The sequence below is a fragment of the Caballeronia arvi genome (assembly GCF_001544695.2).
Taxonomy (GTDB): domain Bacteria; phylum Pseudomonadota; class Gammaproteobacteria; order Burkholderiales; family Burkholderiaceae; genus Caballeronia; species Caballeronia arvi.
The window spans coordinates 1-57,157 of the sequence record NZ_FCOM02000049.1; the positions used below are offsets into that span (position 1 = coordinate 1).

52 protein-coding genes and 1 pseudogene (1 of these 53 cut by a window edge) are annotated in these 57,157 nt (G+C 63.2%); 24 read left to right on the forward strand and 29 right to left on the reverse strand.

The features are described 5' to 3' along the window. Both AWB74_RS33630 and AWB74_RS33635 read right to left on the reverse strand, forming a co-directional pair. Positions 1-1,039, reverse strand: a 1,039-nt coding sequence (locus AWB74_RS33630; protein ID WP_143749365.1) for an ABC transporter permease, incomplete at its 3' end; no start/stop codon positions are given. Next, positions 1,036-1,725 carry an ABC transporter ATP-binding protein gene (locus tag AWB74_RS33635; RefSeq protein WP_061150991.1) on the reverse strand — a complete coding sequence of 230 codons (690 nt, stop codon included), beginning with the start codon at positions 1,723-1,725 and terminating at the stop codon, positions 1,036-1,038. The genes AWB74_RS33630 and AWB74_RS33635, both read right to left, overlap by 4 nt. A gap of 168 nt (positions 1,726-1,893) precedes the next feature. Between AWB74_RS33635 and AWB74_RS33640 the strand changes: the two genes are divergently transcribed. The 4 genes from AWB74_RS33640 to AWB74_RS33655 all read left to right on the forward strand — a co-directional run bounded on the left by AWB74_RS33640 (position 1,894) and on the right by AWB74_RS33655 (position 5,881). After that, positions 1,894-2,613 carry a GntR family transcriptional regulator gene (locus AWB74_RS33640; protein WP_061150940.1) on the forward strand — a complete coding sequence of 240 codons (720 nt, stop codon included), beginning with the start codon at positions 1,894-1,896 and terminating at the stop codon, positions 2,611-2,613. Positions 2,614-2,724: 111 nt separating this feature from the next. Further along, a complete protein-coding gene (locus tag AWB74_RS33645; protein WP_061150941.1) occupies positions 2,725-3,516 on the forward strand; it encodes an SDR family oxidoreductase in 792 nt (263 codons plus the stop codon). A 14-nt stretch (positions 3,517-3,530) separates the two neighbouring features. Then, on the forward strand, positions 3,531-4,463 hold the full coding sequence (locus AWB74_RS33650) for a BKACE family enzyme (RefSeq protein ID WP_061150942.1): 933 nt from the start codon (positions 3,531-3,533) through the stop codon (positions 4,461-4,463). A gap of 143 nt (positions 4,464-4,606) precedes the next feature. Continuing rightward, a complete protein-coding gene (locus AWB74_RS33655; protein ID WP_235024777.1) occupies positions 4,607-5,881 on the forward strand; it encodes an MFS transporter in 1,275 nt (424 codons plus the stop codon). Positions 5,882-5,896: 15 nt separating this feature from the next. On the opposite strand, the gene AWB74_RS33660 is transcribed toward AWB74_RS33655, so the two are convergent. Beyond that, positions 5,897-6,463 (reverse strand): DUF1993 domain-containing protein, encoded by a 567-nt coding sequence (locus AWB74_RS33660; RefSeq protein ID WP_061150992.1) that lies wholly within the window; start codon positions 6,461-6,463, stop codon positions 5,897-5,899. Between the two features lie 71 nt (positions 6,464-6,534). Beyond that, positions 6,535-8,295 carry a hypothetical protein gene (locus AWB74_RS33665; protein WP_061150944.1) on the reverse strand — a complete coding sequence of 587 codons (1,761 nt, stop codon included), beginning with the start codon at positions 8,293-8,295 and terminating at the stop codon, positions 6,535-6,537. A gap of 306 nt (positions 8,296-8,601) precedes the next feature. Here AWB74_RS33665 and AWB74_RS46555 point away from each other — a divergent pair, with 306 nt between their 5' ends. From AWB74_RS46555 to AWB74_RS33675, 3 genes are all read left to right on the forward strand, one after another. Further along, positions 8,602-8,772: a hypothetical protein gene (locus tag AWB74_RS46555; protein ID WP_160110343.1), complete on the forward strand. Its 171-nt coding sequence runs from the start codon at positions 8,602-8,604 to the stop codon at positions 8,770-8,772. Positions 8,773-8,951: 179 nt separating this feature from the next. Continuing rightward, positions 8,952-9,203: a hypothetical protein gene (locus tag AWB74_RS33670; RefSeq protein WP_061150945.1), complete on the forward strand. Its 252-nt coding sequence runs from the start codon at positions 8,952-8,954 to the stop codon at positions 9,201-9,203. Between the two features lie 74 nt (positions 9,204-9,277). Next, positions 9,278-9,535: a hypothetical protein gene (locus AWB74_RS33675; protein ID WP_061150946.1), complete on the forward strand. Its 258-nt coding sequence runs from the start codon at positions 9,278-9,280 to the stop codon at positions 9,533-9,535. 13 nt (positions 9,536-9,548) lie between these two features. On the opposite strand, the gene AWB74_RS33680 is transcribed toward AWB74_RS33675, so the two are convergent. After that, on the reverse strand, positions 9,549-9,854 hold the full coding sequence (locus tag AWB74_RS33680; RefSeq protein WP_061150947.1) for a DUF1488 family protein: 306 nt from the start codon (positions 9,852-9,854) through the stop codon (positions 9,549-9,551). 187 nt (positions 9,855-10,041) lie between these two features. Between AWB74_RS33680 and AWB74_RS33685 the strand changes: the two genes are divergently transcribed. Next, positions 10,042-10,236, forward strand: coding sequence for a hypothetical protein (locus AWB74_RS33685; protein WP_061150948.1), 195 nt, complete (start codon positions 10,042-10,044; stop codon positions 10,234-10,236). Positions 10,237-10,248: 12 nt separating this feature from the next. On the opposite strand, the gene AWB74_RS33690 is transcribed toward AWB74_RS33685, so the two are convergent. Continuing rightward, complete coding sequence (locus tag AWB74_RS33690) at positions 10,249-11,595, reverse strand: MFS transporter (protein WP_061150949.1); 1,347 nt, start codon at positions 11,593-11,595, stop codon at positions 10,249-10,251. Between the two features lie 297 nt (positions 11,596-11,892). Here AWB74_RS33690 and AWB74_RS33695 point away from each other — a divergent pair, with 297 nt between their 5' ends. After that, complete coding sequence (locus AWB74_RS33695) at positions 11,893-12,972, forward strand: enolase C-terminal domain-like protein (RefSeq protein ID WP_061150950.1); 1,080 nt, start codon at positions 11,893-11,895, stop codon at positions 12,970-12,972. A 15-nt stretch (positions 12,973-12,987) separates the two neighbouring features. Here AWB74_RS33695 and AWB74_RS33700 read toward each other — a convergent pair whose 3' ends face one another. The 6 genes from AWB74_RS33700 to catA form a co-directional block, all read right to left on the reverse strand. Continuing rightward, positions 12,988-13,386: a RidA family protein gene (locus tag AWB74_RS33700; RefSeq protein WP_061150951.1), complete on the reverse strand. Its 399-nt coding sequence runs from the start codon at positions 13,384-13,386 to the stop codon at positions 12,988-12,990. An 18-nt stretch (positions 13,387-13,404) separates the two neighbouring features. Beyond that, complete coding sequence (gene benD, locus AWB74_RS33705; protein WP_061150952.1) at positions 13,405-14,181, reverse strand: benzoate diol dehydrogenase BenD; 777 nt, start codon at positions 14,179-14,181, stop codon at positions 13,405-13,407. After that, positions 14,178-15,206 (reverse strand): benzoate 1,2-dioxygenase electron transfer component BenC, encoded by a 1,029-nt coding sequence (gene benC / locus AWB74_RS33710; RefSeq protein WP_061150953.1) that lies wholly within the window; start codon positions 15,204-15,206, stop codon positions 14,178-14,180. Before benC ends, benD begins: the two co-directional genes overlap by 4 nt. A gap of 51 nt (positions 15,207-15,257) precedes the next feature. Continuing rightward, positions 15,258-15,746, reverse strand: coding sequence for a benzoate 1,2-dioxygenase small subunit (benB, locus tag AWB74_RS33715; RefSeq protein ID WP_061150954.1), 489 nt, complete (start codon positions 15,744-15,746; stop codon positions 15,258-15,260). Next, positions 15,743-17,101 (reverse strand): Rieske 2Fe-2S domain-containing protein, encoded by a 1,359-nt coding sequence (locus AWB74_RS33720; protein WP_061150955.1) that lies wholly within the window; start codon positions 17,099-17,101, stop codon positions 15,743-15,745. Before AWB74_RS33720 ends, benB begins: the two co-directional genes overlap by 4 nt. A 118-nt stretch (positions 17,102-17,219) precedes the next feature. Then, positions 17,220-18,155 (reverse strand): catechol 1,2-dioxygenase, encoded by a 936-nt coding sequence (gene catA, locus AWB74_RS33725; RefSeq protein ID WP_061150956.1) that lies wholly within the window; start codon positions 18,153-18,155, stop codon positions 17,220-17,222. Between the two features lie 176 nt (positions 18,156-18,331). Between catA and AWB74_RS33730 the strand changes: the two genes are divergently transcribed. The 4 genes from AWB74_RS33730 (at position 18,332) to AWB74_RS33745 (ending at position 21,966) form a co-directional block, all read left to right on the forward strand. Continuing rightward, positions 18,332-19,255: a LysR family transcriptional regulator gene (locus tag AWB74_RS33730; RefSeq protein ID WP_061150957.1), complete on the forward strand. Its 924-nt coding sequence runs from the start codon at positions 18,332-18,334 to the stop codon at positions 19,253-19,255. Between the two features lie 105 nt (positions 19,256-19,360). Then, positions 19,361-20,488 carry a muconate/chloromuconate family cycloisomerase gene (locus AWB74_RS33735; protein ID WP_061150958.1) on the forward strand — a complete coding sequence of 376 codons (1,128 nt, stop codon included), beginning with the start codon at positions 19,361-19,363 and terminating at the stop codon, positions 20,486-20,488. A gap of 17 nt (positions 20,489-20,505) precedes the next feature. After that, the gene (gene catC, locus AWB74_RS33740; RefSeq protein WP_061150959.1) at positions 20,506-20,784 is read left to right on the forward strand and encodes a muconolactone Delta-isomerase; all 279 of its coding nucleotides are present in this window, start codon (positions 20,506-20,508) and stop codon (positions 20,782-20,784) included. After that, complete coding sequence (locus AWB74_RS33745; protein WP_061150960.1) at positions 20,785-21,966, forward strand: benzoate/H(+) symporter BenE family transporter; 1,182 nt, start codon at positions 20,785-20,787, stop codon at positions 21,964-21,966. It abuts the gene before it with no gap. Position 21,967: 1 nt separating this feature from the next. Here AWB74_RS33745 and AWB74_RS33750 read toward each other — a convergent pair whose 3' ends face one another. The 3 genes from AWB74_RS33750 to AWB74_RS33760 all read right to left on the reverse strand — a co-directional run bounded on the left by AWB74_RS33750 (position 21,968) and on the right by AWB74_RS33760 (position 26,137). Then, a complete protein-coding gene (locus tag AWB74_RS33750; RefSeq protein ID WP_087039348.1) occupies positions 21,968-23,476 on the reverse strand; it encodes a class I adenylate-forming enzyme family protein in 1,509 nt (502 codons plus the stop codon). A 67-nt stretch (positions 23,477-23,543) separates the two neighbouring features. Beyond that, on the reverse strand, positions 23,544-24,749 hold the full coding sequence (locus AWB74_RS33755) for an amino acid aminotransferase (RefSeq protein ID WP_061150962.1): 1,206 nt from the start codon (positions 24,747-24,749) through the stop codon (positions 23,544-23,546). Positions 24,750-24,760: 11 nt separating this feature from the next. Then, positions 24,761-26,137, reverse strand: a complete 1,377-nt coding sequence (locus AWB74_RS33760) for an amino acid permease (RefSeq protein WP_061150963.1) — start codon at positions 26,135-26,137, stop codon at positions 24,761-24,763. Between the two features lie 178 nt (positions 26,138-26,315). On the opposite strand from AWB74_RS33760, the gene AWB74_RS33765 reads away from it, so the two are divergent. Beyond that, a complete protein-coding gene (locus AWB74_RS33765; RefSeq protein WP_061150964.1) occupies positions 26,316-26,789 on the forward strand; it encodes an Lrp/AsnC family transcriptional regulator in 474 nt (157 codons plus the stop codon). Between the two features lie 6 nt (positions 26,790-26,795). On the opposite strand, the pseudogene AWB74_RS33770 reads toward AWB74_RS33765, so the two are convergent. The 4 genes and pseudogenes from AWB74_RS33770 to AWB74_RS33785 all read right to left on the reverse strand — a co-directional run. Next, a pseudogene (locus AWB74_RS33770) lies at positions 26,796-27,617 on the reverse strand (ATP-binding cassette domain-containing protein); the annotation flags it as partial. Further along, positions 27,581-28,363 (reverse strand): aliphatic sulfonate ABC transporter permease SsuC, encoded by a 783-nt coding sequence (gene ssuC / locus AWB74_RS33775; RefSeq protein WP_061150966.1) that lies wholly within the window; start codon positions 28,361-28,363, stop codon positions 27,581-27,583. The gene ssuC and the pseudogene AWB74_RS33770, both read right to left, overlap by 37 nt. Continuing rightward, entirely contained in the window at positions 28,360-29,508 is a 1,149-nt protein-coding gene (gene ssuD / locus AWB74_RS33780) for an FMNH2-dependent alkanesulfonate monooxygenase (RefSeq protein WP_061150967.1), read from the reverse strand. Before ssuD ends, ssuC begins: the two co-directional genes overlap by 4 nt. A gap of 37 nt (positions 29,509-29,545) precedes the next feature. Beyond that, a complete protein-coding gene (locus AWB74_RS33785; RefSeq protein WP_061150968.1) occupies positions 29,546-30,532 on the reverse strand; it encodes a sulfonate ABC transporter substrate-binding protein in 987 nt (328 codons plus the stop codon). Between the two features lie 230 nt (positions 30,533-30,762). Here AWB74_RS33785 and AWB74_RS33790 point away from each other — a divergent pair, with 230 nt between their 5' ends. After that, a complete protein-coding gene (locus AWB74_RS33790) occupies positions 30,763-32,460 on the forward strand; it encodes an alpha-amylase family glycosyl hydrolase (RefSeq protein WP_087039349.1) in 1,698 nt (565 codons plus the stop codon). Between the two features lie 12 nt (positions 32,461-32,472). Here the strand turns inward: AWB74_RS33790 and hmpA are convergent, their stop codons facing one another. Then, positions 32,473-33,687 (reverse strand): NO-inducible flavohemoprotein, encoded by a 1,215-nt coding sequence (gene hmpA, locus AWB74_RS33795; RefSeq protein WP_061150970.1) that lies wholly within the window; start codon positions 33,685-33,687, stop codon positions 32,473-32,475. Positions 33,688-33,720: 33 nt separating this feature from the next. Then, entirely contained in the window at positions 33,721-34,068 is a 348-nt protein-coding gene (locus tag AWB74_RS45865) for a hypothetical protein (RefSeq protein ID WP_143749366.1), read from the reverse strand. Here AWB74_RS45865 and AWB74_RS33800 point away from each other — a divergent pair. Further along, a complete protein-coding gene (locus AWB74_RS33800) occupies positions 34,067-37,216 on the forward strand; it encodes an acetoacetate--CoA ligase (protein ID WP_061150971.1) in 3,150 nt (1,049 codons plus the stop codon). The two genes, AWB74_RS45865 and AWB74_RS33800, sit on opposite strands and share 2 nt — an antisense overlap. A 78-nt stretch (positions 37,217-37,294) precedes the next feature. On the opposite strand, the gene murJ is transcribed toward AWB74_RS33800, so the two are convergent. Next, on the reverse strand, positions 37,295-38,668 hold the full coding sequence (gene murJ / locus AWB74_RS33805) for a murein biosynthesis integral membrane protein MurJ (protein WP_061150972.1): 1,374 nt from the start codon (positions 38,666-38,668) through the stop codon (positions 37,295-37,297). Positions 38,669-38,933: 265 nt separating this feature from the next. On the opposite strand from murJ, the gene AWB74_RS33810 reads away from it, so the two are divergent. Further along, on the forward strand, positions 38,934-39,977 hold the full coding sequence (locus tag AWB74_RS33810) for a glycosyl hydrolase family 28-related protein (protein ID WP_061150973.1): 1,044 nt from the start codon (positions 38,934-38,936) through the stop codon (positions 39,975-39,977). A gap of 142 nt (positions 39,978-40,119) precedes the next feature. Beyond that, positions 40,120-41,151, forward strand: coding sequence for an SGNH/GDSL hydrolase family protein (locus AWB74_RS33815; protein ID WP_061150974.1), 1,032 nt, complete (start codon positions 40,120-40,122; stop codon positions 41,149-41,151). Between the two features lie 13 nt (positions 41,152-41,164). Here the strand turns inward: AWB74_RS33815 and AWB74_RS33820 are convergent, their stop codons facing one another. The 3 genes from AWB74_RS33820 to AWB74_RS33830 are packed head-to-tail and all read right to left on the reverse strand — an operon-like array spanning position 41,165 to position 46,101. After that, positions 41,165-41,461 carry an ArsR/SmtB family transcription factor gene (locus AWB74_RS33820; protein ID WP_061150975.1) on the reverse strand — a complete coding sequence of 99 codons (297 nt, stop codon included), beginning with the start codon at positions 41,459-41,461 and terminating at the stop codon, positions 41,165-41,167. A 3-nt stretch (positions 41,462-41,464) separates the two neighbouring features. Next, positions 41,465-43,273 carry a biosynthetic-type acetolactate synthase large subunit gene (ilvB, locus tag AWB74_RS33825; protein ID WP_061150976.1) on the reverse strand — a complete coding sequence of 603 codons (1,809 nt, stop codon included), beginning with the start codon at positions 43,271-43,273 and terminating at the stop codon, positions 41,465-41,467. Continuing rightward, positions 43,270-46,101, reverse strand: a complete 2,832-nt coding sequence (locus tag AWB74_RS33830) for a 2-oxoglutarate dehydrogenase E1 component (RefSeq protein ID WP_061150993.1) — start codon at positions 46,099-46,101, stop codon at positions 43,270-43,272. The genes ilvB and AWB74_RS33830 overlap by 4 nt, the downstream gene beginning before the upstream one ends. Positions 46,102-46,388: 287 nt before the next feature. Here AWB74_RS33830 and AWB74_RS33835 point away from each other — a divergent pair, with 287 nt between their 5' ends. Both AWB74_RS33835 and mug read left to right on the forward strand, forming a co-directional pair. After that, the gene (locus AWB74_RS33835; protein WP_061150977.1) at positions 46,389-47,432 is read left to right on the forward strand and encodes a GlxA family transcriptional regulator; all 1,044 of its coding nucleotides are present in this window, start codon (positions 46,389-46,391) and stop codon (positions 47,430-47,432) included. After that, positions 47,429-47,959 (forward strand): G/U mismatch-specific DNA glycosylase, encoded by a 531-nt coding sequence (gene mug / locus AWB74_RS33840; protein ID WP_061150978.1) that lies wholly within the window; start codon positions 47,429-47,431, stop codon positions 47,957-47,959. The genes AWB74_RS33835 and mug overlap by 4 nt, the downstream gene beginning before the upstream one ends. Here the strand turns inward: mug and AWB74_RS33845 are convergent. Then, entirely contained in the window at positions 47,917-48,885 is a 969-nt protein-coding gene (locus AWB74_RS33845; protein ID WP_061150979.1) for a LysR family transcriptional regulator, read from the reverse strand. The genes mug and AWB74_RS33845 overlap by 43 nt on opposite strands. Before the next feature lie 255 nt (positions 48,886-49,140). On the opposite strand from AWB74_RS33845, the gene AWB74_RS33850 reads away from it, so the two are divergent. From AWB74_RS33850 to AWB74_RS33865, 4 genes are read left to right on the forward strand one after another with little or no spacing between them, the layout of a single operon-like run. Further along, positions 49,141-49,815 carry an antibiotic biosynthesis monooxygenase family protein gene (locus AWB74_RS33850; RefSeq protein WP_061150980.1) on the forward strand — a complete coding sequence of 225 codons (675 nt, stop codon included), beginning with the start codon at positions 49,141-49,143 and terminating at the stop codon, positions 49,813-49,815. Between the two features lie 2 nt (positions 49,816-49,817). After that, on the forward strand, positions 49,818-51,389 hold the full coding sequence (locus AWB74_RS33855; protein ID WP_061150981.1) for an MFS transporter: 1,572 nt from the start codon (positions 49,818-49,820) through the stop codon (positions 51,387-51,389). A gap of 20 nt (positions 51,390-51,409) precedes the next feature. After that, positions 51,410-52,486, forward strand: a complete 1,077-nt coding sequence (locus tag AWB74_RS33860; RefSeq protein ID WP_061150982.1) for an HlyD family secretion protein — start codon at positions 51,410-51,412, stop codon at positions 52,484-52,486. Continuing rightward, positions 52,483-54,021 (forward strand): efflux transporter outer membrane subunit, encoded by a 1,539-nt coding sequence (locus tag AWB74_RS33865; RefSeq protein ID WP_061150983.1) that lies wholly within the window; start codon positions 52,483-52,485, stop codon positions 54,019-54,021. Before AWB74_RS33860 ends, AWB74_RS33865 begins: the two co-directional genes overlap by 4 nt. 71 nt (positions 54,022-54,092) lie before the next feature. On the opposite strand, the gene AWB74_RS33870 is transcribed toward AWB74_RS33865, so the two are convergent. The 3 genes from AWB74_RS33870 to AWB74_RS33880 form a co-directional block, all read right to left on the reverse strand. Next, entirely contained in the window at positions 54,093-54,293 is a 201-nt protein-coding gene (locus AWB74_RS33870) for a hypothetical protein (RefSeq protein ID WP_061150984.1), read from the reverse strand. 121 nt (positions 54,294-54,414) lie between these two features. Further along, a complete protein-coding gene (locus AWB74_RS33875) occupies positions 54,415-55,968 on the reverse strand; it encodes a DHA2 family efflux MFS transporter permease subunit (RefSeq protein ID WP_061150985.1) in 1,554 nt (517 codons plus the stop codon). A gap of 60 nt (positions 55,969-56,028) precedes the next feature. Next, positions 56,029-57,157, reverse strand: the 3' portion of a protein-coding gene (locus AWB74_RS33880) for an HlyD family secretion protein (RefSeq protein ID WP_061150986.1). The gene runs 65 nt beyond the window's last position; only the last 1,129 of its 1,194 coding nucleotides appear in the window; its start codon lies beyond the right edge, outside the window; its stop codon occupies positions 56,029-56,031.

The window sequence follows — 57,157 nt, forward strand, 5'->3', positions numbered from 1 at the left end:
GAAAATAGCCGCCGCCGAGATCGCTGCCGAAAAAGCGCAACGCCAACGCCGCGACGGCGAAGCCGAGCGCGATGCCGAGCACGCCGCCCGCCACGCCGAGCAGCGCGCCTTCGAGCATGATCTGCCGCACGAGCGCTGCGCGCGTCATGCCGAGCACGCGCAGCATCGCGAACTGCGCGCGGCGGCGCACGACCCCCGCCGCCTGCGTCGAAAACACGAGAAACGCGCCGGTGAAAAGCGCGACGAGCGCGAGCACGTTCATGTTGATGCGATACGCGCGCGACAGGCGATCGGTGCGGCTCTCGACGTCGCTGGTTTCCGTCACGACGAGCCGGCCGCCGAGTTCGCGTTGCAGCGTCCGACGAAACGCATCGCGATCGACGCCGCGCGCAAGTTGCAGATCGACACGCGACAGCTTGCCCGTCATCGAGAAATGCGTCTGCACGGCGGCGATGTCCATCACCGCGATGCGCTGCCCGGGCCGCGTGCGCGCAATGCCGCCCGCAACGCGCAGCTTCACCTTCGACGTGCCGCTTTGCAGTTCGACCGACGCGCCATCGCGCGCGCCGAGCCACGCAAGCGCTGCGGGCGAAAGAAAGATGGCGTCGTGATCGAGCACATCGAGCGGCGCATCCGGCGACGGCACGCCGGTCAGATCCGGCGCGATGCGTTTCGCGCGAAACACGTCGATGCCGAGCACCTTGAGCGGCGTGGTCTTGCCGGGCACGGCGGCATCGACTTCGAGCACCGGACTCGCGATTACAACGCCCGCGTGCGTCGCGAGTTGCGGATACACGTTTTCATCGATGAAAGGCTGCGCGCCGCGCACCTGCAAATCCGCCTGTCCCGACAGACTGCGCGCGGCGGCCGAAAACTCGTTGAAGGCCGCGCCGTTGATGAGCTGCACCGCATAGCCCAGGCCGACGCCGAGCGCGATCGTCAGCATCGCGACGAGCGCGCGGCCCCGATGGCTGCGCCATTGCGCGCCGAGCAGCCAGCGGGTCAACGTATCGAATGGATGGGCCGCGACTGTGCTCATCGAGTGAGCGCTGCGGCATGCAGCGCGCCATCGGCGAGGATCAGCACGCGGTCGGCGAAAGCGGCGGCCGCTTCGGAATGCGTGACCATCACGGTCGCGGCGCGCGTCGCCTTGGTTTCGGCGCGCAGCAGTCCGAGCACTTCATGCGCGGTCTGCGGATCGAGATTGCCAGTGGGTTCATCGGCGAGCAAGAGACGCGGACGATGCACCAGCGCACGCGCGATCGCCACGCGCTGCAATTCGCCGCCAGAGAGCTGACGCGGCATGTCGTCGCCGCGTCCGTCGAGGCCGACCGCCGCGAGCATCGCGCGCGCGGGCGCGGGCGGCATGCCGTTCAGCAGCAGCGGCACGGCGACGTTCTGGAAGAGCGTCAGATGCGGCAGGACGTGAAACGCCTGGAATACGAAGCCGAGCTTCTGGCGACGCAGACGCGTGGCGGCATCGTCGGAGAGCGTCGAGATCGACGCGCCGTCGATCAGCACGTCGCCGCTGTCGGCGGTGTCGAGGCCTGCGATCAGATTGAGCAGCGTCGATTTGCCGACGCCCGAATCGCCCATGATCGCGACGAATTCGCCCGCGCCGAGCGCGAAATCGAGCGCATCGAGCACGATGCGCCCGCCGCTGTAGGTCTTCGAGAGGCGGCGGCATTCGAGGGCGGGAGAAACGTCGGGGTCGGCGGGTCGCATGTTCATCGGCGGGCAGGCTGATCGATTCGCAAGCATTGTGCCCATGAAAAGCCTGCGGCGCTTCGAACGTCCGCCGCGAGGGTTATCCCTGAGACGTACCGGATTGACTTAAACCGCCAAGGAAATCAAACTGTGATCACAGATCAAACAGCACACAGGAACGCAGTCTTGGCACCCCGATCCGCATCGCAACCCATCCCGCAACTCGAAATCATCGCCACGGAAACGATGGCGACGAAGGTCTATCAGCAACTGCGCGAAGCGATCATGAGCGGCAGTTTCGCCGCGGGCCAGCCGCTGAGTCTGCGCGGCGTGGCCGAAGCGGTGGGCCTCTCGACGATGCCGGTGCGCGCCGCCCTCACGCGTCTGCGCGCGGAAGGCGCATTGGTCGACGGCCCGTCGCGCGGCCTCATGGTCCCGCCGATGACGCCCGAACTGCTCGAAGAGCTGCGCGACGTGCGTATCGCGCTGGAAGGCTGCGTCGCGGAACGCGCGGCCGCGCGCATGACCAACGGCGACGTCGCGGCCGTGCAGCGCATCTTCGATGAAATGAGCGCCCACGTCGAAGCCGACGATGCGCGCGCCTATCTGCGCTGCAACTTCGCGTTCCACACGAGCATCTATCGCCACGGCGCGAGCGAGATGACGCTCGCGACGATCCAGAACATGTGGATGCGCATCGGCCCGTTCCTGAACATGGTCGCGCCCGATGTCGCGCACATGCGTGTGTCGATGCAGGCGCACCGGCAGATCATCGATGCGCTGTGGAAGCACGATGGCGCGGCGGCGCGCGAAGGGATCGCGAAGGACATCCGCGACGCCGCCCGCGATCTCGAATCGCGTCTGTGCTCGCAGCAGGAACAGCCGCGGCGTCACGCGCAAAGCTGAGCACGGGAAGGCGCACGTCTCGCGTCTTCATCAAACATCATCAGCATGACTAATCGTTCAAACGAGGACGGCGCACGTCCTTTGCAAACATAACCAGAAAGGAATCAGACGATGGACTTCATGAAACTTCTCACGCCGCGCCCCGGTTTGCGCGTGCTGATCACGGGCGGCGCATCGGGCATCGGCCTCGTCATCGCGAAGGCGTTCGTGTCGACGGGCGCGCGCGTGCACGTTTGCGATGTCGATGCTAAAGCCATCGACGCGGCAGCGACCGCATCGCCTGCGATCTCCGGCACGCGCGCCGACGTCGCGAACAAGGACGACGTGAAGCGCGTGTTCGAAGACGTGCGGCGCGAACTTGGCGGCCTCGATGTGCTGATCAACAACGCGGGCATCGCGGGACCGACGGGCGGCATCGACGCGATCGATTCCGACGACTGGGAAAAGACCATCGACGTGAATCTGAACAGCCAGTACTACTTCTCGCGCGAAGCCGTGCCGATGCTGCGCGAAGCGGCCGATGGCGGCGTGATCGTGTTCATGTCGTCGGTGGCGGGACGTCTCGGCTACGGTTTCCGCACGCCCTACTCCGCGACCAAGTGGGCCGTGGTCGGGCTCGCGAAGAGTCTCGCGATCGAGCTCGGCCCCGACAACATTCGCGTGAATGCGGTGCAGCCGGGCATCGTCAAGGGTCCGCGCATGGAAGGCGTGATCGCCGCGCGCGCGAAGCAGCTCGGCCTCGATTACGAAGAGATGGAGAAGCAGTATCTCGCGAAGGTTTCGCTGCGCCGCATGGTCACGCAAGAGGAAGTCGCGGCGAGCGTGCTGTATCTCAGCTCGCCCGCCGGCAGCGCGGTCTCGGGGCAAGCGCTCTCCGTCTGCGGCAACGTCGAAACGCTTTGAGGAAAGAGGAACACATGGCAACGAAACGCAAGGTCATCATCACGTGCGCTCCGACGGGCGCGATCCATACGCCGTCGATGTCGCCGTATCTGCCGGTCACGCCCGATCAGATCGCCGAGGCCGCGCTCGCGGCGGCGAAGGAAGGCGCTGCAATTCTGCATCTGCATGCGCGCGATCCCGAAGACGGACGCCCGACGCAGGACCCCGCCGTGTTCGAGCGCTTCCTGCCGCGCCTCAAGTCGCAAACGGATGCGGTCATCAATCTGACGACCGGCGGCAGCCCGCACATGACCGTCGCGGAACGACTCAAGCCCGCGCATCACTTCCAGCCGGAAGTGGCGTCGCTGAACATGGGCTCGATGAACTTCGGTCTCTATCCGATGCTCGATCGCTTCAAGGATCTGAAGCACGACTGGGAACGCCAGCATCTGGAAAAGAGCCGCGATCTCGTCTTCAAGAACACGTTCGCGGATATCGAATACATCCTGACTTCGTGCTCGGCCAACGGCACGCGCTTCGAATTCGAGTGCTACGACATCTCGCATCTGTATAACCTCGCGCACTTCGTCGATCGTGGGCTCGTAAAAGGACCGTTCTTCGTGCAGAGCGTGTTCGGCCTGCTGGGCGGCATCGGCGCGCATCCGGAAGATCTCGCGCACATGAAGCGCACCGCGGATCGTCTTTTCGGCAACGACTATGTCTGGTCGATTCTGGGCGCGGGCCGCAATCAGATTCCGCTCGGCTCCATCGGCGTCGCGCAAGGCTCGAACGTGCGCGTGGGTCTCGAAGATTCGCTGTGGATCGGACCGGGCGAGCTCGCCGAATCCAGCGCCGCGCAGGTGCGCAAGATCCGGCAGGTGATCGAGGGCCTGTCGCTCGAAGTCGCGACGCCCGCCGAAGCACGCCAGATGTTGTCGCTGAAAGGCGGCGACAACGTGAACTTCTGATCGTCGCTTGCGCGCGCCGTGCAGGCGGCGCGCGCTCACGCCATCACGCTATCGAGCCATTAGAAATACAACGCCTACGGAGACGTACCTTGTCCAAGCCCAACACGACGAGCGCCGCGCAGCACGCGTCGCTCAACAGCCTGATGCTGCGCAAGCTGATGCCCTTGCTCGTGATCGTCTATGTGATCAGCTTTCTCGATCGCACGAACATCGCGCTCGCGAAGCATTCGATGAGCATCGATCTCGGCATCTCCGCCGCCGCGTACGGACTCGGCGCAGGTCTGTTCTTCCTGACCTACGCGGCCTTCGAGATTCCGAGCAACCTGATCATGCACAAGGTCGGCGCGCGCTTCTGGATCACGCGCATCATGGTGACGTGGGGCGCGCTGTCCGTCGCGATGGCCTTCGTCACCGGCGAGACCTCGTTCTATGTGATGCGCCTTCTGCTCGGCGCCGCCGAAGCGGGCCTCTTTCCCGGCGTGATGCTGTATCTCACGTACTGGTTCGGGCGTGAAGAACGCGCCCGCGCGACCGGTTATTTCCTGCTCGGCGTGTGCGTGGCGAATATCGTCGGCGGTCCGCTCGGCGGCGCGCTGCTCGAACTCGACGGCGCGCTCGGCTTCCATGGCTGGCAATGGCTCTTCGTGATCGAAGGTGTGCCCGCGATCCTGCTGGCGTTCGTCGTCTGGAAACTGCTGCCCGATCGTCCGACGAGCGCGAAGTGGCTGTCACGCGATGAAGCCGTTGCGCTGGAGCGCCGCCTCGCCGCCGAGCACGACTCGCAGGGCAGCGGCCACGGCGCCGGCGCATTCCGCAGCGTCCTCGGCGATCGCCAGGTCTGGCTCGCGATTCTCGTGTACTTCTGCCATCAATTGACGATCTACACGGTGATCTTCTTCCTGCCGGGCATCATCGGCGCATCGGGGCACTTCTCGCCGCTCACGATCGGGCTGCTCACCTCGACGCCGTGGATCGCCGCCGCCATCGGCGCCGCCACGCTGCCGCGCCTCGCGACCGATTCGTCGAAGAGCCGGCGCATGCTGATCGGCGGACTCGTCATCATGGCGTCGGGCATGCTGATCGCCGCATGGGCGACGCCCGTGATCGGGCTGCTGGGCGTCTGCCTGTCCGCGTCGATGTTCTTCGTCGTGCAGTCGATCATCTTCACGTTCCCGTCGTCGCGGCTCTCCGGCAGCGCGCTCGCGGGCGGCCTCGGGCTCGTGAATTCGTGCGGCCTGCTGGGCGGCTTCGTCGGCCCGACGGTGATGGGCATCATCGAGCAGACGACTGGCCATGCGATGAACGGACTGCTGTGTCTCGCGGTCGCGCTGCTGATCGCGGCGGTGTGCAGCGCGCGCCTGCGTCACGGCAACGAGGAACGCGCCGACGCGAAGCGCGGCGTCATGTCTAACGCCTGATCGTCACCGGACGATTCACTTCTGCGGCATCGTGCCGGGCCGCATGTACGCGAACATGTGCGACACGTAATCCGGCTTGCCGAGCGGCACGCCGTGATTGCGCAAAATCGCGTAGGCGGTCACGGCGTGAAAGTAGACCTGCGGCAACGACCAGTCGCGCGCGTATTGCTCGCCGGTCATGTCGAAGACGATGCCGTTCGGCAGATCCAGCGCGATCTGCAAATCGGCGCCCGCGTCGAGCGCGTCGTTCGACAGACCGGACAGCAACGCGGTCGCTTCCGCCAGACGCGCCTGAGCGTCAGCGAACGAGCCCGGCTGCTCGTTCGACTTCGCGCCCTCTCCACGCACGTTCAGCAGCGCCGGCGGCAGCGCCATTGCGCGCAGCCGATACACCGGCTCCTGCGCCTGAAAACACACGAAACGCACTTGCCCTGCGAGCGGAAACATGTCCGGCGCGAGACGCAGCTTCATGAGCGCATCGGCGTTTTGCGCGCTGTCGTGCGCGGCGGCCTTGTCGAGCCACGCCGACAGGTTTTTCAGCGTCTGCAAGAAGGTCGGAACGAGAAGACGGGTCAGTTGCATCGAATGCTCCACGGGTCGAGATCCGCGATCTTATATCGATACGGACCTTTCCCGCGCGGAACGCCGCGGCCTCAGAGCAAGCCGAACACCGCGACGCCCGTCTTCGTGCCCACGAACACTTTGCCGTTCGCGATCGTCGGCGAGATGAACTTGTTGCCGGGTCCGAACTGATCGCGCGAGCCCGCCGAATTGCTGCTGTAGAGCTCGAAGAGATTGCTGGCGTCGTAGGCATGAAGCACGGCCGGCGTCACGTTTTCCACGCCCCATACGATGCCGTTCGTGTTGCCGTTCGCGGAGATGACCGGCGCGAGGCCCGGAAAGCTCCAGTTGTTGGGCGGGCTCGTGCTCTGGCTCGACGCGGCCGTCGCCACCACTGCGTTGACGACCGGCAGCGCCTTCAGATGATCGCCCGCCGGGCCGACATAGATCGTGTTGTTGTAGAACGCGGGCGCGGTGAACATCGGGCCGGTGATCGTCGAGAACAGCTCCTGATAGATGTGGTCGCCGTTCGAATCGAACTTGCCCATGTTGTCGCGATCCACGATATAGAGCGTGCGCGTCTTGCCGCCGCCTATCGCGAGATGCCGCACGTTGCCGTTGATATCGGTGAGATCGGGCAGCACCAGCACGCCGCCCGAGCCGAGGTCGAGATCCTGGCTCGACTGCACGACCGTGTCCGATGGCTCGAAGTAGTCGGTCACCTTCAGCGTCGGCGTCGGCGTGACCTTGAGGAAGCCGTTGCCGAAGTCGTCGTGGATCGGCATTTCCTGCGCGTTGGTGGTCGGATCGAACGTGCCGTTGCCGTCGAGGAAATAGATCGACGTGCCATCCGACGCGAGACCCGCGCCGCCCATCCAGATGCCGCCCATCTCCCCGTTCGGCGTGACGTTGAGGATGCTCGTCTGCTTGAGCGTGTCCGCGCTGTAGCCCATCACCCAGCCGGTGTACGGCAGCATGTCGCAATGGGAGCTCCACGCCGTATATACGACGCCGTTCAGCAACAGCAACGATGCGCGCTCGATATATTGGCCGGGCGAAAACGGCACGACGCCGTTGACGCTGCCCGATCCGGTCCCCGGATACGAGCCGGTGATTTCCGTCGGACCGCCGAAGAGCTCGGCGCCCGTCGCGATGTCGAGCGCGTGAATGCGCTGGTGATAAGCGCCGCCCGTGTCCTTCGACATGGCCACGAGATACATCACGCCATTCGGCCCGCGCGAGCGATCGATGACGGGCGTCGACGTGATGCCGATGGTCGGCGTGGTCTGATTGCAGCCGTGGTCGTCGCTCGGCGTCTCGCCGGCCAGCACCGCGGACACCTGCCAGAGCACGGCGCCCGTGTCGGCGTCGAAGGCATAGGCGCTCGCGTTCTCGGTCACCACATACAGCACGTTATGCGTGGCGCCCGCGACCGGCACATTCGCGAGATAGAGCGGCTGCGCATCGACGGCGCCATCGACGGGATAGAAGCCGAGCTTGCCGAACTTCGCCGGGCTGACGTTCGCAGGCGTGAGCCGGGTCTCGGCGAGCTGCTGCGCCGTGCGGAGGATGTCGTTGTGATACGTGGTGACGTCCATCGGCGTCGATGGAGACGGCGTGCTCGCCGTGGGAGAGCTCGAGCCGGATGGCGCGCTTGCCGGGCTTCCCGACGACGCCGATGACGGACTGGACGCCGCCGCAGGGCTCGACGCCGAGGAAGCGTCCGATGCGCCCGAAGCGGGCGCGGCGCTGGTCTGCGAGGTCGTGTCCGAATTGGAACTTCCTCCGCTGCATCCACCGATGATTGCTGCAATAGCGACTGCGAACACGCCAACCGTTAAATGCGCTTTCATCTGCGGATCTCCGCTCTGGAGGGGGCCGGGCCCGGTGCTTTGCGATTATTGTCTGCGACGGTTTAATTCGGGAAACATTCGTCGCGGGAGAGCTAGTGTTTGTCGGAATCGTCAGGTCCGATTGTGTATGCGTATGAAGATTGTATCGTCCGGCATCGCAAAAAAAGCAGGACGATCGGTCAATCAGCGCCGACGCGCGAGCAGGACGGCGACGCACTGCGAAAGGCACATTACATCGCAGGACGGGACCGCGAGCGTCAGTACATTTAGCGCATGGTCTTGCCCGCTATTCTCGAGGTGAGACCGATGAAACGCTTGACCGCTCAGGCGATTTTCCATCCGTTCGTGGCTTTATCGACGCTCTATTTGACAGAGTTATTAAGCCGATCCGATTTTGGTCTTTCAGGCACGCTTTTCGTACTCGCGACGAAATCGTTATCTCGCATCGTGAATGCGCTGAGAAGTAATACCGTCTGATTAAAAAACCGTCAGATTTAAGAGATCACTGAAAAAACGTAATAAAACTTAAAACGGGTAAGAAGACAAAATATGAACGTATACGCTTCTACTTACGGAATGTAGGCAACGGCGCGGAATCGGAACACTCTACCGGCGTCGTGGCCTCTCCGAAAATATATATAGAACCTGAGAGATCGATGACCCAACCCGAAGACGTCGTCTATAAAGGACACGTACTGAGCGCGACCGCCCTACCGGACCAGGACAAATACGCGGCGATGCTCGTCGTTCGAGAACCGGGCGGCACGCGCCGCGCAAGCGGCACGCTCGGCGAGTTTGCAAGTGCGATCGGCGCCGTGCGCTATGCATTCGCTTATGGCATGGCCGAAATCGATCACCGGCAGTCTGCACAGAACGCGCGCCATTCTCACGGCGCGAGCATTCGCTAGCACGCATCATCTCGAGCGATAGCGGCCGCACGCGAGCCGCTCCCGCCTCCCATCAATTCCGACGAGACGAATCTATGATTATTTATCATCGGGGCGCGGCTTTTCAGCCCGCTGCCAACCGTGTGGGCAATGCTTTCGTCGCGACCGCTTCGATTCTGGAAGAGGACGGCCACGCAACCTCTCTCGGCAATCTGGGTGCGTTCGCCAGCAAGGACGGCGCGCTCGGCTTCGCGGTCCGGTGCGCCACCGCATTTCTCGACGGGGACGAATTGCCCTTGCCGCCTTTCCAGTTGACGCTGCAAAAAAGCTGCAACGTATCGGGCGTTGCGTAACGCGGAATCTCGCTCAGGCCGCGCTCGAAGAGCTACGACCGCGCGCCTCGCGGAACCGGAAGAATCCGCTGCGCAGCATCACCGACGTTCCTCCGACGCGGTTCAGCAAGTGTTCGGCCGCGCCTTCGATCGATGATCGATGGCTCTCGAAGGCCCGCTGCAAATCTTCCTCTCGCCATGACGCGGCGCCGAAGTGATCTTCGAGCGCCTCCGCGGAAATCGTGCACTGGACGTGCTCGCCATCGGCGACGGCCGCGAACGTGAGCGAAGGGACATCGCCCTGATAGACGGGCGCCTGACTCGGAAACTTGATGTTCATGCCGGACCTCGTGAGCGATGTTGCACGGAGTTTCGACGGACAAAAGATATCCCTTCAGTCTCCGCGATCGTTCATCGTCGCGTATTGATCCAGATCAATACGGGCTGTCCGGTTATGCATGCTGCCGCCGCCCTGCGCAACGGCGTGTACGATAGAAACCGTTGACCAACGCGTTTCAGGAGCCGCCATGAAAGCGGTGTGCCCGCTGCACGGGCCGACCACCATCATTCGCACGAACGCATACGGCTTTCCGGTCTATGCGTGCTGCTGCGACGACCTGCCCTATGTCACGCCGCCGGATGCATGCACGAGAGCGCCGACGCAACGCGGCGCTCCCGCCGAGCCGCAACAGCCCCGGCGCCCCAAGACTGCGAAGGAATGAGCGCGCAGCACGTCAAGCCGGATCGGCTTGCGCGGCAGTCACGGCCATGCGGTCCTGTCGAGGCCGGCGCGCGTTGATCAGGCAAACCGCCAGCATCGCGATCACACCCGGAATGGCGATAGCGACGAAGTTCTGCTGAAGCGGCAAGGCCTTGCTCACGAGAAAGCCGATCACGATAGGCGCGAGAATCGCACCGCTGCGCCCGACACCCGATGCCCAGCCGATGCCCGTCGAGCGAATGGCCGTCGGATAGAACTGTCCCGCGAAGGCATACGTGACGATCTGCGTGCCGATGGTCGATGCGCCAGCGAGCCCTACGAGGAAGAACAGCACACCGACCGGAACCTTCACGCCCAACAGGCTGATGGAGATGGCAGCGAGCGCATACATCGCGATCAGCACGTATTTGATGTTGAATCGGTCGGCCAGCCAGCCACCGCCGATTGCGCCGATCATCGCGCCGAAGTTCAGCACGAGAACGAACGTGAGCGCCGAGCCAAGGCTGTGCCCGGCGCCTGCCATCAGTTTCGTCAGCCACGAGCTCAACGCGTAGACCATGAAGAGGCACATGAAGAACGCGATCCACAGCATGACCGTGCTCACGCCGCGGCCGTCTGCGAAGAGGCGGCTGATCGTCGAGCCGGACGCTGCTTCGCGCTCGGAAAGCGAGAAGTCATCGGCTTGCTGCGGCACGTATGCGGGTTCGATGCGCGGCAGAATCTTTTTCAACGTCTCCACACGGCCCGTGCGGATGAGAAACCCGAGCGACTCGGGCATGTACTTGAGGATCACGGGCGCGAGAAGCGCGGGCAATCCCGCCGCGAAGAATACGGATTGCCAGCCGTAACGCTCGATCATCGCCTTGCCGACGAGCGCCGCGAGCATGCCGCCGACGGAGTAGCCGCTGAACATGACCGTCACCATCGTGCTGCGGATCTTGCGCGGCGAGTACTCGGTCATCTGCGCGACGACGTTCGGCATGACGCCGCCGATGCCCAGTCCCGCAAGAAAGCGTGCGATCCCGAACGTGAGCGGATCTTTCGTGAAGCCCGCTGCGGCGGTGAATATGCTGAAGAGGAGAAGGCAAATCACGATCGCGGGTACACGGCCGATTCTGTCGGCGATCGTTCCCAGGAAAACCGCGCCTATCATCATGCCGAGCAACGCGGAACTCACCATGAATCCGGCGCTGGTCGCCTGAACGCCCATGTCCTTCATGATCGATGGCAACGCGATGCCTACGACCGCGAGATCATAGCCATCGAAAATAATGATGAGCGCGCACCAGAAGAGAAGCAGCACGTGGTATTTCCTGAATCTGGCATCGTCGCATAGCTTTTGAACATCGATTTGACGCATGTTGTCTCCTTTACTTTAGGTACTTCATTGAATTCCGCGATTTTGTTTTTTATCGATTCGACGGCTCACTGCACATGCGGCACGTGCGCGTTTTCGCTTGCCGCATGCGAACTGCGGCAAGGGCGTGCTTTCGGTGATGTCTTTCTGGTTGACGGACTGCGTTGACGTGCTTATCGGACAGTCGGCTCAGAATAGGCGAGCCGGTCATGCAGCGTCCAATACCGATTGAGTCGCAGGCTATACCTTGCAGGAATGAAAGCACATCAATCCCGAATCCCTATGACAAAGGTGCAAGCCATGGACGACATCAAGATCACTGACCTTCGCACGCGTGCGGTCAACGTGCCTTTGCAATACACGCTCAAGACTGCGGGCGGCACGATTGCCACCGTCCCGCTCGTGCTCATCGACTTGCTGACCGACGCGAACGTTACGGGTCATGCATACGTTTTCACGTACACGCCGCTTGCATTGAAGCCGATTCAAAGCCTGCTCGATGAACTCGGGGCTGTCGTGAATGGATTGCCGCTCGCGCCGTTCGAGATCGACCGTGTCTTGAATGCGCGCTTCCGGCTTCTCGGGCATACGGGCCTGGTTCGCATCGCGACCGCTGGTATCGATATGGCCGCGTGGGACGCAAAGGCCAAAGCGCATCGGCTGCCGCTGGTCGAACTGCTGGGTGGAAGAGCGCGCCCGATTCCCGCCTACGACAGCCACGGCATGGACGATGTTGAACTCGGCACGAAGCGGGCACGCGACGCTGTCGAAGCTGGCTTCAAGGCTATCAAGACCAAAGCGGGCTATGCGACCCTCGAACGCGATCTCGAAGTCACTCGCGCAATCAAACAAGTGACCGGCGATTCCGTCGAACTGATGATCGATTACAACCAGGGCTTGTCCGTTCCGGAAGCCAGACGCCGCGGCCGCGCACTGGAAGCGGAAGGCATCGCGTGGATCGAAGAGCCTACGCTGCAACACGACTATGCAGGACACGCATCGATACGCGAGGCCTTGCGCATTCCGGTGCAGATCGGCGAGAACTGGTTCGGCCCGGAAGACATGCAGAAAGCTATCGACGCCCAGGCTTGCGATCTCTGCATGCCCGATGTCATGAAGATCGGCGGTGTGACGGGCTGGCTCAAAGCAAGCGCGCTCGCCGAGCAACATGGCTTGCCCATGTCGAGCCATATCTTTCAGGAGTTCAGCGCGCATCTGCTCGCGGTGACGCCGACCGCGCATTACCTCGAACGCATGGATCTCGCCGGCCCGATCCTCGATCCGGTGCTTCGCTTCGAGGATGGCAATGCACTCATCGGCGATGAACCGGGCGCCGGCATTCGCTGGCGCGAAGACGAATTCAGCCGCTTTCTCGTCTAGACGCCGCCGTTTCCCTCAATCCGGCAATACCGCCACGGCCTTGATTTCGACGATATAGCCCGCCGCACCGCCGAGCATGTGCGCGCCGATCGCAGTCCAGGCCGGCAGCGGTTCCGTGTTGAGATAGCGCTCGCGCACCTGCATGAACAAGGGCAGATCGCGCATGTCGGTGTGGAACGTGGTGACATCGACGACATCGCTCAACGATGCGCCCGCCGCCTCCAGCACGACCTTGAGGTTATCGAATGCCTGCACGATCTGCGCCTCGCGGCCTTCGACCAGCTGCATCGCCGCATCGCGACCGATCTGACCGGACACATAGATCGTGCGGCCCACCTTCACGGCGGGCGCGTAGCGAATCTTCTCGTACACCGCTTCCATGCCCGCGGGAATGACTGCTTTGCGTTCACTCATGTCACGTCTCCTATGGCATCAGCCGTTGTCGCCGCCAGCGACCGGCAGCACCGCGCCGGTGATATAGCTCGCCTCGTCCGAAGCGAGGAACAGGATCGGCGCGACCTGTTCGTCGAGGCTGCCGTAGCGCTTGAAGAAGGTCGATTCCCTGACCTGCGTCACCGCCTCGCTCATCCAGACGCGTTCCTGCTCGCTGTCGCCCGCTGCGTTGCGCGGCACGCGTCGCGGCGGCGCTTCGGTACCGCCCGGCGCTGCGGCGACCACACGGATGTTGTGCTCCGCGTATTCCATCGCCAGCGATTGCGTCATCGCGTTCACGCCGCCCTTCGCCGCCGAGTACGGCACGCGCCGGATGCCGCGCGTCGCGTTCGACGATACGTTGACGATCGTCCCGCCGTCACGCTCCATCAAATGCGGCAACACTGCATGACACGCGTACAGCGTCGGCATGAGCGAACGGCGAATCTCCGCGTCGATCTGCGCGGGCTCGAACTCCGCGAACGGCCGCATGCGGATCGCGCCGCCAACGCCGTTGACGAGAATGTCGATGCCGCCGAACGTGCGCACCGCAAAGGCCATCGCCGCTGCTGCGCCTTCATAGGTTTCGAGATCGGCGACGAATCCTGCCGTATCCGCGCCCTGCGCTTCGGCCGCGACTTCGGCGACGAAGTCGGCGCGATCGACCAGCAGCACCTTCGCGCCCTCGGCCGCCGCACGCAACGCCACGCCGCGCCCGATGCCCTGCGCCGCGCCGGTCACGACCATCACCTTGCCGGCAAATCGTTCCGTGCTCATGCGGCCACCGGCGCTGCGTTGGGCGTGAACTTCTCGTAGTGGAAGCTGTTCGGCTTCACGCCGTTGTCGTCGAAATGTTTGCGCACCGCATCGACCATCGGCGGCGGCCCGCACAGATACACATCGACGTCGCCATCATTCAGCGATTCGGCCGGCATATGCTGCGTCACCCAGCCCTTGCGCGGATGATTCGAATCCGCATCGGCGACGACGGTGCTGTAGGTAAAGTTCGGCAACTTCGCGACGTACGCCTCGATCGCTTCGACCTGCACGAGATCGAGATCGCGCGTCACGCCATAGATCAGGTGAATCTGCTGCTGCGAGTTCGTACGCGCGAGCACTTCGAGCATCGACAGGAACGGCGCGAGACCCGTGCCGCCCGCGAGGAACAACAGCGGCCGCTCCACCGCGCGCAGATAGAAGCTGCCGAGCGGTCCGGTCAGCTCGACCGTGCCGCCGGCCTGTGCGGATTCGAGCCACGTGCTCATCACGCCGCCGGGAATCTTCTTGATGAGGAAGCTGATCTTAGCTTCGCCCGGTGCCGACGAGAACGAATACGAACGATGCTGCCCGCTGCCTGGCACATCGATATTCACGTACTGGCCCGGCAGAAACACGGGCGCAGTCGTGGCCACATCGACATTCAGTTCGAGCACGACGGCGGCATCGTTATGCGGCTCGATCTTCGTGACCGTCGCGGCGAACTTGCTTTGCGCGGTCTTGCACGCGGTGGACGACGCCGGAATCGCGATCACGCAATCGCTCGACGGCACCATCTGGCACGTCAGCACGAGACCGCTTTCCTTTTCATCGTCGCTCAACGCGTCTTCGATGTAGTCGTCGCCGAGATCGTAGGCGCCGCTTTCCGCGCGGCATTTGCAGGTGCCGCACACGCCGTCGGAGCAATCCATCGGCAGGTTGATCTTGGCGCGAAAGGCGGCATCGAGCACCTTCTCACCCGCCTTGCATTCCACAAAGCGCGTCACGCCGTCTTCGAAATTCAGTGCAATGTTGTAGCTGGACATGTTGCCTCCTTCCTTCCAATCTCTTCCCGACACGGGGGCTTCAGACGGGCTTCAGACGTGATAGACGTCGAGCACCTGACGGATGTAGTCGTTCTTCAACACAATCTTCTTGTGCGCGATCACCAGAATGTCGCCGACCTTTCGCAGCGTCACGAAGATCGTCCCGAAGAACTGATCGTTCGTCTTGTAGCGATGATTCAGCGTGTTGAAGTTGTAGCGCACGTCGACTTCGTTCTCGCGCTCGGCCAGCACTTCCACATTGGTGACGTTGTGGCTCGTGCGCGGCTCGGGCATCGAAGCGCCGCTGCGCTCGGTCTTGATGCGGAACACGCGGTCTTCGAGGCCGCCACGGTCCGGGTAATACATCAACGAAATCTGGCTCTCGTGATCTTCGGTGATCTGATCGTCGTCGTCCCAGGCGGGCATCCAGTAAGTGACGTCTTCGGCGTAGCAGCCGAGCCACTCGTCCCACTGACGGTCATCGAGCAGACGCGCTTCGCGATACAGCGTCGAGCAGATTTTCTGGTAATCGAAGCTCATGCCGCCACCTCCCCTTGTTCCTTCTTGAGCGCGTCGCGCATCACGTCCACCCAGTATTCGTGTTGAACGACGAAGAGGCCTTCGTCTTCGCTGCGCTCGCCCGAGATGAGCGGCTTGAGGCCCATGTTCTTCGCGTTGTCATCGGGACCGTGGACCCACAGCGGCGCGCCGCGCGACAGGTCGTTCCACATCGCCGTGATGCCGGCATAACCTTGCTGGCACGCGCGGAACTCTTCGAGGTCGTCGCTCGTGCCCATGCCCGTCACGTTGAAGAAGTCTTCGTATTGACGGATGCGCATCGCGCGGTCCTCTGCGCTCTCGCCCTTCGGCGCGAAGCAGAAGATGCTGACTTCGGTCTTGTCGACGCCGAGCGGTCTCACCACGCGAATCTGCGTGCTGAACTGATCCATCAGGAACACGTTGGGATAGAGGCACAGATTGCGCGTCTGATTGACGATGTAATCCGCCTGCACTTCACCGACGCGCGCCTTGATCTCTTCTCGATGTTGATAGACCGGCCGCACTTCCGGGTTCATCGTCTTCGTCCACAACAGAATGTGGCCGTGCTCGAAGCCATACACGCCCGCGACCGACTTGCTCCAGCTATTCGCATCGACGGCCTTGGTGCCTTCGACCTTGCGGCGGCCCATCGTCGCGGCGTAGTTCCAGTGCACGGTGCTGACGTGATAACCATCGCAGCCGTTTTCCATCTGCATCTTCCAGTTGCCTTCGTAGATGTACAAGGAATTGCCGCGCAATACTTCGAGTCCGTCCGGCGCCTGATCGACGATCTGATCGATGATGGTCTTCGTCTCGCCGAGATAGTCTTCGAGCGGCATCGAATCCGCATTGAGACTGCCGAACAGAAAACCGCGATAACTTTCGAAGCGCGGCACCTTGCGCAAATCGTGCGAGCCGTGCGAGTTGAATTGAATCGGATATTCAGTGGTCTTCTCGTCCTTCACCTTCAAAAGCTTGCCGGTGTTGGAAAAAGTCCAGCCGTGGAACGGGCATGTGAAGCTGCCCTTATTGCCGTGCTTGCGGCGGCACAGCATTGCGCCTTTATGGGCGCATGCGTTGATGACCGCATTCAGCGCGCCGGTCTTGTCACGCGTGACGACCACCGGCTGGCGGCCGATCCACGTCGTGTAGTAATCGTTGTTATTGGGAATCTGGCTTTCATGCGCGAGATAAACCCAATTGCTCTCGAAGATATGCTTCATCTCGAGTTCATACAAATCGGCATTGGTGAAGATATCGCGGCGGCAGCGGAATACACCGCTTTCCTTGTCGTCCTGAACGGCGTTCTGCAGCAGTTCGTCGAGCTGACTGGCTTTGTCGGTAATGGCGGACATGTGTGCTCTCCCTATGCGCGCTTCAATGAAGAAGCGCTTGCATCGGTGTCGAATGATTCATGCGGAGATTCGGGCGGCGACAGACCTGCCGCCGCTTTGGGCGCTTGCGCGTCGTGATTTACGCCGTCGCGGAAACGCGCGGGCGCTGGACGATCTGGTTGTCCTTGCCCTGAACCAGCGGCGTCAACTGAATGTCGAACTCGATTTCCTTATAAGCATCGGTTTTCAGTCCGAGCGCATTGCCACCCGTCTTTTCGATGACATGCGGCACCAGCTCTTCGCGCGTTGCATAAGCGAAGTCATCCCAGATCAGCGGATCGCCTTCGATATTGATCTGCGTCGTCAGCTTGCGATGCTTCTCGCTGGTCGCGAAGAAATGCACGTGCGCCGGACGATTGCCGTGGCGCGCGAGTGCATCCAGCAATTGCTGCGTGGCGCCTTGCGGCGGGCAGCCATAACCCACCGGCATGAGCGTGCGGAATTCGTACTTGCCGTCGGCGCCGGTTTTGACTGCACCGCGCAGATTGAAATCGCTTTGCGCGCCGGTCGGGTCGAAGTGCGAATAGAAGCCCTTCGAATTCGCGTGCCAGCATTCGACCACCGCATTCGCAACCGGCTTGCCATCGGAACCCGTGACCGTGCCGCGGATGATCAGCGGACCAGCGTCTGCATCGGGATTGATGTCGATCTTCGAGACGCCATCGCGAATCGGCGCACCGGCGACATACAACGGGCCTTCGATCGTACGCGGCGTGCCGCCGTGAATATCGGCTTCGCGATCGGCGGCATCCATGCGGATGTCGAGATACTTTTCCAGACCGAGGCCTGCGGCGAGCAAAGCGGCTTCGCCATCTTTGCCCAGCTTGTTGAAGTAATTGACGCCGGCCCAGATTTCATCGGGCGTCATGTCGAGATCGTCGATAGCTTTGAACAGATCGCTCAACAGGCGACTGGTAATCTCTTTGGCGCGAGCATTGCCGTCCTGGCTTCCGATGTTGGTAGCGGCCTTCAACAGGTCCTGCACTTCCTTCGTATCGAACACTTTGACGCTCATGTCTGCTCCTGAATCTCGCAATTTTATGGTGGGGTTAACCCTTGCTTCAGCACCGGCGTAGATATGCTCGGAAGGTATAGTCGGGTGTTGAAACAAAGCGTGAAGGCAGGATAATGGACGTAAAGAAGGCCAGTCCAACACTGATTTAGTATTGGGCTATATCCAGGAGGTATTGAATGGAGCTGCGACATCTCCGCTATTTCGTAGCGGTGGCGGAAGAACGTAACTTCACACGCGCCGCGGAGCGGCTGCATATCGCGCAGCCGCCCTTGAGCCGTCAGATACAGCAGCTCGAAGAAACGCTCGGCGTGCAACTGTTCGAGCGCAACTCCCGTCCGTTGAAGCTGACGGAGACCGGCAAGTTCTTTTATTCCCATGCCGTGCAACTGCTCGCCCAGACCGCCGAACTCGAATCGATGACGCGGCGCGTCGGTAATATCGAGCGCAGTCTTTCGGTGGGATTCGTCGGCTCGACCTTGTACGGGATGCTGCCGAAGATCATCCGGCGCTTTCGCGACGAGAACGCCACCGTCGAGCTCAGTCTTCACGAAATGTCGACGATGGACCAGATCCGCGCGCTCAAGGATGGCCGTATCGACGTCGGCTTCGGGCGCATTCGTCATGAGGATGCGAATATCCGCCGCGTGGTGCTTCGCGAAGAACAGTTGATCGTCGCGCTTCCGCTCGGGCACCCGCTTTCGCTCGCGAAGGCCGTGCTTTCGCTTCGCGATCTCGTCAACGAGACACTCATCATCTTTCCGAAAGCGCCGCGCCCGAGTTATGCCGATCAGGTGCTCGCGGCCTATCAGGACCGCGGTCTTGCGCCGCGCAAGATCTATGAAGTGCGTGAATTGCAGATCGCGCTCGGTCTCGTCGCGGCGGGCGAAGGCATCTCCGTCGTGCCGAGCAGCGTGCATGGCCTCAAGCGCGACGACGTCAGCTATAAGGAACTCGACGATCCGACACTCGTGTCGCCCGTCATCATGAGCATGCGTGCGCTGGACGAGTCGCGCGACATCAAGGAGATGCTCGAACTCATCTACCGGCTTTACGACGAGGAAAAGATCGCCTATGCGCCCCGCACGGAGCGGGGCCAATAGCGCGCGCCATACCTCCGGGGTATGGCACTAGACGTCAACGGTGTTGGACATGCGGCAAACGGGCGCGCAATACTTCAGCAACCCACCCATTCCGACATTTCGAGTATGAACGCCCAAATCACCTCCGTCGAAGCGATTCTGGTTGATCTTCCGACCATCCGTGCGCATCAGCTCGCGATGGCGACGATGCAGCAGCAAACTCTCGTCATTGTCCGCCTGCGCACGAGCGACGGCATCGAGGGCATTGGCGAGGCCACGACCATCGGCGGCCTGTCTTACGGCGATGAAAGCCCCGAAGGCATCAAGCTGACCATCGATACGTATCTCGCGCCCGCGCTGGCCGGACAGGACGCGACCAATATCAACGCCGCGATGCTCAGGCTGAACAAGGTCGCGCGCGGCAACCGCTTCGCAAAGTGCGCGATCGAAACGGCGCTGCTCGATGCACAAGGCAAGCGCCTCGGCATTCCCGTTGCGGAACTGCTTGGCGGCGCGGTGCGCAAGACGCTTCCGGTGCTGTGGACGCTCGCGAGCGGCGACACGCAGCGCGATATCGACGAAGCCGAAATGCTGCTCGCCGAACGCCGCCACAACACGTTCAAGCTGAAGATCGGCCGCCGCAGCGTGCGCGAGGACGGCGCGCATGTATCGAAGATCAAGGCGGCGCTCGGCGATCGCGCGAAAGTCACCGTCGATGTGAACCAGGCCTGGAACGAAGCCGATGCCGCGCTCGGCATCGAAGCGCTCCAAGCCGCGGGCATCGATCTGATCGAGCAGCCGACGCCGCGCGAGCAGCGCAGCGCGCTCGCGCGACTGGCCGCGCGCTTCATCGTGCCGATCATGGCCGACGAAGCCGTGACGGGACCGGAAGACGCGCTCGAACTCGTGCGCCACGCCTGCGCCGATGTCTTCGCGCTGAAGATCGCGAAGTCGGGCGGCATCTACGGCATGATGCGCACCGCCGCCATCGCCGATGCGGCCGGCGTCTCGCTGTACGGCGGCACGATGCTCGAAGGCAGCATCGGCTCGATTGCATCGGCGCATGGTTTCAGCGCGCTGCCGCAGCTCGCGTGGGGCACGGAACTGTTCGGACCGCTGCTGCTGAAGGACGACATCGTCACGGCGCGGCCGCAGTATCGTGACTTCGATCTTCATTTGCCGGAAGGTCCGGGCCTCGGTCTTCAGATCGATGAAGACAAGCTCAAGTTTTATCGTCGCGACAAGAATAGCTAAACACAGGAGAACCAGACATGCTTTATCTCGTGAGAATGGACGTCCATTTGCCGCACGACATGCCCGCCGAAAAGGCCGACGCAATCAAGGCGCGCGAAAAGGAATACTCGCAAGAGCTGCAACGGCAAGGCAAGTGGCAGCAATTGCATCGCGTGGTCGGGGAGTATGCGAACTACAGCGTGTTCGATGTCGAATCGCACGACGAACTGCACACCCTCCTCTCCGGTCTGCCGCTCTTTCCGTACATGACGATGAAGGTAACGGCCCTTGCACATCATCCGTCGTCGATTCACTGAATGTCATCGGTAGCGAGCAAAGGAGACTGGTCTGTCTCCGCTGTGAGCGCGGGACTGCTCGCCGTCATCATCTCGTATGCCGGACCGCTCGCGATCTTCTTTCAGGCCGCGCACACGGCGCATGTCGGCAACGACGTGGTCGCGTCGTGGGTCTGGTCCATTTCGATGGGCGCGGCGTTCTCGGGCATCGTGCTCAGCTGGTGGCTGAAGCAGCCGATCATCACGGCGTGGTCCGCGCCCGGCACGGCGCTGCTCGTCACGCTCTTTCCCGGCATGCCGGTGAGCGAGGCGATCGGCGCGTATATCGTCGCGGGCGCGTGCATCTTCGCGCTCGGCGTGTCCGGTCTCTTCGACCCGATCGTCAAGCGCATACCAAAAGGCATTGCCTGCGCGATGATGGCGGGCATCCTCTTTCAGTTCGGCGTCAATGTGTTCAAGTCGGTTGCCGTCACGCCGACGCTCGCATTGGGCATGCTAGCGAGCTTCATCGTGTTCCGCCGGTTTGCGCCGCGCTACTGCCTCATTCTGGTGCTCGCGTGCGGCGGCGCGCTCGCCGTCGGGCTCGGCCTCACGCATTTCGAATCGCTCAGCGTTCACCTGACGCGCCCCGTATTCACGATGCCGACGTGGACCTGGCAGTCGACGGTGAGTCTCGCGGTGCCGCTCGTCATCGTCAGTCTGACGGGTCAGTTTTTGCCGGGCTTTGCGATCCTGCGCGCTTCCGGCTATGAGACGCCGTCGCGCCCCGTCCTCATGACGACGAGCCTCGCGTCGATTCTGGTCGCGTTCTCGGGCGGCATCACGATCGTCATCGCGGCGATCACCGCGGCGCTATGCACCGGACCCGACGCGCATCGCGATCCGCAGCGCCGCTACGTCGCGGGCATCGCGAACGGGCTCTTCTATCTCATCGGCGGATGCTTCGCCGGAACCGTCGTCATGTTGTTCGCCGCGCTGCCGAACGCGTTCGTCGCCGTGCTCGCGGGCCTCGCGTTGCTCGGCGCGATCGCGGCGAATATCGTCGGGCTGGTGCACGACGAGGCGCATCGCGAAGCATCGTTCATCACGTTCATCGCGACGGCTTCGAACATGAGCTTTCTCGGTCTCGGCTCGGCGTTCTGGGGCATCGTGCTGGGCACGCTCGCGCATCTGATTCTCGGGCGCGCGAAGCATACACGCTGAGCTACGCAGCACGCCGGCTCGCATCGCTCGCGAACATCTGCGCGATTTTCAAACGATCCACTTTGCCCTGCTCCGTCAGCGGCACGCGTTGCGCGGCGACCATCCGCACCGCGCGCGCGACCTTCACGCCGCACGCATCCTCGAGCGCGCGCATGCACACGGCGATATCGAACCGCCTGTTCGCCCACGGCGCGATCACCACGTTCCATCTGTATCCGCATGCAGCATCGCCGGAAGAAACAGCGCGCGCGTAGCGAACCTCGGGCAACGCGCAAAGCGGCGCTTCGATCTGCGCAGGGCCGACAGCATGACCATCGATCTCCGCGACATCGGCCGCGCGCCCGAGCACATGCAGATTGAGCTTCTCGTCGATGAAACCGACATCGCCCGTCATGCACCAGCCATCGCGAAACTTTTGCGACGACTCGATCGGCTGACGGTAATAGCCCTGCGCCACCGCCGCCGACCGCACTTCGATCGCGCCGTGCTGCCCCGTGCGCGCGAACGTGCCATCTGCGCGGCGAAAACGCACGTCGACACCGGGCCGGATGCGCCCCGCGCTATCGAGCAGGCTCGCATCGGCGCCATAGTCCGATGGCGTCAGCACGCTCACGAGCCCCGCCTCGCTCGCGCCGTACATGTGCGTGAGCACCGGGCCGAGCCGCGCGATCGCGCGCCGCCGCAGGATCGCGGGCGCCGAGCCGCCGATATGCGCGATCGAGCGCAGCGAAGACAGATCGCGATGCTGCACGTCCGCGTGATCCATCGTCTCGAAAAGTTGCGGCTCGACCAGCAACACGTCGGTGATGCGTTCGGCTTCGATCGTCGCGAGTGTTTCGGCGGCGTCGTAGCGAGGCTTGAGCACAACCGTGCCGCCGCCCATCAGCGTATTGTCGACGAGCACTTGCGACAGATACGCCAGCGCGCCATTGACGAGCTGACGGCGATCCGGCGGGCTCGGCGCACTGACCATCGCCGAGTACGCCGCGAAGCTGCGGCGGCTCGCTTTCGGCACGCCGGTCGAGCCGCCCGACGAGACGACCACGGCGAGATCGTCGGGAAGCGCGCGGCTTGCCATCGGCGCATCGCTTTGCACGCGCGCGCGAATGTCCAGACGCAGGCGCGCCGCGCCAATGCCGACATGGACGACGCGCGACGCGCAGCGCGCGGGCACGAGATACACGGTTTGGGGAAAATCGACGAGCAGCGTCGGCCGCATGCGATTCAGGAACGCCTCGCGATGCGCCGCCGATGCAATCGCGGGCAGGAACATCGTCGCTGCGCCGAGCAGGTTCGTCGCGTAGCGAATGGCGAGCGCATCGGGGCAATTCGGCGCGAACATCGCGACGAAATCGCCGCGCCCGATGCCAAGCGATTGCAACGCACGCGCATAGCGATAGACCGACGCGCGAAACGCGCCGGCCGTCACGTCTTCGTTGAGATAGCGAAGCGCCGTGCGATCGGCGTGCTGGCCTAGTCTTTCCAGCAGGACATCGATATAGGTTTTCATGACCGCATCCCTCCTTCGTGAGCGATGGATGCAGTCTGCCCGCGCAGAATGAGCCGAAAATGAGCGGCTACGCGATCTCTTTCGAAAGCACTTCGCCGATGGCGTTCGCAGCCGCTTCTAGATTGCGGTCGTTCAGCGCCGCGACGCACATGCGGCCCGAGCGGATCAGATAGACGCCGTGACGCTCGCGCATGACATCGACCTGTTCGGCGGACAGTCCCGTGTACGTGAACATGCCGCGCTGATCGAGATAACGCGCGAGCATCGCATCGGGCACGTTGCCGCGCAAACGCGCGTGAATCGCGACGCGCATGCGTTCGATGCGCCCGCACATCGACGCGAGCTCGTCCTGCCACGATTGGCGCAGCGCCGGCGTCGTGAGCACGCGCGCGACGACCTTCGCGCCGTGCGTCGGCGGATTGCTGTAGTTCGCGCGCACGGCGCTCGTCAGCTGGCCGAGCACGCGCGCGGCCGTTTCCGCCGATTCGCAAATCACCGAGAGCGCGCCGCAGCGCTCGCCGTACAGCGAGAAGTTCTTCGAGAACGAATTGGCGACGAACGCCGGCACGTTCTGGCGCACCAGTTCGCGAATCGCGAAGGCGTCGGCATCGAGTCCCGCACCGAAGCCCTGATACGCCATGTCGATGAACGGCAGCAGCCCGCGCGCCTTCATCACGCCGATGAGCTCGACCCATTGCGCATCGTTCAGATCGACGCCCGTCGGGTTGTGACAGCAAGCGTGCAGCAGCACGACGCTCTTCGCGGGCAGATCGCGGATCGAAGAAAGCATCGCGTCGAACTTCAGGCCGCCGGTTGCTTCGTCATAGTACGGATACGTGCCGACGACGAATCCCGCGCGCTCGAAGATGAAGCGATGGTTGTCCCACGTCGGATCGCTGACCCAGACTTTCGCATCGGGAAAATAGCGCTTGATGAAGTCCGCGCCGACCTTCAGCGCGCCCGAGCCGCCCAAGGTCTGCACGGTCGCGATGCGGCCTTCGTCGCGGGCGGTCGACGCGTCGCCGAATACGAGCGATTGCACCGCGTCGCGATAGGCGGCGAAGCCCGCCATCGGTAGATACGGTTTCGCGGCCGGTTCCGCGAGCAGTTGCGCTTCCGCTTCGCGCACGGCGCGCATCACGGGCAGACGGCCTTCGTCGTCGTAGTAAATGCCGATGCTCAGATTGACCTTGTCATCGCGCGGATCTTTCGCGAAGTCTTCGTTCAGCGTGAGGATCGGATCGCCAGGATAGGCATCGATGTGTTCGAACATGTGAGTCTCCTTCAGACGCGTGACGGCAGCGCCGCGCTCGCGCGACGACGATTGCGAATGGCATAGCCCACGCCCAGCACGACGAGCCACACCGGAATCAGATAGACCGAGATGCGCAGATCGGGAATCAGGCACATGATGACCAGAATGCCGCCGAGGAACACGAGGCACAGATAGTTCGTCAGCGGATAACCGAAGCTCTTGAACACGGTCGTTTCGCCGGCGCGTGCTTTCGCACGACGGAATTGCAGATGGATGAGACTGATCATCGCCCAGTTGATGATGAGCGCCGACACGACGAGCCCCATCAGCAGTTCGAACGCCTTGCCCGGCATCAGATAGTTGATGAGCACGCACGCTGCGGTCGCGAGCGCGGAGACGCCGAGCGCGAGGAGCGGAATGCCGCGCTTGTTCACCTTCAAGAGCGCGCGCGGCGCATTGCCTTGTTGCGCGAGACCGTACAGCATGCGGCTGTTGCAGTACACGCCGCTGTTATAGACGGAGAGCGCCGCCGTCAGCACCACGGCATTCAGGATGTGCGCGACGATGTTGCTGTTCATCGCATGGAAGATCAGCACGAACGGGCTGCCGCCGGTCACGACCTTCGTCCACGGATACAGCGAGAGCAGCACGCCGAGCGCGCCGACGTAGAAAATCAGAATGCGATAGATCACCTGATTCGTGGCGCGCGGAATCGTGCGCGAAGGATCGTCCGCTTCGGCCGCCGTGATGCCCACGAGTTCCAGCCCGCCGAACGAGAACATGATGACGGCCATCGCCATCACGAGACCCGAGACGCCGTTAGGGAAGAAGCCGCCGTGACGCCAGAGATTGCTCACGCTCGCTTCCGGACCCGCCGCGCCCGAGAACAGCAGATAGCCGCCGAAGCCGATCATGCCGACGATCGCCACGACCTTGACGATCGCGAACCAGAACTCCAGTTCGCCATACGACTTCACGCTCGTCAGATTGATCGCATTGATGAGGCAGAAGCAGACGAGCGCGGAGACCCACGTCGGAATGCCCGGATACCAGTACTGCACGTAGATGCCAACCGCCGATAGCTCGGCCATCGACACGAGAATGTAGAGCACCCAGTAATTCCAGCCCGACAGAAAGCCCGCGTATTGGCCGCAATACTTGTCGGCGAAGTGGCTGAACGAACCCGCGACAGGCTCATCGACGACCATCTCGCCCAATTGCCGCATGATGAAAAACGCGACGATGCCCGCGATCGCATAGCCGAGCAGTACCGACGGTCCCGCCGATTTGATCGTCTGCGCAATGCCGAGAAACAAGCCGGTTCCGATCGCGCCGCCGAGCGCGATCAGCTGAATGTGACGGTTCTTCAGGCCGCGTTTTAGCGTGCCGTGTCCCTCATGTGCCACGTGTCTCTCTCCTGATGTACTGCGGTGGAATCCGGACGCTTCGAACCTCGGGCGTCCCCGCTCGATTTAGGGGAATCAGTGTAAATTTGTTACCGCACAATATGATTTCCTAAAGCGCGCAGACAAACCCTAGTTTGCGAGTCCGGATTTCCTGATCGGGGCCATCGGAGAAATAAAATTGCAGACTATCGAGATCGACCGTATCGACCTGCGTTTGCTCGGGATTCTGCAGTCCCGCGGACGCATCTCCAATCTCGAGCTCGCGGAGGCGATCAATCTGTCGCCCGCGCAGACGTTGCGGCGTCATCGGCGGCTGGAAGAGCTCGGCGTCATCAAGGGCTACGAGACGCGGCTCGATGCGCAGGTGCTCGGCTTCGGTGTCGTCGCCTTCATTCAGGTGACGATGGAACGCGGCCATGTGCGCGACCTGCAGAAGTTCAAGGGCGTGGTCGGCAGGCTCGCCGAGATACAGGAGTGCTTCGCCGTCACGGGCGATATCGATTACATGCTGAAGGTGATCGCGCGGGATCTCAAAGGCTTGTCGGAATTCCTGCTCGACACGCTGATGCGCATTCCAGGCGTGAGCGGCGTGAAATCGAGCGTGTGTCTCGACGAACTGAAGTGCGTGAGCGCGGTGCCTTTGGAGACGTAACGCTTATGCACGCTGCAACACGCGCGCGAGCACACGCTCTTCGAGTTCCGCGAAACCCGGCGCCGTGCGCGTGCGCGGCCTTTGCAACGGCACCGCGGTATCGAGCGTGATGCGCCCCGCTTCGATCAGCACGATGCGATTCCCCAGCGACACCGCTTCCTGCACGTCGTGCGTGACGAGCAGCGCGGTCAGCTTGTGCTCGCGCCACAGGCGTTCGATCAGGCTTTGCATTTCGATGCGCGTCAGCGCATCGAGCGCGCCGAGCGGTTCGTCGAGCAACAGCAGATCCGGCCGATGCACGAGCGCACGCGCCAGCGCCACGCGCTGACGCTGCCCGCCCGACAGGCGCGACGGCCACTCCTGCTCGCGCTCGGCCAGCCCGACTTCAGCGAGCGTCGCGCGGGCTTCGTCGCGTTTGTCGCGCGGCAGGCCGATCATCACGTTGTCGAGCACGCTCTTCCACGGCAGCAAGCGCGCGTCCTGAAACATGATGCGCATCTGCAAGTCCTTGCCCGCCGATGCCGCGTTACGCTGCACGATACCGTTCGTCGGCTGATCGAGTCCGGCGATGAGCCGCAGCAAGGTCGACTTGCCACAGCCACTGCGTCCGACGATCGATACGAAACTGCCGCGCTCGATCGAGAAATCGAACTGATCGAGCACCGTGCGCTCTCCGAAGCGCTTCTCGACGCCGCGCAGCGACACGGCGAAATCGCGGCCCGCTAACGGCGTGCGCGCTTGCGGTTCAGCGCGCCTGAACGCGGGCGCCAGCGTGTCGATATCCAGCAGGTTCATGATTGCGCCTTCGTTTGATAGGACGGATGCCAGCGCAGCGTCGCGCGTTCGATCGCGCGCGCGAGCGAATCCGCGAGCTTGCCGAGCAGCGCGTAGAGCAGGATGCCGACCACGACGACATCGGTTTGCAGGAACTCGCGTGCGTTCATCGTCATATAGCCGATGCCCGATTGCGCGGAGATCGTTTCGGCGACGATCAGCATCACCCACATCAGCCCGAACGCGAAGCGCACGCCGACGAGAATCGACGGCAACGCGCCCGGCAGAATGACATGGCGATACAGCGCGAAGCCGGACAAACCGTAGCTTCTCGCCATCTCGATCAGATCGCGATCGACCGAGCGGATGCCGTGATACGTGTTCACGTAGACCGGAAAGAACACGCCCAGCGCCACGAGCACGAGCTTCGCTTCCTCGCCGATACCGAACCACAGGATGAGCAGCGGGATCATCGCGAGCGCGGGAATGTTGCGGATCATCTGCACGGTCGAATCGAGCGCGACTTCGGCCGGCTTGAAAAGACCGGTCGCGAGACCGAGCACGAAGCCGATGCCGCCGCCCATCGCGAAGCCCGCGAGCGCGCGGCCGGCGCTGACTTTCACGTTGGCCCATAGATCGCCGGATTCGATCAGCGCCCACGCCGCCTTCACCACCGCGAGCGGTTCGGGCAGCACGCGCGACGAGAGTCCGCCCGTGCGCGCGGCGCTTTCCCATGCGATCAGGATCAGCACCGGCACGAGCCAGGGCAGCGCACCGCGAGCGATGGCATGCAGCTTCATGATGCCGATACCTTCGGCAACTCCGACGTGCCGATGACTTCGCCGAACGGCCCCGACAGCGGCCCGCTCGCCTGCGTGCGCTGCCTGCGCGGCAGCAGCGGAAACACCAGTTCGGCGAAGCGATACGACTCTTCCAGATGCGGATAGCCCGACAGAATGAAGGTCTCGACGCCGAGTTCCGCATACTGCTTCATCAGGCCTGCGACCTGTTCCGGATTGCCGACGAGCGCAGTGCCCGCGCCGCCGCGCACGAGCCCGACGCCCGCCCACAGATGCGGATACACCTCCAGCTTGTTGCGATCGCCGCCGTGCAGCGCGGCCATGCGGCGCTGGCCTTCAGAATCCATCTTCGCGAACGAGGCTTGCGCGCGGCGAATGGTTTCATCGTCGAGCTTGCTGATGAGCTTGTCGGCATCCGTCCACGCTTCCTTCTCCGTTTCGCGCACGATCACATGCAGTCGAATGCCGAACTTGATCGTGCGGCCTTCGTCGGCGGCGCGGCGGCGGATATCGGCCAGTTTCTTTTCGACGGCCTCAGGTGGCTCGCCCCAGGTGAGATACGTGTCGATATGCTTCGCCGCGATCTCATGCGCCGCCGGCGACGAACCGCCGAACCACAGCGGCGGATGCGCCTTCTGCACCGGCGGATACAGCACCTTGCCGCCCTGCGATTGCAGATGCTTGCCGTCGAAATCGAAGGCGCCGTTCTCGTGCGACTGTTCGAGCAGGCCGCGCCAGATCGTGAGGAATTCGTCGGTGATTTCGTAGCGCGTGTCGTGATCGTGGAACACGCCGTCGCCCGCGAGCTCGTTCGGATCGCCGCCCGTGACGACGTTGATGAGCAGACGCCCGTTCGACAGCCGATCGAACGTCGATGCCATGCGCGCGGACAGTCCCGGCGAGCTCAGGCCTGGCCGGATCGCGACGAGAAACTTGAGGCGCTTCGTCGCGGGAATCAGGCTCGATGCAACGACCCACGCGTCCTCGCAGGAACGGCCCGTGGGCAGGAGCACGCCTTCGTAGCCGAGCGTATCGGCCGCCACGGCGATCTGGCGGAAATAGTCGTAATTCGCGGCCCGCGCGCCTTGCGAGGTGCCGAGATAGCGGCTGTCGCCGTGCGTGGGAATGAACCAGAAAACATTCATCGCTGAATCTGCCTTTTTTGTTCGTGATGGTCGATGCTCAGGCGACGTTCCAGCGCGCCTCGGTCACATCGAGCTTCTTCGGAATGAGCTTGAGTTCGGTGAAGGTATCGGCGATTTGCTGCTGATACGCGAGCGTGGCCGGATCGATCGGCTTCACGCCATATGACGTGCGCCTGAGCGCGGTATCGAGAATGCCCGCGTCGAGCCCGACCAGCGGCGACAGTTGCGCGGCCACGGCGGGCACGTTGTCGCGTGCCCAGCGGTCGACCTGATCGAGTTCTTCGAGCACCGCATGCACGAGTTGCGGCTGCGCGGTCGCGGTCTTGCGCGTCGCGAGGTAATACTGCACGTTGCGCACGATGCCGCTCGCGTCGGTCAGTTGACGCGCGCCGGCCTGCTTTTCGACGGCGGCGAGATACGGGTCCCAGATGACCCATGCATCGACGCTGCCTTGCACGAAGGCGGCGCGCGCATCGGCGGGAGCGAGATAGACCGGCTGAATGTCGGACCAGCCGAGCTGCGCTTTCTTGAGCGCCTCGACGAGCAGGTAATGCACATTCGAGCCCTTGTTCAGCGCGACTTTCTTGCCGCGCAACTCGGCGACTGATCGAATGCCCGATTCCTTCGGCACGACGATCGCCTCCGCGTGCGGCGCGGGCGGCTCGGCGCCGATATAGACGAAATCGACGCCCGCGGCCTGCGCGAAGATCGGCGGCGTCTCGCCGACCGTGCCGATATCGACCGCGCCCGCATTGAGTCCTTCGAGCAGTTGCGGCCCGGCGGGAAACTCGAGCCATTGCACGGTGACACCCTGCGCGGCGAGGCGCTTGTCGAGCGTGCCGCGCGCCTTGAGCACCACGAAGTTGCCGTATTTCTGATAGCCGATGCGCAGGGTTTTGGGCGCATCGGCGGCGCGCGCGATGCCGGATGCGACGCCGCCCGACAGCCCTGCGCCGAGTGCGGCGAGCGTGAGAAGCGTGCGGCGGCGCGCGGGGATGAAGCGCGCGTTATTGCGGTCGGACATGCGGGTTTCCTCGGTTTAGCTGGGACATCGTGGTCGATGTTAGCAACGCATAGGGCAAGGGCTAAACGAGGAATCGTGCTATCGATAGTGGGGTTTGGTTGCTTCGCGTCGTTGGAAAGGTGATAAGCATGAGAACGACGCAGACGCATTGCTCGCAAACACGAAGCTGACGCCGACGCCGCCGCGCCGTACACTCCGAGCACCCCCGACTAGCGCGCGGCGAGGCTGTCATGCGAAACATCAGCGTCCGTCTCACACGCCCGTTGCTCGCGGCGCTCGCGAGCGCCTGCATCGCAGCATGCGGTTCGTCCGATGACACGAATCAGCTCGCGCTCAACGTACCTTCGCCGCAATGGCAGGATCAGATCGTCTACTTCATCCTGACCGATCGCTTCAACGACGGCGATCCGTCGAACGACAATCAGGGCGCCGGCGAATACGATCCCGCGAACAACGCCAAATACAGCGGCGGCGATATCCGCGGCATCCAGCAAAAGATCGCGTATATCCAGGGACTCGGCGCGACGGCCATCTGGCTCACGCCGCCGGTGGCAAACGAATGGTGGGACCCGCTCGTGAATTACGGCGGCTATCACGGCTACTGGGCCGCAGACTTCGGACACGTCGACAAGCACATGGGCTCGCTCGACGATTACCGCAACTTGTCGAGCGCCCTGCACAAGACCGGGATGTACCTGATACAGGACATCGTCGTGAATCACACGGGCGACTTCTTCTATTACAACGGCGCGTGGGACGCGAGAAATCCCGCGCTCTACTGGGCGCGCAATACGGCTTCGGTGCCGGTGACCGCGCCATCGCAGGCGCCGTTCAACATGGATGACCCGACCGATCCCGCGCAGCAGGCCGCGGCCATCTATCACTGGACGCCCGATATCAGCGACTTCAACGACGAGAATCAGTTGCTCAACTATCAGCTCTACGGACTCGACGACCTGAACACCGAGAATCCCGTCGTGCGTCAGGCGCTGCGTCAAAGCTATGGCTACTGGATCGATACGGTCGGCGTCGACGCGTTTCGCATCGATACCGCTTTTTACGTGCCGCAGGCTTTCTTCAGCGACTTCATGTATTCGAGCGATCCGGCCGCGCCCGGCATCCGGCAGGTCGCGCAGTCGAACGGCAAGACGAGCTTCCTCGCATTCGGCGAAGGCTTCGCCACCGACGCGCCGTATCAGGATACGAATTCGTTGAAGATCGAATCGTATATGGCCGACTCGAACGGCGCGGACATCCTGCCTGCGATGCTCAACTATCCGCTGTACGGCACGCTCGGCGACGTGCTGATTCAGCAGCATCCCACGGCCGAGCTTGCATATCGCATACAGAACATGATGCAGGTGTTCAAGCGCCCGTATCTGATGCCGACTTTTCTCGACAATCACGATGTCGATCGCTTCCTCGCCGATGGCACGATGGCAGGCCTCCAGCAAGGTCTGCTGTTGATCATGACATTGCCCGGCATTCCGGTGATCTATTACGGCACCGAGCAGGCTTTCACCGAACAGAGAGGCGCGATGTTCGCGGGCGGTTATGCGTCGGGCGGGCGCGACCACTTCGACCCTACCGCGCCGCTCTATCGCTTCATTGCGGAGCTGACGAGTCTGCGCAAGGCGAACAAGGTTTTCTCGCGCGGCGCTGCGATGATCCTCGATCAGAACAGCGCGGGCCCCGGCGCGTTCGCCTACAAGATGACGTATCAGTCGACGGTGGCGATCGTCGCCATCAATACATCCGACACCGACGCCCTCACACGAACGTTCGCAACGGGCCTGCCGCGCGGCACGCTGCTCGAGAATCGCGCGTTAGCGGGCGCATCGGCTGGCCCGCTCATCGTCGATGCCGATGGAACCGTGACCGCCTCGTTGCCGCCGCGCAGCGCGTTCGTGTGGATCACGCTGCGCTAGACCGGCGCGCTTTCATTCCGCGAACAGATCGGGACCGAAGACCTCGTAGTGAATCCGCGTTTCCGGTATGTCCATCGCCTTCAGCGCGTCATGCTGGATGCGCATGAACGGAATCGGCCCGCAGATGTAGTAATCGGCGTCCGGCTGCAAGACGAGATCCTTCAGTTCGTTCAGATCGATGAAACCCTTGCGGTCGTAGTCCTTGCCTTGCACGTCGGCGGGCAGCGGGTCATCGTAATAGATGACCGCCTTGAAGTTCGCATACGTCGCCGAGGTCTGGCGTAGGCGGTCGCGCATCGCATGCACCGCGCTGTTGCGCGCGCCGTGCACGAACACGACCTGACGATGCGGGTTCTGTATGGCACGCTTGAGCATGCTCACCATCGGCGTGAGCCCTACGCCGCCGCTGATCAGCACGATCGGCGTCGTGGCGTCGACATCGATATAGAAGGTGCCGAACGGCGCGGCGAGATCGAGCTCGTCTCCCACGCCGACATGCTCATGCAGCAGCGACGACACATAGCCGGGCGGCCGCGTCGCGTCGCCTTCTTCGCGCTTCACCGAAATGCGATAACTGTGACCGTTCGGCATATCAGAGAGGCTGTACTGGCGGATCTGTTGAAGTTGCAACGCGGGCACGTTCACCGCGACGCTGACGAACTGGCCGGGCTCGAAGTTGATGACGGGCTTGCCGTCGACCGGCTCCAGAATGAACGACGTGATCACGCTGCTTTCAGCGCGCTTGTCCTTCACGACGAAGCGCCGCCAGCCGTTCCACCCGCCGAGCTGGGCGGCGGATTTTTCGCGCAGCTCGCTTTCCATGCCCATCAGCACATCGGCGAGATTGCCGTAGGCCTGCGCCCACGCCGCGATGATCTCGTCGGTGGCGGCATCGCCGAGAACATCCTTGATCGCGCCCAGAAGATGCTCGCCGACGACCGGATAGTGTTCCGCACGAACGTCCAGACTCGCATGCTTGTGCGCGATGTTTTTGAGCACGGCCGCGAGGCTTTCAGGGTTCTCGATATTTTCCGCATACGCATAGACCGCGCGCGCGAGCGCCTGTTGCTGCTGGCCCTGCTCCTGATGCGCCATGTTGAAGACGTTCTTGAGTTCGGGGTGCGCCTGAAACAGTCTCAGATAGAAGCGCTGGATGATCGGGTAGCCGTGCTGCGCCAGCACGGGCGCAGTCGCCTTGACGATGTCTTTCGTCTTTTGCGTAAGCATTGGGTCGCTCCTCGGTCCTGTGACAAGACAGTCTCATGTTAGACGCGAAGCTAATGTCAGAAGAAACATTCGACGGAATATTTCCGTTATCGAATGAGTAGAGATTTCAATCCGGTATTGCCATGACTTTTCAGCGAACGCCGGATGCCCGGCATGACCTTCTGACCGATTCACCACATCCAGCCGGCCAGTTTTGTTTAGCACCGCACATTGTCCGACGATCTGACTGGCTACCCTTTCGTCGATGACGAAGGGGCCGCCCGGAATCGGCCCCGACAAAGCCAGAGCGCCTGAGCGCCAGACAAGAATCACAGTTCCGAAAATAAAAAGGCAAACCGGCTGGATACGGTATTGCCGCAACCACTGAGGGAGTCCATTCATGAATCGTTCGGAGTCGCCAAACGAGGCGAGTTCGCGCCTGCCGATTTTCACCCAGGAACCCGTGCGCGCCGCACATTCGCAGATGACCGCGTTCACCGCGGCGCTGCAGGCACGAACTGGACAGTCGTTCGCACGTTACGGCGCACTGCACGACTTTTCGGTCAGCGAATATCGGGAATTCTGGAAGTGCTTCATGGAGTGGTCGCACGGACTCGAATGGTCCGGCGATGCCGAACCGGTCTGCATCGGCGATGTCTGTGAAACCGCGAGTTTCTTTCCGCGCGTATCGCTGAACTATGCGGACAATCTGCTCGGCTTCGCGATTGCGAACGCCGACGCTCCCGCGCTCACCGCCTGTCACGCCGATGGCCGCCGCGTGCGCCTCACGCGCGGCGAGCTGCGCGAGCGGGTGGCACGCCTCGCCGATGCGCTCACGCAACTGGGCGTGCGCGAAGGCGACCGCGTCGCGGGCGTGATGCGCAACGACGCGAACGCGATCGTCACCGCGCTCGCCGTGACCGCGATCGGCGCGACGGTGTCCACCGCCGCGCCCGAGATGGGCATCGAAACGCTGCTCGACCGCTTCACGCAGCTCGCGCCGCGCTTTCTGTTCGCGCATACCGAAGCGAAGGCGTTCGATACGGGCACGCCGCTCGTCGACAAGATGGCAGCGCTCGCGGAGGCGTTGCCATCGCTCGAAGGCATCGTGGCGATCGATGGCGATCCTTCCGCCTTGCGCGCCACGCCGCCCGTCAATGCGTTCGATGCGCTCATCGCGTCCGGCGACGCGGGCCGCGTGCAATGGAAGCGCTTCAACTTCAATCATCCGCTCTTCGTGATGTTCTCGTCGGGCACGACCGGCAAGCCGAAGTGCATCGTGCACGGCGCGGGCGGCAGTCTGCTCGAACATCTGAAGGAGCATCGGCTGCACTGCGATCTGCGGCCGGGCGACCGCATGTATTTCCACACGAGCTGCGCCTGGATGATGTGGAACTGGCAGTTGTCGGCGCTCGCGTCGGGCGTGGAGATCGTGACCTACGACGGACCGATCGCATCGGTCGATACGTTGTGGCGCCTCGTCGCCGATGAGCGCGTCAACGCCTTCGGCACGAGCCCGGCCTACCTGAAGATGTGCGAGGACGCCGGTCTCGTGCCCTCGCGCGAGTTCGACCTGAGCGCCCTTCGCTCGATGATGTCCACCGGCGCGATTCTCTTCGACGCGCAGTTCGAATGGGTGCGCGACAACGTGAAGCCGCTGCGCATGCAGTCGATTTCCGGCGGCACCGACATCCTCGGCTGTTTCGTTCTGGGCAATCCGAACCTGCCCGTCTACGCGGGCGAGGCGCAGTGCAAGAGCCTCGCGCTCGATGTTCAGGCGTGGCGCGACGGCGCGCGCGCGGAGGGCATCGGCGAACTGGTGTGCGTGAATCCGTTCCCGTCGCGCCCGCTCGGCTTTCTGAACGATCCCGAAGGCGAGCGCTTTCACAAAGCGTATTTCAGCGCCAATCCCGGCGTATGGACGCACGGCGACCAGATCGAGTTTCCGCCGGAAGGCACGGCGCGCCTGCATGGACGCAGCGACGGCGTGCTCGTCGTGCGCGGCATCAATGTCGGGCCGGATGAGATCTATCGCGTGCTGAACGATATTCCCGAGATTCGCGACGGCATCGTCGTGCAGCAGCGCATCCGCGAAGCCGCTACCGCCGGCGGGCCGGGTCAGATCATCGGCGAGCGGCTCGTGCTGCTCGTCACGCTGCGGCCGGGCGCGCAGTTCGGCGGCGCGCTGATCGCGCGGATTCGCCGCGATATCGTGCGCCGCGCGTCCGCCGCGCACGTGCCGGACGTCATCGCAGCCGTCGACGATCTGCCGGTCACCCATAGCGGCAAGCTCACCGAAACCGCGGTGCGCAATGCGGTGAACGGGCTCGACGTCACCAACACGTCCGCGCTGCGCAATCCGGCCTCGCTCGATTCGATCCGCAATCACCCCGCCCTGCAGCCGCCGTCCGGCGAGATACCGCAGACTTACGCCACGCGCGCGGAACTGGAACGGCTGCTGCAAATGAAATGGGAGCAGCTTTTCGCATTCGCCCCGATCGGCCGCGACGACAATTTCTTCGAGCTCGGCGGACATTCGCTGCTCGCAGCGCGCCTGCTCGCCGAATTGCAGCCCGTCGCCGGCCGCCCGATTCCGCTTTCGACGATGCTGCGCGCACCGACCATCGCCAGGCTCGCCGACGTGATCGAACAGGGCGCGCTGCCGGAGTCATCGGAAGTGATCGTGCCGATGCGCGAGGGCGAAGGCGCGCCCATCTTCCTGATGCACAGCGTGACGGGATCGGTGCTCGAATGCACGCGGCTCATCGGCACGATGCGCAAGCCGCGTCCGGTGTACGGCCTGCAGGCGCTCGGGCTCGATGGCGAAACGCCGCCGCAGCGCCGCGTCGAGGAGATGGCGAAGACCTACGTCGAGCAGATCCGCAAGGTTCAGCCGAAGGGTCCGTATGCGCTTGCCGGTTTCTCCTTCGGCGGCCTGATCGCGCTCGAAGTCGCCCAACAATTGTTCGCCGTGGGCGAGCAGACGGAGTTCGTCTGCCTGCTCGACACCTACGTGCAGGAACGCTGGCTGCCGTGGTTCGCTATGATCGGGTTCCGGCGCGACTATGTGAAACGCCTGTGGAAGACGGTCTCGGAGATGTCGCCGCGTGAGCGCGCCGGATTCGCGGCGACGAAATACGCCGCCGCCCGAAACAAGCTGGCGATGCGCCTGGGCCGCGTGCCGCAGGTGCAGGTGCAGGCCGCGCCGGGTTCGGACGCGCCCGCCGACCCGATGCCGCCGGTCCTGCGCCACCTGCGCAACACGTTCCGCACCGCGATGAACAACTATCGGCCGAGGCCGTTCGACGGCGGGCGGATCGTCTATGTGCGCGCGGCGTCGCGCGAGGAAGACCGCGGCGATCCGCTGCCGCTGTGGCGCAAGATCGCGCGCCGCGGGCTGACGGTCGCTGAAGTGCCGGGAAATCACGGCGGCGTCATCGAGGAACCGGGCGTGTACGCCGCGGCCGCCGCGCTCGACGGGGAATACGGCGTCGAGGACGGCGCCGAAGTGCAGGGCCTCGGGCACGGCAGCATGATTCGCAGCGCGTAGAAGGTTCGGCAAATGACATCAGCCGCTCGCGAGTTTCGGAGCGGCTGATGTCATTTGAAGGTCGGAAAAGTTATGCCTTCACCGCTCCGTGCCGGTGGTGGACGGCGCATAAGGCGGCGCAAACCGCGCCCAGAAGAGATAGCACGCCATCACGCTCGCCGCGCCCACGCCCGTGCCGAGCGGCACGCCCAGCGGACCGAAGAATCGGACGAGAACCGCGTTGGCGGCCAGTTTGGTCGCGAAACCGATCACGGATATCACGGTGATGGCCTTGTAGCGCGCCTCGCCCGCGAACAACTGGATCAGCACGCACATCCCGAAGGAAAACGGAATCTGCGAAAGCCCGAAGCGGAACAGGCTCGTGACCGCGATCGTGTCCTCGCTCGTGAACGCGCCCTTCTGGAACAGCAGCGCGATCGCGTACGGCGCGAGCACATAGGCGATGGCCGAGCCGATGGTCCCCACCGCCAGCATCACGAACGACCATTTCAGCGCCGTGCTGCGCGCCCGCGCATGATCGCCGCGATGCAGGATCTCCGAGAGGATCGGCAGCGTCGCGCGGCTGATGGCGATCGCGCCCATGCTCACGAGCAGCGACAGCAGGCGGTTGGCGTAGCCGAGCGTCGCGATGGCGCCATCGCCGAGTTGCGCCATGAAATACTGGTCGACGGGAAGCCACAGGTTCGCCACGACCGAGCCGATCAGCAGCATGGCGAGCGAGCGCATCGTGCGCGGCCACTGCTCCGCCTTGAACGACAGGCGCGGACGCGCCGGCACGAAATCGGCTCTGCGCGCCAGTATCCGCAGCCACGCGGCCTGTATGGCGATGCCGATCGCCGTGCCGAGCACGAGCGGCATGATCGACGCATGGTTGCGCGCGCCCAGCACGAACGCCAGCAACGCGATGGCCGGCACGCATTCGAGCAGCGTGTTGATGTGCTTTTCCGACGCCTGGAGCCGCGCCGACGAGATGCAGATCGTGAAGGCGAGCACGCCGGCCGGCGTCATGCCGATGACCATCTGCCGGCACATTTCGCGGGTCGAATCGGAGAGGCTGCCTGCGAAGAAGCCCACCATGTGCGGCCAGAAAAAGTAGAGCAGCAACGAGAACACGATGCCGATGGCGAGCCCCGCGCCTTCGAGTTCGCCGAGAAACCGGTCCTGTTGCGTCTTGTCCTTTCTGAGCGCGACGAGCGCGGTCACCAGCAGGACGCTCAGCTCGTTGGTGATCGTCGACGGCAGCCAGGTGACGAGCGTGAGCGCGAGCTGATAGGCGTCGACGGTGCCGCTGATGCCATAGCGGTACGCGATCGCCATTTCCTTCGATGCGCCGATCAACTTTCCGGCGAGCACGAACACGAGCAGGACAAGGGCGCTTCTCGCGATGCGCTTGTGGTCCTGATGAACGCCACCCAGACGTTTTCTTACCGATTCCACGGTTGCGGTCAGCACCTTTCCTCCGGCATGGCTTCTTTTGTTATATGAATCGAAAGAGGCAGGGTGCAGCAAAGGCGCTGCATCGACTGTTCGGCACGCCACCCGTCGTCGCGGATGGCCAATCCGCAGAGGTTTCTGACGCGGGACGTGACTTATCGCACCGATGGCGTCGCCGCGCCGGGTGAACCTTCCGGATTGACGCACGCGTTCAAAGGCGTGAGCCAGATCACTATCATGGACGGTCGCAATTGAAATTCGCATACAGGGTGGGTGAAAGCCAATGAGACGACCCATCGTGATTGGCGCGCTGCTCGTCGGCGTTGCGGTGCTTGCGATCGGCGTGCCGGGCGTGAAGACGCAGTTTCAGACGGCTTACGCCGCATGGGACGAAGGCCGTCTCCAGGAACACTTCTCGTGGAGCGGCTTAAAGCGCTGGTGGTACCGCACGACGGGCGGGGGCAGCCATCTGCGCGCAAGCCTCGACAATTCGCCGGTTCCGCCCACCGCCAGTTGCCCGCGGACGTCCTTCACGCCGCCCAAGCTGGTCGATCCGCGCAGCCCGAAGGATTTCGGCGCCGCGGGCAATGGCACCACCGACGACACCAAAGCGTTCCAGGCGGCCGTGGACGCCGGCGACGTGCTCGTGCCCGCGGGCACGTATCTGCTCAATCACACGGTCGTCGTCACGGCCAGCAACCGGCATATCCAGTGCGAGCCCGGCGTCACGCTCAGGAAGACCGTTCGCACGAACAGCAACATGTTCAATTACGAAGGCCCGTCGACGGGGAACAGTCTCGTCGGCTGCAACTTCGTGGGCGCCAACCCGACGCGCATCCGCGAGTGGGACACGACCGGTGAATACGATATTCCGGTCCAGACCAACGGCGCGGTCGATAGCTTCGTTCTCGCGGGCAACAGCTTCCGCGACTTCTTCGGCCAGTCGATGTTTCAGACCGAAGGGCAAGGCGGCGGCACCGGCGCGGTTCTGATGTTCAACTCGTTCGCGAACTGTCCGCTCTACGGCATTGCGCTGGTCGGATCGGTCAACGGGCATATCGCCTATAACCTCGCCGACAACTGCCGCATGGGCCCCGAGAACAACGATGCCACGCAGGACAGTGGCGGCAATGTCCTCGAATGCAACCGCATGATCAACGGCGGCAACATCACGGGCGGGACCAACGGATCGGGCGGCGTCGACTATAGCGGCAATGTCGTGCGTCATAACGTGCTCGACGGCGGCTACATGCAGATCAGCCCGCCGGAGCGCGGCAAAGCAGCCCGGTATATCGACAACACCTGCAACGACTGCGCGACCGAATAGCGGCCTGGCCTCGTTCTTCGGTTACTGCGCCGTGGAGCGCATCTTTCTTGCTTGCCGCTACTAGCGTGCGCGACTTCATGCTCGCCCGACGAACCATCGTCGGGCCGAAAGCCGCCCGGACGAACGATGGGACGGACCAGCGATGCGTCATAGCGGAATCACACCTGGCTTGCGCAAGGCAATTTCTGCCTTGCTGATTGCATGGCTTACCGCATGCGGCGGCGGCGGCGACTCGGGCGGCGGCGGCATGAGCAGTTCGTCCGCGCCGGCGGGCGGCGTCAAAATGCAGGTCGTATCGTTCGGCGACAGCCTGTCCGATGTCGGGACCTACGCGCCAATCGCGGGCGTGGTCGGCGGCGGGCGCTTCACGACGAATCCCGGCCAGGTATGGACGCAGGACGTCGCGCAATATTACGGCGACACGCTCACTGCCGCGTTCACGATCAACCTCGCGCACGAGTTGAAGGCGACCGGCGGGCTGGGCTATGCGCAGGGCGGCTCCACCGTCGCGACGCCGGCGAATCAGAATCAATTCCTGACCGATGTGATCGGCGACATCGAAATGCCGGTGAGCCAGCAGATTTCGAGCTATCTGTCGGCGCACGGCAGCTTTAATGCGGGCCAGTTAGTGTTCGTCTGGGGCGGCGCGAACGACGTGCTGCGCGCAGGCAGCCCGCCCGCCGCCGACACGACCGTGCAAAACGCTGCCACGACGCTCGCGCAACTCGTCGGGCAGATCGTGCAGAGCGGCGCCACGCATGTGGTCGTGATCAACGTGCCGAACATCGGACTCTCGCCCGATGGCATCAAATCGTCCGATGGCGGCGCGAACTTCACGCAGCTTTCGCAGCGCTTCAACGCGACGCTGAACGCCGCCCTGCAAGCGAACGGGCTGCAAGGCAAGGTCATCGTGATCGACGCTTATACGTGGACGACTCAGACCATCACGAACTATCAGGCCAACGGTTTTGTCGTGTCCAATACCGCCCAGGCCTGCGACCCATCGAAGACGCCGCACGACACGTCGCTCCTCTGCTCGCCGGCTACCTACGTCACGTCGAACGCGGACCAGACCTACATGTTCGCCGACGACCTGCATCCGACCACGCGCATGCATGCGCTTTTCGCGCAATACGTGGAGCAGCAGATCGCGGCAAGCGGACTCGGTCGCTGACTGCGCGCGACACTCACAGCCCGCGGCTCACGTGCCTGACGAACGCGTCGATGACGTCCTCGTTTCTCGACAGAAACACGAACTGACCGACGCGCCTCGAAACCAGCAGTCCCGCCTCGACGAGCGATGAGACGTGCGCCGACACCGTCGATTGCGCGAGACCGCTGCGCGCCTGGATCGTGTTCAGCGACACGCTGTGCCCGAATGCGACGCGTTCCTGCGCGAACGCCGCGTCCGGCGCCTTGAGCCACGCAAGGATGTCGCGCCGCAAGGGATTGGCGAGCGCCTTGTGAATCAGGTCGGCGTTCATGATTCAAAACATGTCCGTGCCGGTGGAGAAGTACGCATCCCGCTCCGATCGCGACGGAATGAACGGACCCGTGATCATGTTCGAATAGCTTTGACCGGGGCCGACCATCGGGAACACATCGGCGTTCTGATCGATCATGACTTCGAGGAACGCGGGACCGTCGAACTCGACGAATGCCTTGAGTTGCGCTTCGAGCTCTTCCATTTCCCGGACACGACTCGCGAACGCGAATCCATCGGCTAACGCGGCCTGAACGAAATCCTTGCGATGCAGCGCCTTGTCGCTCACGAACATGCGTCCATCATAGAAAAGGCGCTGCCACTGGCGGATCATGCCGTCGCCGCAATTGTTGAGCAGCAGCACCTTGACCGGAACGCCGTACGTGCTCGCCGTTTCCAGTTCGCCCATGTTCATGCGGATGCTGCCGTCGCCGTCGATATCGATCACGAGCGCATCCGGCCGCGCGAACTGGGCGCCGATCGCGGCGGGCAGGCCGAAACCCATCGTTCCCATGCTGCCCGATGTGAGCAAGCTGCGCGGCTCGACGAAATCGAAAAACTGCGCGGCCCACATCTGATGCTGACCCACGCCCGTACTGATGATCGCTTTGCCGCCGGTGATTTCGCTCAGTTTTTCGATCACCCATTGCGGCTGTATGAGCGCGCTCTGCCGGTCGTAATTCATGCCGTGCCTGCGCTTGAGCTCCATCGCGTCGGCGGTCCAGCGTAACGATGCCTGCGTAACCGGACCATGCGCCATCAAAGCGCGCAGCGTGTCCTTTGCATCGCCGATATGGGTCCACGATGCGCGTTTGACCTTGTTGATCTCCGCTTCGTCGATATCGATATGCGCGACATGACGCGCGTTCGGCGCGAACGTTTCCGGACGGCCGCCCGCGACGCGATCATCGAAACGCGCGCCCACCGCGATCAGAAAATCGCAGTCTTCCACGGCGTAGTTCGCGCATGCGGTCCCGTGCATTCCGAGCATGCCGAGCGCGAGTTCGTGCTTCGCGGGCATAGCGCCGAGCCCCATCAAAGTCGTCACGACGGGAATCCGATAACGCTCGGCGAACTGGCGCAATTCGGCCGCCGCACCCGACGCGACCACGCCGCCGCCCGCATACAGAAGCGGCCGTTTGCTGTGCGCGAGAAGATCGAAGAATTCGGCGCTGTGCGTCTCTTCGAGGCGAGCGCCCTTCGCCACCTGACGAAGGCGATCGGAGTAGCCGCGGAACTGCAACGTGCCATGTCCGCGATACGGTCCCCTCCAGTTCTGAATGTCTTTCGGCACATCGACCACGACCGGTCCCGGGCGTCCCGTGCGCGCGATATCGAACGCGGTGCGTAGCGTCTGTTCGAGCTTGTCCGGATCGGTCACGAGAAAGACCTGCTTCGCGCACGCCGACATGATGTTGAACACCGGCGCTTCCTGAAACGCGTCGGTGCCGATGGCGGCACGCGGCACCTGTCCGCAGATGAGCACGACAGGCACGGAATCGCCGTTGCAATCGGCGATCGGCGTCACGGCATTCGTCGCGCCCGGCCCCGACGTCACCATGAACACGCCGACCTTGCCGCTCGCCCGCGCATAGCCCGCGGCCATGAAACCCGCGGATTGTTCGTTCGACGGCACCACGAACCTGATCTGCCGCTCCGGCCGATCCGCGTGCATTTCATTGAAGCGGAACACCGCGTCATAGGTCGGCAAGATCGCGCCGCCGCTGTAGCCGAAGAGCGTATCCACGCCTTGTTCCGCCAGCACGCGCAGGATGATGTCGGCGCCAGAGAGCGATTCATCCGTATGTGTCATGTCAGGCTCTCCATCATCGCGTTGCTTTCTTCGATAGCGAACGCACGCGCGATCACTTCCGCCTGTCTCGCCACATGCACTGCGTGATAGCCCGGCGCAGTCGATGCCGAAGCGGCACGTCCCGCATAAGTCAGACTCACGCGCGCGGGCAGCATGTCACGCAATTGCGGCTCGACGAAGCTCCACGCGCCCTGATTGCGCGCCTCTTCCTGACACCAGATCACCTCTTTCAGATTCGGATAGCGCGCGAGTTCAGCGGCCAGTTGCCGCGCTGGAAACGGATACAACTGTTCGATGCGAATAACCGGCGTATCGTCGATGTCATGTTTGCGGCGATAGTCGAGCAGCTCGTAATACACCTTCCCCGAAGTGACGATGACACGCTCGACATCCGCGCGACGCGACGCATCGACGTGCTCGTCCGGAAGAACTTCACGGAAAGCGCCGTGAGCAAGATCGTCGAGCGAATTCACGGCTTCCGCGTGCCTCAGCAGCGACTTGGGCGTCATCACGATGAGCGGACGGGCATCGAAAGCAAGCACCTGCATGCGCAAGAGATGAAACAGTTGCGCGGGCGTCGTTGGCTGAACCACGCGCATGTTGTCCTGCGCGCTCAGTTGCAGATATCGCTCCAGCCGTGCCGACGCATGCTCGGGGCCCGCGCCTTCCTGACCATGAGGCAGGAACAGGGTCAATGCACTGCGTTGTCCCCACTTCGCCGCGCCCGCCGCGATGAACTGATCGATGACGACCTGCGCGCCGTTCGCGAAATCGCCGAATTGCGCTTCCCACACGACGAGCGCATCGCGATTGACCGTCGAATAGCCATATTCGAAGGCGAGCACCGCGGTTTCCGAAAGAATCGAGTTCGTCACCGTGAAGCGGCCCTGCGCTTCTCCGACATGATCGAGCGGAATGAAGACGCCATCCGAACGCGCCGTCCGCTTCTGGTTATGCAGCATCGCATGCCGATGATTGAACGTACCTCTCGCGCTGTCCTGTCCGCTCAGCCGCACATCGACGCCCTCGCCCAGCAGCGACGCGAATGCAAGATGCTCCGCCATGCCCCAGTCGACCGGTCTCGCACCTGTGGACATATCGCGGCGCGCAGTCATCAGCTTGTTGACGAGGGGATGAAGCTCATGACCTTCGGGCACGCTCGATATGCGCCGCGCCAGAACGTCGAGATGCTCGCGCGATGGGGCTTCGTAATGCGTGACGCCGCGTGCGCCGGACGCGCCCGCAAGCTCCTGCGTCTCGTCAGCGCGCGCCTGATCGAGCAGCCTGCGCCGCGCATCGACCAATGCCTCGGCTTGCTCCGCCGTCAAGACGCCTTCGCGAATCAGCCTGTGCGCGTACAGGGTCCGCACGCCGGGATGCGCGGCGATCGCGCGATACATCATCGGCTGCGTGATGGCGGGCGTGTCCTGTTCCTGATGCCCGTGCTTGCGAAAGCACACGAGATCGATCACGACGCTGCGTCCGAACGCCGTGCGATAGTCGAGCGCAAGGCGCACGGCCATTGCGACTGCTTCGGGATCGTCGCCGTTGACGTGCAGCACCGGCGCCTCGATCAGCTTGACGATATCGGTCGCATAGAACGACGAGCGCGTGTCGCGAGGATCGGACGTCGTGAAGCCGATCTGATTGTTCACGACGATATGCACCGTGCCGCCCGTGCCATGTCCGCGCGTGTAGGAAAGACTCAGGGTTTCCATCACGACGCCTTGCCCCGACATCGCCGCATCGCCATGGATTTCGACTGGCAGCACGTGCGTGGCGCCGTCGGACGGTAGCGCGTCCGCCTTTGCGCGCGCCATTCCCTGAACGACCGGATTCACGACTTCGAGATGCGACGGATTGAACGCAAGCACGACTTCCACCGGTCCATCGGCGGTCTGCGTGACAGTGCTGAATCCCTTGTGATACTTGACATCGCCTTCGGGCAGATCGTCGGTGTCCTTGCCGTCGAATTCATCGAAGAGCGCATGCAACGGCTTGCCGGCGACGTTCACCAGCACGTTCAGCCGTCCGCGATGCGCCATGCCCATCACGACCGAGCGCACGTCTTTCGAAGCGCCGTAGCGCACGAGTTCGTCGAGCAGGACGATCAGCGATTCGCCGCCTTCGAGCGAGAAGCGCTTTTGCCCGACGAAGCGCGTGTGCAGATACTTTTCGAGCCCTTCGGCCGCTGTGAGGCGTTCGAGAAAGCGCTGCTTGTCCGCGACCGGGAACGAGAGCTTCGCGCGCGTCGATTCGAGCCGCATCTGCCACCAGCGCCGCTCGCTCGCATCGGTGAGATGCATGAACTCCGCGCCCAGCGTGCCGGTATAGGTTTGTTCGAGCGCAGCGGCGATGTCTTCCAGCGTCGCGTCTTCATCGAAGAGATAGGTGTCGGCGGTGCTGAAGTGCGTCGCCATGTCCGCCGACGTCAGGCCATAGTACGCGGGCGTGAGTTCCGCTAGCGTACGCCGCGGCTGCCATTGCAACGGATCGAGATCGGCCTTGCGCGTGCCGATCGTGCGGAACGCCGTCATGAGCGATTGCACGGCGACCTGCTTTCTCGCGAGCGCGAGACCGTCACCGGCGGGCATCGCAAAGTCATGCGGCCGTCGCGCAAGCTCGATGAAGTTCGACACCACGGGCGCGTGCGGTTCGTCATCGCGATCGCTTCCGTCGATGGCGGGCGTTTCGCGCAATGCATCGAACCATGCGCGCCATTCATCCGTGACCGACGCCGGGTCGGTCAGATAAAGCTCGTATTGCTCTTCGACATACGGCGCATTGGCGCCGGACAGAAATGAGTTTCGACGTTTCTCGATCAGCATGATGACCATCCTTCGTGTGCAGCGCGAGCCGAGTGCGCCCGCTTCATGAGATGAAGTCTAGACAGCCGGGGCGGCGTCGAAGGAGGCGATTGGCGCGTTGTCGGGCCACTCCGTGCCGAATTTGGGCCACGCGGCACGTATGCGCTTCTCAAGGTCATCGAACGTGCGCGCGTTTGTTACATCGCGGTAAAAGTCATTTGCGGGCAAGGGCGTCTTACGCGCGCGCACGTTGGGATAGACTGGGCCATCGCTTGAAATTCACGCATTTACTTCACGAAGGTCACGGCATGAAAGTCGCCCTTGTTCTGTTCGACGGTGTGCAGGCACTCGACGTTGCAGGCCCGCTCGATGTCTTCGCGGAAGCCAACACGCATCTGCCCGCGGACCAGCAATACGAAGTCTCGCTCGTCGGAAAAGAGGCCGGCGTCGTGACCGCTTCGAACGGCATGCAGATCATCGTGCCGGTGGGCTATCTCGACGCCCTCGCCACCGACACGCAATACGATCTGCTTCTGGTAGCGGGCGGACCGCAGTTGCCCGACTGGAAACCGCCCGTCGAATTTCTCGCGTGGCTGCGCAAACAGGCTCACGGCGCCGCGCGCTTCGGCTCCGTCTGCAATGGCGCGTTCGTGCTCGGCCATGCCGGCCTGCTCGATGGCCAGCAGGTCACGACGCACTGGTCGGATGCAGGACGTCTCGCGAAGACATTTCCGCGCGCCTCCGTGCAGCCCGACAAGATCTTCATGCGCGACGGACGCCTCTTCACTTCCGCCGGCGTATCGGCGGGCATCGATCTGTGTCTGACGCTCGTCGCCGAGGACTTTGGACATGAACACGCGGTGCGCGTGGCGAAACGCCTCGTCGTCTACATTCAGCGCGAAGGCGGGCAATCGCAGTACAGCCCCTACATTGCAACGACGAAGGAAGATGCGCCGATCATCGGCAAGGTGCATCGGTATGTGACCGAGCATATCGGCGATGCGCTGTCCATCGAGCAACTCGCGAATGCTGTTTCCGTGAGCCGCCGGACCTTTTCGCGGCTCTTCGCGAGGCATGCGAAGGTCACGCCATCGGCATATGTCGAACAGGTTCGCGTCGATACCGCGAGGACGCTGCTCGAGACGAGCGATGCGCCGCTCAAGACCGTCGCGTTCAAATGCGGCTTTCATAGCGCGACACATATGCGCATGATCTTTTCGCGGCGGCTCAACGTCACGCCGAAGCAATATCGCGAGCGGTTCCGCGGCAATGTAGACCTCGAAACCGCGCATCAGGCAAGCGTGCATGTCATCGAGCGTGTGATGCAGGAGGAACTGGCGGAGGCCGCGTGAGCGACGCGTTACCGGATATCGTCGCGCCTGGCTTGTCGGCCGTGTTCTGCGGAATCAATCCCGGCATGCTCGCCGCGGCAACGGGCCATCATTTCGCGGGCCGCGGCAATCGCTTCTGGCGCGTCGTTCATCTCGCCGGCTTCACGCCAGTACAACTCCTTCCCGAAGACGATCGCACATTCCTTCGATACGGCTATGGCCTCACGACGGCCGTCGCGCGCCCGACCGCACGCGCGGAGATGTTGTCGCGCGTCGAGATCGTCGCGGCGGCATCCGCGTTCGAAGCCAAGATCGCAAGCCTCGCGCCGCGTTATATCGCGTTTCTCGGCAAGATGGCGCTATCCGCCATCACCGGCAAGCGGGATATCGAATGGGGAGCGCAAGCCGGGACTTTCGGCGGCGCGCGCGCATGGGTATTGCCGAATCCGAGCGGCTTGAACCGTTCCTTCAGCCTCGATGAACTGGTGATCGCGTATCGCGAGCTTCATGCGGCGGCTGCGTCCGCAATGCCCGTCGAAGCACCGTGAGTCTTGCGCCCGCGGAGGCCATCGGCGCATCGCAGATGGGTATTCATGCGCAATGTCTCCGTCGCGAATTCCAGAAACGCGCGAATCTTGCCGCTCGCACCGCGGCGCTCCACATGCAACAGGCTCACCGGCACCGCCTCGGGCTCGAATGCCGCGAGAATGGGCCGAAGCCTGCGGCCGAGCACTTCGGGAATCGCCTGATACGAAAGCAACTGTGTGATGCCGACGCCATCGCGAGCCGCCGCGATGGCAGCAGGCGCGAGATCGACGATCATGCGCGGCTGAAGCCGCACGGGCAACCTCACGCCCTGCGCGGCGAACACCCATTCCAGCGGATTCGACACGCCCGTGAAGGACACGCAGTCGTGCCGCGTCAGCTCCCTCGGATGATCCGGCTCTCCGTGTGCCTCGAGATAGGCCGGCGAAGCATAGGTTTTGCGCCGCACATGCCCCAGCGGAACCGCGAATGTCGTCGAATCCCCGAGATGACCGATGCGTATGGCGATATCCACGCCTTCATCGAGCAATCGCGTGGTGCGATCGGCATACACCACCTGAATGCTGATGTCCGGATAGCGCAGCGCGAACGCGTTGATGAGCGGCGCGACGAATCGCTGGCCGAACAACACCGGCGCTGAAATCGTCAGCGTTCCCACCGGTTTCGCGTGATACGTGCCGATGTTCGCTTCCGCTTCGGCAATGGCATCGAGCACTTGCCGGCACGTGTCGAGATAGGCGATGCCGGCATCCGTGGGACGCACAGAACGCGTCGTGCGTGCGAGCAGTTGTGCGCCCGTGCGCGCTTCGAGCGAGTTGAGCGCCCTCGACACCGCAGCCGTCGATAAGCCGAGCTTGTCCGACGCGCTGGTGAAGCCACCGCTGTCGACGATGGCCACGAAGACTTCCATCTCACGCAATCTGTCCATTCTCAATCCCGAAGCACAAGCTGTTTGCCCGGCGATTGTAGTCAGAGCGATGGCGCGTGAATCGCAACGGCCTGAATCCGACACAAATTGGCCAGGCTCGAACGGGACGTCTGCACTGGCCCATACAGCGCATTGATTGGCCCGAATCGCCTGTCCGTCAACCTTCAACAAAGCCATGCCGTCTCCGACAATGAATCAACGGCGACGCGTGGCAATCACACGCACGCGCGCTCCAACTCTATAAGCGAGCCTGTCATGTTCTCTGCGATGCTTGAAGTCAATCCGATTGCCGATCAGTTCGATGCCTATCTCGGCATGGCGAAAATGCTGCGGCCCGAACTCGAAAAGATCGATGGTTTCATCGATAACACACGATACGCAAGCCTCACGCGCGAAGGCTGGCTGCTCTCGCTCTCGACCTGGCGCGATGAAAAGTCCCTCGTTCGATGGCGCACGACGACCAAGCATCACAAGATACAGCAGGCGGCGCGCGATCGCGTGTTCGCCGATTATCGTCTGCGCATCGGGCAGATCGTGACGGATACGCGCGTGCCCGATGGACATGCGCTCATCGAACAACGCCTCGACGTAACCGAAACAGGCGCGGGCAAGGCGGTGACGCTGCTCGATGCTACACGCGCGCCCGAATGGGTCAGGCAAGCCGGCCCGCAAAGCATCGCGAGATCGCTGGGGCTCGATATGGAAGCGCCCGGCCTCGTGACATGGGATGCCTTCGATGCGCTGCTCGCGCCGGGCGAAGCTATCGTCGTCGCGACGTGGCGCGATCAGGCCGCGGCCGACGCGTTCGAACGCGATATCGCGCGGCCGGATGACGTGCGCCTGCGTCACATCCGCGTGATTCGCGAATACGGCATGTTCGACCGCCGCGAAGCGCCGCAGTACTTCGAAGAAGCGAAGCGCGCGGTGTAACGATGAGCACCGCCGAACCATTGACCAACGACACGCAGGCGCCATCGGCGTCTCGCGTCCATCATCCCGCGTTGCCGCTTCGTCTCGCGATCGGCCTGGCCGGGATGCTGCTCGCATCGTTGCTGGCCATATTGAACGAACAGGTCACCGCATTTGCGATGACCGACATTCAAGGCGCGCTTTCGATCGGACATGACGACGGAACCTGGCTCACCACCTTGTTCGAAGCGGCCAACGTCGCGACGATGGTCTTCGCGCCGTGGTTCGGCATCACGTTCACGCTCAAGCGGTTCACGATCGGCGCCGTGCTCGCCACGATGCTCTTCGGGCTTCTTTGCCCGCTGGCGCCGAATCTTTCGGCGCTTTATGTGTTGCGCGTATTGCAGGGCATGGCGGGCGGCTGTCTGCCGCCGATGCTCATCATCGTGGCATTGCGTTACCTTCCGCCGAAAATCAAGCTCTACGGGCTCGCCGGCTATGCGATGACCGCGACCTTCGGCCCCGCGCTCGGCACGCCGCTCGCCGCGTTATGGACCGAGTACGTCAGCTGGAAGCTGGCTTTCTGGCAGATCGTGCCGCTCGGCATCGTGTGTTGCGTGGCAATTCAACGCGGGCTTCCCGACGATCCGCTCAAGCTCGAACGTTTTCGATCGTTCGACTGGACGGGCTTTCTCTCCGGCTGCCCCGCCATCGCGATGCTCGTGACCGGCCTTCTGCAAGGCGACCGGCTCGACTGGCTGAACTCGGATTTCATCTGCGTGATGCTGATCGGCGGATCGGCGCTGCTGGCGGTGTTCTTCGTCAACGAATGGTTTCATCCGCTGCCCTTCTTCAAGCTGCAACTCTTGTCGAGGCGAAACTTCTCGCATGGACTGACGACGCTCGCGGGCGCCGTGATCCTGCTCGTCGGCGTCGCTGCGATACCCGGCCAGCATCTCGCGCGAATCCATGCGTACCGGCCACTGCAAACCGCGCCGCTCTCGCTGCTGGTCGCGCTGCCGCTGCTCGTCGCGCTTCCGCTGACGGCCGCGCTGCTGAACCTGAAGCGCGTCGATTCCCGCTGGGTCATGGCGACGGGACTGTGCCTCATGATCGCGACCTGCGCGATGGGCAGCTTCATGACGTCCGAGTGGATCCGCGACGACTTCTACCTGCTGCAATGCCTGCAGATCGCCGCGCAGCCGATGCTGATTCTCGCGATCCTGATGGGCGTCACCACCGGCCTGCCGCCGACCGAAGGCCCGTTCGCCTCCGCGATGTTCAACTCGGTCAAGACCTTCAGCGCCGCCGTGGCGACCGCGCTCATCGAAGGGATCGGCACGCATCGCGAACGCTTTCATTCGAACGTGCTCGTGGATCAGCTCGGCAACCGGACGTTCATCGCGCATCAGGGCATGGATACGGCGCAACTCGCGCAGCTCGCGCATCGCGTTCACGAACAGGCGCTGGTGATGATGTCCGCTGATCTCTATCGCGTGATGGCGTGCGTGGCCGTCGCGCTTCTGCTTCTCGTTCCGGTGCTGCCCGTGCGTATCTATCCGCCGTGGACCGCTACACCGCCTTCCTCGAAATAACCGCATCAAGGACGCTTCTCATGTCATCCCTCATCCGTTTCCGTTCCAGGCTCATTCGCATCGCGGTGCCGGTGGCCGCGGTCGCGGTCGCCGCGTGGGCGAGCGTCCGGCTTCTCTCCGATCCGACCACCGAAATCACGAACGACGCCTACGTGCAAGCCGATTTCACGCTCGTCGCACCGCGCATCGCGGGCCAGATTGCCGATGTGCTCGTCGACGACAATCAGTCGGTCAAGGCCGGGCAACTGCTCGCGCGCATCGATGACCGCGACTTCCGCGCCGCCTTGATGAGCGCGCAAGCCGACGTGACGGCGGCGAGCGCAGCCGTCGCAAACTTCGATGCCGAAATCGCGCGGCATCCGTCGCTCGTCGACCAGGCCCGCGCCACGCTGCGTTCCGACGATGCCGCGATCGGCTTCGCGCGTGCGAATGCATCGCGCTATCAGAGTCTTTCGGAGACGGGCGCGGGCACCGCGCAGGAGCAGCAGCGCGCATCCAGCACGCTCGAACAGCAGCTCGCGCAACAGGCCCACGACCGCGCCGTATTCATCGCGACGCAGCAGAATCTCGACGTGTTGCGCACGCAGCGCGACAAGGCGGCGGGCGCGCTGGCGCGAGCCGTTGCGGCGCTGGAGCAGGCGAAGCTGAACCTGTCGTACACGGAGATTCATGCGCCCGTCGACGGCAAAGTGGGACGGCGTTCGGCCCGCGTCGGCGCGTTCGTGACGCCCGGCGCGCCGGTGCTCGCCATCGTCCCGCTGACGGACGCATATGTGGTCGCGAACTTTCAGGAGAACCAGATCACGAAGATGCGCCCCGGCGAAAGCGTGCGCATCAAGGTCGACAGCTTGCCAGGCGTCGTCATCAAAGGCCGTGTCGATAGTCTCGCGCCCGCCACCGGCGTAAGCTTCGCGCCCATCGCGCCCGACAACGCAACGGGCAACTTCACGAAGATCGTGCAGCGCGTGCCGGTAAAGATCACGATCGATCGCGGGCAGGAAGCGGCATCGGCGCTGAGCGTAGGACTGTCCGCCGAAGCCGAAGTGATGCTCGGCCGGCGCGGCGAGACGCTTGCTCAGGGAGCCGACGCGAAATGAACACGAACGAACCTTCGCTGCGCTCGATCGCGCTTGCCGTGCTGGCGTCCTTCGTGATGGCCGGATGCACGGTCGGCCCGGACTTCGAACATCCGAGGAGCGCCGCGCCCGACGTTTTCGAGCGGACGCAAACAGCGCAGGCGCCGAGCAAGCCCGTGGAAGCGGCCTTCAATCCCGACTGGTGGACGCTCTTCGGCGATCCGACGCTCGACGCGCTGGAGAAGCGCCTCGCCGATGCGAATCTCGATGTGGCTGCTGCCTCGGCCCGACTGCGTCAGAGCCGTGCCGAACAGCGCGTCGCCGGTGCGGCCGCGTTGCCGACGATCGGTGGCGCGGCATCGTATAACCGCGAGCGCGGCAGCGAGAACGGCATTCTGTCGCTGCTCGGCGTGACGCCGTCGCAGAGTCAGCCGCAGTCCGCATCGGGCGACGCGCCGCTCGGCGTATCGGCGATGCCGGGCTCCAAAGGATCACCCGCCTACAACCTGTATCAGGCCGGCTTCGATGCATCGTGGGAACTCGACATCTGGGGCCGCGTGCGACGCGGCGTCGAAGCCGCGAGCGCACTGACGGATGCATCGTATGAAGACCGCAACGCGGTGCTGCTGTCAGCGCGCGCCGAGCTCGCGCGCGACTACATCGAATTGCGCGATACGCAGTCGCTGCTCGATATCGCGAAGCAGAACCTCGATATCGCCCGCGATGCGGTGAGGCTCACGAAGATCCGCGTGCGCGAAGGCGTCACGACGGACCTCGATGTCGCCAACGCATCGGCGCAAATGGAGACCATCGAGAGCCTGATTCCGACGCTCGAATCGCATCGCGATACGACCATCAACGCCATCGGCGTATTGCTCGGCGAGCAGCCGGGCGCGCTGCGTAACATGCTGGTCGATGCGCGCGACGTGCCGAAGCTGCCGGATCAGGTGCCGATCGGATTTGCGTCGGAGCTGGCGCAGCGCAGGCCGGACATCCAGAAGGCCGAAGCGCAGTTGCATGCGGCCACGGCGTCGATCGGCATGGCGAAGGCGGACTTCTATCCGCGCATCACGCTCAATGGCAGCGCGGGCCTTCAGAGCCTGCAACTGTCCAGTCTCGCCGAATGGGCGTCGGGACAGTTCGTGATCGGACCGTCGATCACGTTTCCGATCTTCGAAGGCGGGCGGCTCAAGGGCACCTTGCAACTGCGCGAGGCGCAGCAACAGGAAGCGGCCATCGTCTACAAGCGCACGGTGCTCGAAGCATGGCGCGAAGTGGACGACGCGCTGCTCGTCTACGATGCAGAACAGCGCCGGCACGACAATCTCGCGAACGTGGTGAACCTGAATCAGCGTGCGCTCGGCATCGCGCAACAGCGTTATAAAGCCGGCGCGCTCGACTATCTCGATGTGCTCAATGTGCAGCGGCAATTGCTCGACGCGCAAAGCAAGCTGGAGCAAAGCAAGGCGACAGCCGCGGAGAATCTCATCACGTTATGCAAGTCGCTCGGCGGCGGCTGGGAGACGACATTCGGAGAGCATCAGGCGAGTCGTTGAGCGCATGACATGTGAAAAGGCCGGAGCGTAGACATACGCTCCGGCCTTGCTTTTACGCGCTTTTCTTGCGGCTACGCTTCGACGATCCGCACATCGTAGTCTTCGTCGACGAACGCGACGATGAACTCTTCCGGCATCAGCCACGAGTCGACATCGACGGTATGCGTTGCGATATCGACGCGCACCTTCGCGTCGGCGTCGACGGTCTTCATCGCGTGTTCGAGCGTGGCGATGTCGTCGGAGTGAATGGTTTGCTTGACTGAGAATTTCATTTGATTGCTCCAGTAATGAAGGTCTTCAAATCGAATGTAGGCGCTTTCATTCGAGATTTGCACACCCGCGTCCGATGAACAGTCTTGCGCCGCGGGTACAAATACACATGCGGCGTATCGTTCAGTGACCGCCCGCGCCCGCCGATCCTGCGCCCGCGCCCTTACCCGGCTTCGTCAGCCAGACGAGCGGCACGATCGCGATGAAGATCACCGCGGAAAGCCAGAAGATGTCGTTGAGGCCGAGCATCGCGGCCTGCGTCGTCAACGATCGCTCAAAGAACGCGAGCGCCTGCGAAGAGCTGCCGCCGAGTGTGTCCTGAATCGCACCGAGCGCGCCGACGAAGGTCGGGTTATGCACGCTCGCCTGTTCGACGAGTTGCGAATGATGAAGAATGGTGCGGTCGTTCCAGCCCGTCGCCGCGAGCGATGTGCCGACCGCGCCCGCGAACACGCGCACGAAGTTCGACAGGCCCGCCGCCGCCGGAATCCTCGCGGGCGGCAAGCCGGACAGAATGATCGCCGTCAGCGGCACGAAGAAGAGCGCGGTCGGTATGCCTTGCAGCAGCGTCGGGACCACGAGCGTATAAGTGTCCACGCCGGTCGTATAGTGCGAGCGCATGAAGAACACGGCGGCGAATCCGAAGAACGCAAGCGTCGCGAGCACACGAGCGTCCGATCGCGGCATGATCTTGCCCATGACCGGCGCGAGTATCACGGCGAAGATGCCGAGCGGCGCGGTCGCGAGACCGGCATCGACGGAACGGTAGCCGAGATATCCCTGCATCCACTGCGGCAACAACACGAGGTTCGAGAAGAACACCGCATACGCGACCGATATCGCCACCGTTCCGCCGAGAAAATTGCGCTGCAGGAAAAGCTTGATATCGACCACGGGGTTCGTTTCGGTCAGTTCCCAGATCAGGAAGAACACGAAGCTGACGAGCGCAAAGATTCCCAATGCGACGATCACCGGCGAATTGAACCAGTCGAGGTCCTTGCCCTTGTCGAGCATGATCTGCAACGACGCGACCCACGCAATCAGCGACAACAACCCGATCTTGTCGATCGGCACGCGTTTCACCGGCGTTTCGCGCTCGCGATAGATCGCCCACGTCACGCCCGCGGCGAACAGGCCGACCGGAATGTTGATGTAGAAGATCCACGACCACGAATAGCTGTCCGTGATCCAGCCGCCGAGCGCGGGGCCCGCGATGGGTCCGACGGTCGCGGTCATCGCCCAGAGTGCGAGCGCGGTCGAGCTTTTCTCCTTCGGATAGGACGCGAGCAGAATGGCCTGCGACATCGGAATCAGCGGGCCGGCCACCGCGCCCTGCAAGATGCGTGCGGCGAGCAGCACCGGCAGATTCGGCGCGATGCCGCACAGCCACGATGACACCACGAAGAGCAGGATCGACCAGACGAACAGCCTGATCTGCCCGAGGCGCTGCGTGAGCCAGCCGGTCAGTGGAATCGAGATCGCGTTGGCGGCGGCGAAGAGCGTGATGACCCACGTGCCCTCGTCGACCGACACGCCGAGATTGCCCGCGATGGTTGGAATCGCGACATTGGCGATCGACGAGTCGAGCACGTTCATGAACGTCGCGAGCGCGACGGCGATGGTCGCCAGCACGAGTTTGCCGCCATGCAACGGCGCGGGTTGAGCGGTCGGGTTCATTGCATCACCTGTATTGTCTGTTGCTGACGTGTCAGATAGTTGGATGAAAGAAAGCGCGCATCAGTGTTTCGGCACGTTCTCCGCGACGATTCGTTCGATCTCCGCATTCGCTTCTTCGCCGTAGTGGCTGAAAACATCCGTGCGATACGAAGTAGTCGATGCCGCGCCGAGTTGCGTGCCCGACTGATCGCGCGTCTCGACTTCCACGTTCATCGACAGCCCGATGCGCAGTGGATGCGCGTCCAGTTCGCGCCGATCGAGACGGATGCGCACGGGCAAACGCTGCACGACCTTGATCCAGTTGCCCGTGGCATTCTGCGCGGGCAGCACGGCGAAGGCCGCGCCCGTGCCTGCCGAGAATCCTTCGACATGGCCGTGGTACTTCACCTTCGCGCCGTATGCGTCGGCGGTGAGCATGACCGGCTGGCCGATGCGCATGTGCGCGAGCTGCACTTCCTTGAAGTTGGCGTCGACCCAGACGCCGTCGAGCGGCACGATCGCCATCAGCGGCGTGCCCGGCGCGACGCGTTGCCCGACCTGCACCGAGCGGCGCGCGACGTAGCCCGTCACCGGCGCGGGCAGCGTGTTGCGCGCATCGTCGAGCCAGGCGTCGCGCACTTTCGCGGCTGCCGCCTGCACGTTCGGATGACGTTCGACCGACGTTCGATCGGTCAGCGCGTGATTCGCCTCGGATTGCTGGCGCACCGCATCGAGCGCGGCCTGCGCGGCGCTCACGGCATCGCGCGCATGGGCGATGTCTTCGCCCGACACCGCGCCCGTTTCCGCGATCGTCATGCGGCGCTTCAGGTCCGACTGCGCGCGTATCAGATCGGACTGGCGTTGCGCGACCGTCGCCGCGTAGTACGCGTTGTTCACGTACAGGCTGCTCACTTGCCGCACCGCCTGCGCGAGATTCGCTTCGGCGTTGGCGAGTGCGACTTTTGCATCGGCGGTGTCGAGCGTGACGACGGGCGCGCCCTGATGCACGATCTGCGTGTCATCGGCGTTCACGGCGATCACCGTGCCGCTGACTTCGGGCGTCAGTTGTACAAGATTGCCGCTCACATAGGCGTCGTCGGTCGATTCGAAAAATCGGCCCGTCGTGTAGTAATAGCCGCCCCACCCCGCGCCGCCGATCAGGATCGACGCCGCGAGCAGCGAGAGCAGGAGTTTGCGTTTTCTGCGCGGT

Excerpts from the sequence above, each read along its gene's own strand:
- AWB74_RS33685 (WP_061150948.1), top strand. The coding sequence starts at position 10,042 with ATGAAAGCGGTGTGCCCGCTGCACGGGCCGACCACCATCATTCGCACG.
- AWB74_RS33830 (WP_061150993.1), bottom strand. The coding sequence starts at position 46,101 with ATGCTGATCGAGAAACGTCGAAACTCATTTCTGTCCGGCGCCAATGCG.
- AWB74_RS33680 (WP_061150947.1), bottom strand. The coding sequence starts at position 9,854 with ATGAACATCAAGTTTCCGAGTCAGGCGCCCGTCTATCAGGGCGATGTC.
- benB (WP_061150954.1), bottom strand. The coding sequence starts at position 15,746 with ATGAGCTTCGATTACCAGAAAATCTGCTCGACGCTGTATCGCGAAGCG.
- AWB74_RS33755 (WP_061150962.1), bottom strand. The coding sequence starts at position 24,749 with ATGTTCGAACACATCGATGCCTATCCTGGCGATCCGATCCTCACGCTG.
- AWB74_RS33635 (WP_061150991.1), bottom strand. The coding sequence starts at position 1,725 with ATGCGACCCGCCGACCCCGACGTTTCTCCCGCCCTCGAATGCCGCCGC.
- AWB74_RS33690 (WP_061150949.1), bottom strand. The coding sequence starts at position 11,595 with ATGCGTCAAATCGATGTTCAAAAGCTATGCGACGATGCCAGATTCAGG.
- AWB74_RS33820 (WP_061150975.1), bottom strand. The coding sequence starts at position 41,461 with ATGAACGCCGACCTGATTCACAAGGCGCTCGCCAATCCCTTGCGGCGC.
- AWB74_RS33865 (WP_061150983.1), top strand. The coding sequence starts at position 52,483 with ATGAACACGAACGAACCTTCGCTGCGCTCGATCGCGCTTGCCGTGCTG.
- AWB74_RS33750 (WP_087039348.1), bottom strand. The coding sequence starts at position 23,476 with ATGAAAACCTATATCGATGTCCTGCTGGAAAGACTAGGCCAGCACGCC.
- AWB74_RS33655 (WP_235024777.1), top strand. The coding sequence starts at position 4,607 with ATGCTGCGCAAGCTGATGCCCTTGCTCGTGATCGTCTATGTGATCAGC.
- AWB74_RS33730 (WP_061150957.1), top strand. The coding sequence starts at position 18,332 with ATGGAGCTGCGACATCTCCGCTATTTCGTAGCGGTGGCGGAAGAACGT.
- ilvB (WP_061150976.1), bottom strand. The coding sequence starts at position 43,273 with ATGACACATACGGATGAATCGCTCTCTGGCGCCGACATCATCCTGCGC.
- benC (WP_061150953.1), bottom strand. The coding sequence starts at position 15,206 with ATGTCCAGCTACAACATTGCACTGAATTTCGAAGACGGCGTGACGCGC.
- AWB74_RS33720 (WP_061150955.1), bottom strand. The coding sequence starts at position 17,101 with ATGTCCGCCATTACCGACAAAGCCAGTCAGCTCGACGAACTGCTGCAG.
- AWB74_RS33785 (WP_061150968.1), bottom strand. The coding sequence starts at position 30,532 with ATGTCCGACCGCAATAACGCGCGCTTCATCCCCGCGCGCCGCCGCACG.
- AWB74_RS33735 (WP_061150958.1), top strand. The coding sequence starts at position 19,361 with ATGAACGCCCAAATCACCTCCGTCGAAGCGATTCTGGTTGATCTTCCG.
- AWB74_RS33645 (WP_061150941.1), top strand. The coding sequence starts at position 2,725 with ATGGACTTCATGAAACTTCTCACGCCGCGCCCCGGTTTGCGCGTGCTG.
- AWB74_RS33670 (WP_061150945.1), top strand. The coding sequence starts at position 8,952 with ATGACCCAACCCGAAGACGTCGTCTATAAAGGACACGTACTGAGCGCG.
- AWB74_RS33660 (WP_061150992.1), bottom strand. The coding sequence starts at position 6,463 with ATGCAACTGACCCGTCTTCTCGTTCCGACCTTCTTGCAGACGCTGAAA.
- AWB74_RS33695 (WP_061150950.1), top strand. The coding sequence starts at position 11,893 with ATGGACGACATCAAGATCACTGACCTTCGCACGCGTGCGGTCAACGTG.
- AWB74_RS33650 (WP_061150942.1), top strand. The coding sequence starts at position 3,531 with ATGGCAACGAAACGCAAGGTCATCATCACGTGCGCTCCGACGGGCGCG.
- AWB74_RS33870 (WP_061150984.1), bottom strand. The coding sequence starts at position 54,293 with ATGAAATTCTCAGTCAAGCAAACCATTCACTCCGACGACATCGCCACG.
- AWB74_RS33815 (WP_061150974.1), top strand. The coding sequence starts at position 40,120 with ATGCGTCATAGCGGAATCACACCTGGCTTGCGCAAGGCAATTTCTGCC.
- AWB74_RS33665 (WP_061150944.1), bottom strand. The coding sequence starts at position 8,295 with ATGAAAGCGCATTTAACGGTTGGCGTGTTCGCAGTCGCTATTGCAGCA.
- AWB74_RS33745 (WP_061150960.1), top strand. The coding sequence starts at position 20,785 with ATGTCATCGGTAGCGAGCAAAGGAGACTGGTCTGTCTCCGCTGTGAGC.
- ssuD (WP_061150967.1), bottom strand. The coding sequence starts at position 29,508 with ATGAATGTTTTCTGGTTCATTCCCACGCACGGCGACAGCCGCTATCTC.
- hmpA (WP_061150970.1), bottom strand. The coding sequence starts at position 33,687 with ATGCTTACGCAAAAGACGAAAGACATCGTCAAGGCGACTGCGCCCGTG.
- benD (WP_061150952.1), bottom strand. The coding sequence starts at position 14,181 with ATGAGCACGGAACGATTTGCCGGCAAGGTGATGGTCGTGACCGGCGCG.
- AWB74_RS33875 (WP_061150985.1), bottom strand. The coding sequence starts at position 55,968 with ATGAACCCGACCGCTCAACCCGCGCCGTTGCATGGCGGCAAACTCGTG.
- AWB74_RS33835 (WP_061150977.1), top strand. The coding sequence starts at position 46,389 with ATGAAAGTCGCCCTTGTTCTGTTCGACGGTGTGCAGGCACTCGACGTT.
- AWB74_RS33810 (WP_061150973.1), top strand. The coding sequence starts at position 38,934 with ATGAGACGACCCATCGTGATTGGCGCGCTGCTCGTCGGCGTTGCGGTG.
- AWB74_RS33700 (WP_061150951.1), bottom strand. The coding sequence starts at position 13,386 with ATGAGTGAACGCAAAGCAGTCATTCCCGCGGGCATGGAAGCGGTGTAC.
- AWB74_RS33860 (WP_061150982.1), top strand. The coding sequence starts at position 51,410 with ATGTCATCCCTCATCCGTTTCCGTTCCAGGCTCATTCGCATCGCGGTG.
- catC (WP_061150959.1), top strand. The coding sequence starts at position 20,506 with ATGCTTTATCTCGTGAGAATGGACGTCCATTTGCCGCACGACATGCCC.
- AWB74_RS33855 (WP_061150981.1), top strand. The coding sequence starts at position 49,818 with ATGAGCACCGCCGAACCATTGACCAACGACACGCAGGCGCCATCGGCG.
- catA (WP_061150956.1), bottom strand. The coding sequence starts at position 18,155 with ATGAGCGTCAAAGTGTTCGATACGAAGGAAGTGCAGGACCTGTTGAAG.
- AWB74_RS33800 (WP_061150971.1), top strand. The coding sequence starts at position 34,067 with ATGAATCGTTCGGAGTCGCCAAACGAGGCGAGTTCGCGCCTGCCGATT.
- AWB74_RS33675 (WP_061150946.1), top strand. The coding sequence starts at position 9,278 with ATGATTATTTATCATCGGGGCGCGGCTTTTCAGCCCGCTGCCAACCGT.
- ssuC (WP_061150966.1), bottom strand. The coding sequence starts at position 28,363 with ATGAAGCTGCATGCCATCGCTCGCGGTGCGCTGCCCTGGCTCGTGCCG.
- AWB74_RS33850 (WP_061150980.1), top strand. The coding sequence starts at position 49,141 with ATGTTCTCTGCGATGCTTGAAGTCAATCCGATTGCCGATCAGTTCGAT.
- AWB74_RS46555 (WP_160110343.1), top strand. The coding sequence starts at position 8,602 with ATGAAACGCTTGACCGCTCAGGCGATTTTCCATCCGTTCGTGGCTTTA.
- AWB74_RS33790 (WP_087039349.1), top strand. The coding sequence starts at position 30,763 with ATGCGAAACATCAGCGTCCGTCTCACACGCCCGTTGCTCGCGGCGCTC.
- AWB74_RS45865 (WP_143749366.1), bottom strand. The coding sequence starts at position 34,068 with ATGAATGGACTCCCTCAGTGGTTGCGGCAATACCGTATCCAGCCGGTT.
- AWB74_RS33845 (WP_061150979.1), bottom strand. The coding sequence starts at position 48,885 with ATGGACAGATTGCGTGAGATGGAAGTCTTCGTGGCCATCGTCGACAGC.